Origin of the sequence: Paenibacillus sp. FSL K6-1558 (assembly GCF_038002565.1) — a bacterium.
GTDB classification, from domain to species: domain Bacteria; phylum Bacillota; class Bacilli; order Paenibacillales; family Paenibacillaceae; genus Paenibacillus; species Paenibacillus polysaccharolyticus.
The window spans coordinates 1,268,776-1,326,446 of record NZ_JBBOCV010000001.1 but is presented as its reverse complement, the minus strand read 5'-3'; the positions used below and the strand labels follow the sequence as shown (position 1 = coordinate 1,326,446).

The window sequence follows — 57,671 nt, the reverse complement described above, 5'->3', positions numbered from 1 at the left end:
ATATCACTCATAGGGGAAACATATATAAATGATAAATAAAATAGGTAAATCCTATAAATAATCTTCTCAAGGCCTAGTGTTCGTTTCAAATCAGTGTGTATTCAGATAAAAAAGTTAGGGAAAACCTGCTGAGATTGGAATAATTTACTTCAAACCCGCCGACAATGGATAGCAGTACATGCGAGGACTTACCACCGCGCTATTCATTTGAGGAGGGAACCTAGTGAAAAAAAGAATAATGGCATCGTTCATGACCCTTTGTATGCTGCTACCCGTAATGGCATCTTCTGCTTTGGCTGAGGAAACACCCAAGGCTGCTGGCGGGGCGGATTTGGCTCCATCAGCACGTTCAGCCATTCTGATGGATGCAGATACGGGAACTGTTATTTATGAGAAAAACAGTCATGATCAGCTGCCTCCGGCGAGCATTACGAAAATTATGACCATGTTGCTTACCATGGAAGCGATTAGTTCAGGCAAACTGAAGTTAACGGATAAGGTAAGAACGAGTGAATATGCGGCGTCTATGGGGGGCTCACAGATCTTTCTGGAGCCTGGGGAAGAGATGAGCGTGGATGATATGTTAAAAGGTATTGCCATGGCCTCCGGCAATGATGCATCTGTAGCCATGGCCGAGAAGCTTGCTGGTTCGGAAGAGGCTTTTGTACAGATGATGAACGAGCGTGCGCAGGAGCTGGGCATGAAGGATACACGTTTTGCCAATGCGAATGGGCTGCCGGTGGATAATCATTATTCCTCTGCGCACGATATCGCGGTGATGAGCCGCGAACTGCTAAAACATCAGGGGATTACGAAGTACACGGGTGCATATCAGGACTACTTGCGTAAAGATTCCGAAAAGCCGTTCTGGCTCGTGAATACCAACAAACTGGTGCGTTTCTATCAGGGTGCAGACGGCTTGAAAACGGGGTACACGTCCGAAGCGAAATTCTGTCTGTCGGCTACAGCTTCTAAAGATGGGCTGCGTGTCGTTGCGGTAGTCCTTGGCGAGCCGAATACGAAAACACGGAACAGTGAAGTATCTTCCATGTTTGATTATGCATTTGCTCAATACACGATGAAGGCGCTGTACAAAGCAGGTGATCTGCTGGGCAGTCTGAAGATTGAAAAAGGTGATGTCGCGGAGATGCCGCTGAATGCTGCACAAAACTACAGCGTTCTGATGCGCAAAGGAGCCAAGTCGACAGATATCCGGCATGAGCTGATTGTAGCCAAAGAAGTGAAGGCTCCGATTAAGGCGGGTCAGAGTGTAGGTAAACTCGTCGTATATCAAGGCAACGAGGTAATTAAAGAGTTTGATATTCAGGCTCCGCAAGACGTGGGTAAGGCAGGCTGGTGGAAGCTGTTTAAACGCACAACCTCGAACTTGTTCAATTAGTTGCAGGAAACGCCATTCTCCCTGGGGCTGGAACGGTTTTTGTAGTTAAATAGGAGTTTTCTTCTAGTTTTGTCGGGGGGCAGGAAAAGCCTTTGGCAACGTAGAAAACCTTGTTCTAAGACAGGGAGGAGAGTGGGCAAACGTGAATTTGAATGTGGACATGGAGCATCACCGCGGGATTTTGATTGTGCGATTATCCGGGGAGCTGGATCACCATACAGCTGACATGGTACGTATGCAGATGGATGAAGCGATACAGCGCAGACAATGTGAACATCTGGTGCTGAGTTTGAAAGACCTCGAATTTATGGACAGTTCAGGCCTAGGTGTTATTTTGGGAAGATACAAGTTGATCAAAAATAAAGGCGGCAAAATGGTCGTCTGTGATGTAAATCCGCCGGTATACCGTTTGCTGGAAATGTCGGGATTGTTCAAGATCATGCCGATTTACGAAAATGAGGGCACTGCTCTCTCAGGTCTGGAGGTCGTCTCATGAATGAAGGAACAGGGGCAAATTTCATGAATCTGCAATTTGCGGCCAAGTCGGAGAACGAATCGTTTGCACGGGTTACCGTTGCGGCTTTTATCTCTCAGCTTGATCCCACGATGGACGAGCTTAGTGATCTCAAAACGGTTGTTTCGGAAGCGGTGACCAATAGCATCATCCACGGATACAATAACAATCCCGAAGGTGTTGTGACGATTCAGGCCGAGATTCGTGACGATATGATCACGATCATTGTAGAGGACCGCGGTGAAGGCATCGAGGATCTTGAACTGGCCAAACAGCCGCTGTATACGTCCAAACCCGAACTTGAGCGGTCGGGCATGGGATTTACGATCATGGAAAATTTTATGGATGAATTCGAAGTCAGCAGTGAGCCCGGCAGAGGCACCTCCATCAAGATGAAAAAAAGGATTGAATCCAAGAAAGCATTGTATAATTAGGGGTTGGTGTTCTTATGGATGCTGAAGTGAAACCATCTTCACAGACCTATTTGGACGATGCCGAGGTCAAACGGCTGATTGCGCTCAGTCAGTCGGGTGACCATGAATCACGGGATACGCTGGTGAACTGCAACATCAGACTCGTCTGGTCCGTCGTGCAGCGTTTTATGAACAGGGGATATGAACCGGAGGATCTGTTCCAGATTGGTTGTATCGGCCTGCTCAAGTCAGTGGACAAGTTCGATCTCAGTTACGACGTGAAGTTCTCGACGTATGCGGTACCGATGATTATTGGTGAGATTCAGCGTTTCCTGCGGGATGACGGAACCTTGAAGGTCAGTCGTTCGCTGAAAGAGATGGCCAATAAAGTACGCAAAAAGAGGGACGAACTCTCGAAACATCTGGATCGATTGCCCACAATTAAGGAAGTTGCCGCTGAACTCGGGGTTACCCCGGAGGAAGTGGTATTCGCACAGGAGGCTAACAAACCGCCAACCTCCATTCATGAGACGGTATTCGAGAATGATGGTGATCCGATTACACTGATGGATCAGATCGCGGATGAGTCTCAGGAGAAGTGGTTCGACAAGCTAGCGCTGAATGAAGCAATCGGCGGCCTGAGTGAACGGGAGCGACTTATCGTATACCTTCGGTATTACAGGGATCAGACTCAATCCGAAGTGGCAAGCAGGCTGGGTATATCCCAAGTGCAGGTCTCAAGGTTGGAGAAAAAAATACTGCAATCTATTCGCGATCAAATCGCGCAGTGATTCAGGATTGATTCAGGGCTGATTCCATCCACCGGTATGGATATGGATTCATCATAATACGACAACTAACAACCTCAATTCGCGTTATTTAGCGATGAGGTTATTTGTCGTTTTAATATTTTATGCGGACACGGAGGACGAACGTTTGAACTGTAAAATGACAATTAAAAGGATAATACAGCCAGTACCTAACCATTGATAGATACCGAAGGGTTCATTCAGCCAAAGAACTGTGGTACCCACTGCCGCCAAAGGTTCGGCGCTCCCTAACAAGCTGGTCTCCTGAGGCGTGAGGTATTTCAGGCTGGCAATGTAGAACCAGAATGCGAGTAACGTTCCAATCAATATGGAAAACAACAAATAACTATAGGTATCTGGTGTCAGCAATGTCTGGTGGATCTTCCATGGCGCATGAACAAAGCTCATACCCACTCCACCAATCACCATGGCCCAGCCAACGACCACGAGAGAATCAAATTCGTTAAGCAATCTGACCGCATACAATGTATAAAATGCAGCAGATACACCAGACAACAATCCCCAGATCACTGCTGGCTGCGAGACGGATAACTGATTCAGAGAGCCATTTGTAAGCAGAAGAAAACATCCCACAAGCGCAAGAGTAGCGCAGATTATAAGTTTGGATGTAAGTGGAGATTGTTTACGTAGTACCATATATACCATGATCATGACAGGAGAAAGATATTGCAAAAGTGTGGCGACAGCCGCATTGCCGTGATCAATGGAAGCCATGTAAGTGTACTGTACAGCCAACATGCCGACCAAGCCAAAGATAATAAATGGCAGGGCTGTTTGTTTCGATTTCCAAACTTCAAGAATCTGTGAACGGCTAGGTGTAAATAATTGCAGGAAAAGGAGAAGGATGCCGGCACATACCAATCGCACGGTTACATACCAATTAAGATCGATATGGTGCATGTGAAATAGATTCTGAGCCACCGTTCCTCCGACACCCCAACAAGTAGCTCCTGTCAAAACCAGAAGTATACCTTTGAACTTGGGTGTTGACACTATTGATTTCATGTTTATCCGCCTCGCCTTAAATATAAGAATAGTGATATAGTAAGACAGAATTGATTTGATTAATATCAAAAATTACACAAAAATATAACAATATTGAGATGAGAATGATGAGAAAAATAAAATTTGACATCAATCCACAGCTAAAGGAAATGACAGAACATCGTACTGATGATCTGTCTATCGCTTGTTACAAGACAACTATATCCGAGCATGTACAAGGGTATATTCCATTGCACTGGCATGATGAATTGCAGTTTGTAGCTGTCGTTCAAGGTAAGGTGTTATTTCATATTAATGAACAGCAAGTAGCGGTCTCACAAGGGAATGGACTGTTTATCAACAGCGGGATGATGCACATGGCAGAGAATTTTAGTGCGGAGGAGCAGGGTATGTATCTTTGTTTGAATGTGGCTCCGCAATCACTGGTATCTGCTGAGCTTTACATGAAATACGTACATCCATATGTAACTGCAACGAATTTACCATTTCTAATGATTGAGAAATCTAACTCATGGGGAGAGCAGGTACTTGGAAACATCTCGGCTGTGAGACAGGAGATTGAAAAGCAGGCTCCTTACTATGAATTGAACGTTGCAGCAGCTGTGCTGGAAATCTGGAAAGGCCTAATCAAGAATGGTTACTTTCTGGAACATAACGAAACAGAGATGATCCGAAGTCGGCGTATAAAGCAGATGCTGATGTGGATTCATCAAAACTATACTGAACCGCTCAGGCTGGAGGATATCGCAAAGGTAGGTCAGTTAAGTCGTGCAGAGACATGCAGAACCTTTAAGCAAATACTGCGTACGACTCCGATGCAATATGTGCTGGATTATCGAATTCGAAAAAGTACAGAGTTGCTACGTTTCTCACAGCGCAGTGTCACCGAAATCGCTTACGAGGTTGGGTTCAACAGTACCAGCTACTTCATCGAACAGTTCCGAAAAATGATGAAAAGAACGCCTTTACAGTATCGAAGGGAGGAGCAGAAGGGGAGGCAAGAAAGAGATACGTAGTTAATGGTTAGGGTTCATGAATTGTCAGACAGGAGCATCATCTAATGAATCAAACAAGTATAATCCTGGTCAAGCATACTTAGAAGAGGGCGAGCTGAACTATATCGGCTTGCCTTTTTAATTTCTTCCTAAGCCGACCCCATCTAGATCGCCCACCGCCCTCCATACTCTTTTCATCCACGACCAGATTTCCAGCTTTTATCCCCCTGCGCACCCCCGCAAGTTTCTTTCCTTTGGTTTGGAACAAGAGGGAGGCAAGCCAGCGGAGGGAAGGAATCGGTAGAAGGAGCGAAGCGAGCGCGTTTATCACGGGATTTCCTCCTTGAAAAGGAGAGAACGAGAAATCCGGGGATAACCAGCGCCCGATCCCGATCCATCCCGGAGCGTCCAGTGCCGCTCCATACTCTTTTCATCCACGACCAGATTTCCAGCTTTTATCCCCCTGCGCACCCCCGCAAGTTTCTTTCCTTTGGTTTGGAACAAGAGGGAGGCAAGCCAGCGGAGGGAAGGAATCGGTAAAAGGAGCGAAGCGAGCGCGTTTATCACGGGATTTCCTCCTTGAAAAGGAGAGAACGAGAAATCCGGGGATAACCAGCGCCCGATACCGATCCATCCCGGAGAGTCCAGTGCCCCCCACACTCTTTTCCAACTTAAATGTAATAAATTTGCACATTCTTCAAATACTAACCTAAATTACGCAGTAAAGGAGTGCTGTGGATGTCCCAGACACCCACTCCCACGGTCTACGTCCGCATGCGCAGCCGGATTCGCATTCAGAGAGGGCGAGCGGTCAAACTGCGGGATATTGCCCACGTCCTGGCCTCATCCGAGGAACAGGAAAACAGGCTACTGGAACTTGAACTGCTGCAGCCCGGACCGGAGGACGGCAACCTGATCCTTATTGACATCTTGCAGATTATTCCCCGGATTCGGCAGCTTCTGCCGGATGTGAATGTGGAGCTGATGGGGTCCGGGCATACGTTAGTTGAAGTAATGGCAGGTAGTGGTAAGGCTTCGAAATCCTTGTTTATTCTGGTATGGTTGCTGCTGTTCTTCGGTTCAGCACTGACCATTATGAATTTTCACGCAGACGTGAATATGCAGGAAGTACAGATTCGCATCGTAGAGATGCTGACAGGACACCGGGATGAGCATCCGTACTTATTTCAGCTGGCCTATTCCCTTGGAATCGGCTTCGGCATGGCGGTATTTTTCAACCATCTATTTAAGAAAAAGTGGAATGAAGAGCCAACACCGCTCGAAGTGGAAATGTTCCTTTACCAGCAAAATGTAGACCAATTTGTCGTGATCGAAGAAACCGAACGTATGCATAAGCAGAATCAAAGGGAGCTGAAAGGCGATGAGCGTGCTTAACGGAGCGATCAGCATTGTGCTTGGCATTGCCGGGGGAATCGCTGTGGGGAGTGGTGTTATTGCGCTTATTCTTGTACTCGACATGATTCCGAGACTGGCTCAAGTGACACAGTCCTATGACAAAACGCATTGGTACGAGGGTGCTCTCATTGGAGGTTCGCTACTGGGCACGGTAGCCGATTTCTGGCATTGGAAAATGCATGGTGTTATTTTGCTCAGCCCGATTGTTGGGCTGTTCTGCGGCGTTTTTATTGGTCTGCTGGCTGCCGCTCTGACAGAAGTATTAAACGTGCTACCCGTTCTGGCTAAAAGGTTGGGTATGAGATCATACTTGTTTGGACTGTTGCTCGCGATGATTTTGGGGAAAATGACAGGTTCCTTGTTTGACTTTTTTATATACCAACGGTAAAGCAACGTGACAGGTTAAAGGAGGATGGACATGGACGAACATACGGATCAAACGAGTCATGAACAAAGTGACGGTATAACGGAAGACATGTTGCACAAGTCTGCTTACGAGATCCGGCAGGAAGAAGAAAAGAAGGCGTACCAGAAAAAAAAGCAAAACGAGATGTCCGACAGTATTGAAGAATCTGTTCATTATTGGCAACATAACGATAACATCTCCCCGCGCATGAGTGATAACAAAAACACGTTAAAACAAGTGATCGGTCTTGGCGAGTCGTTTGATGTGGATATGAGGGAAATGGTACTTGGCGGCAAACATGTGGGATTACTGTTACTCACGGGTTTTGCCAAAGATGAGATTTTGCTCGAAGTATTGAAAAGATTAACCTATCTGACGCCGGATCAAGTATCAGAGCATGCACTCAAGTCCTATTTCGAATGTTATATTCCTCATATACAGGTAGAACGAGTGGAGAAGATGAGTGCTGTCATTAGCAAGGTGCTCATGGGCATGAGTGCCATGTTTGTCGAGGGAGACCGGTCTGTGCTTATTATGGACACTCGGAGTTATCCGGTTCGATCGCCCGAAGAGCCTTCGCTTGAACGCGTGGTTCGTGGTTCACGGGATGGTTTTACCGAGACATTACTGACCAATGTAGCGCTGGTGCGCCGTAGAATACGGGACCCTGGGCTAAAGTTTGAACTTATGCAGGTAGGACGGAGAACCCAAACCGATGTATGTGTAGTTTATATTGACGATATAGTGGATAAGGTACAGGTGGATTCGGTAAAGGAAAAAATACAACGAATCGATATCGACGGTATTCCGGCTGCCGACAAGCAGTTGGAGGAAGCGATCATCAACAAAGGGTGGAATCCATTTCCCCTTGTTCGTTATTCGGAACGTCCTGACGTTACAGCTTCTCACCTGCTGGAAGGACGAGTCGTTATTTTTGTAGATACATCCCCCAGCGTAATGATCTTGCCGACGACCTTTTTTGATCTATGCGAACATGCGGAGGAGAACAGGCAGACGGCTCTTATGGGAACCTATCTGCGCTGGGTACGTTTTGCAGGCATCCTGATCTCTCTGTTTCTACTGCCGCTATGGATGCTGATGGTCATCGAACCTTCGCTCAAACCGATCGGTTTCGATTTCATCGGCCCACAGGAAAATGTGAAATTACCGATTATTTTGCAATTTCTACTCATCGAGCTGGGTGTAGACTTATTACGGATGGCTGCGGTTCATACGCCTACGCCGCTGGCTTCCGCCATGGGTCTAATTGCGGCAATACTGGTCGGAGATATCGCGGTGAAAACGGGCTATTTTGTCAATGAGGTTGTGCTCTATATGGCGATTGCGGCAATCGGAATGTTTGCTACACCGAGTTACGAGTTAGGACTCGCCAATCGACTGGTCCGGCTGCTACTGCTCATTGCAGTTGCGATATTTAAAGTACCAGGTTTGGTCGTTGGAACGACTTTGCTTGTTGTGGCGTTGACCATTCACCGTTCATATAACTCGTCGTATCTTTGGCCATTTATACCTTTTAATGCAAAGGCATTTGGCAACTTTTTGTTCAGGGTTCCATTGCTTGTCAGCAAGAAACGTCCATCGTTCAACAAAACGCGTGACAACACCAAGATGTCCGAAGATCCCGACGGTGAATTGCGAAAAGGTAAAAAACACAAATGATGTGCCGAAAAATCCATTCATCTCCCGGCTTAATTTGATATACTGGTGTAAAATCAATGGAATAGTAACTGTTCCAGTATACAAAAAGTGAGGAATGCAAACGATGTATTTACACGGTACAAGTAGAATAAATGAGCAAGGCCACCTGGAGATTGGTGGAGTAGACGTTACGGATATGAAAGAGCAATTTGGAACACCGCTCTATGTTGTGGACGAGCAATTGGTTCGCGAGCGCTGCAGAGAGTACATGGAAGCATTCCGCGCTTCAGGTTTGGGCTTCCAAGTTGCATATGCAAGCAAAGCATTTTGTGTTATGGCGATGTGTGCTCTGGCAGCAGAGGAAGGTCTTTCTCTGGACGTTGTCTCTGACGGCGAACTGTTCACTGCATTGCAAGCCGGGTTCCCGGCAGAACGCATTCATTTCCACGGCAATAACAAAACGATCGAAGAGATCGAAATGGCGCTTGACGCTGAAATTGGATGCTTCGTGGTTGACAACTTTAACGAGTTGCATCTGCTCCAAGCTGTCGCAGCGGACAAAAACCGTAAAGTTAACATCCTCCTGCGTGTAACGCCAGGTGTTGAGGCGCATACGCATGAATATATTTCGACAGGACAAACGGACTCCAAGTTCGGTTTCGATATCGGCAACGGTACAGCATTCGAAGCTATTGAACTCGCGTCCAAACAGTCCAACTTGGTATTGCTTGGTGTGCATTCTCACATCGGTTCCCAGATCTTTGAGGTTGAAGGATTCCAGATGGCGGTTCAACGTGTTGCTGAATTTGCAGCAAGTGTATACGAGCGCCTGAATGTGGCATTCAAAGTCGTAAACCTGGGCGGCGGATTCGGAATCCGTTATATTGACGGTGATACGCCGCTTGAAGTGGCTCAGTATGTGAAGGCCATCACCGATGCGGTAAAAAATCATTTTGCGCAAATCGGCTATGCAGTGCCTGAAATTTGGGTCGAGCCAGGCCGTAGCATCGTAGGTGAAGCAGGCACAACGCTGTACACCGTTGGAACGAGCAAAGACATCCCCGGCGTGCGTAAATATGTAGCAGTAGATGGCGGGATGACGGATAACCCACGCCCTGCATTGTATGAGTCCAAGTATGAGGCCGTACTGGCAAATCGTGCAAACGAAGCGGCAACAGAAACGGTATCTGTAGCGGGGAAATGCTGCGAGAGCGGTGACATGTTGATATGGGATCTGGATCTGCCAAAAGTGGAGAGCGGTGATCTGCTTGCCGTAGCTTGCACAGGGGCATATAACTACTCCATGGCAAGCAACTACAACCGGATTCGTCGTCCGGCGGTTGTGTTTGTCAAAGACGGTCAAGGCGATGTGGTTGTACGCCGTGAGTCATATCAGGACATTATCCAAAACGACCTCGTGCCAGCGCGTATTGGCAAACAGCCGGTTACTCGTTAATTCAAGTTCCTATAGCGCTAGATGAGGACGGAATGGGCTTGCCCCTTCCGTCCTTTGTCATGGACATTGTAGCTATTTGGCACGCTTGAAGGCTTGTATTTGAGAGTAGAAAATCAAAAATATAGCTCTTTCTTTTGCGATTCGGCCCTTTTCGGTGTACACTAAGAAAAGTGCTGTAATGCTTGACCACAAGTTTGGTATTGCATCACAATTACTTTTGCTCAAAATTGAAAGGAGTCATTTACATATGGCGAAACAAGCGAAAATTAAATTGGCAAACGGCGGAGAAGTTCTGATTGACCTGTTCGATCAAGAAGCGCCAAACACCGTAGCAAACTTTGAAAAATTAGCAAACTCCGGTTTCTATAACGGACTCGTTTTCCACCGTGTAATTCCGGGCTTCGTAGCTCAAGGTGGATGCCCTAGCGGTTCCGGTACTGGCGGTCCTGGTTACACAATCAACTGTGAGATCAACCCGAACAAACATGAGCGTGGAACACTTGCGATGGCACATGCTGGCCGCAACACAGGCGGAAGCCAGTTCTACATCTGCTACCAACCACAGCCACATTTGGACGGACAACATACTGTATTTGGTAAAGTAAGCAAAGGTATGGAGTTTGTTGATGCATTCGAAGGCCGCGACAAAATGGAAACTGTTGAAGTTGTAGAAGTTTAATTTCAACTGAATCTGCTCGGCGGCGTCAAGTTAACCCCTGGTACATTCCTATTACGGAAGTACCAGGGGTTTTGTGCATTGTACAACTTTTTTGCGTGATTGCCTTGCAAAGTGTTATTAAAATAAGCTTAAAGGAACTGGCGGGACGAGTTGATTGTAGGTTATTCTAGCTAGGTACAGACTGTTGAAACCGAATACATGAGGTTTGACAGCGCACTATACTGAGTTTGCATGTTTTCAGAACTACTGTGAAAGGATGTTGTTACTTTGACTTTAGATGTTGTACAGCAACTGAAATTACTTCAACATATTTATAGTGAGAGCACGATTTGGGACGAGGAGTTACGTGCTTCAAGACACAATGTACCAGAGGACGTATCGGCGGAACAATTACAGGCACTAGAGGCTACTGGACATGAGCCTAATCACTTTGAAAGACCGCAGCATGAGGATACGATCCGAGAACTGAGAACATTGGCTGAGCGTTGGATACTTCAGGAGGCTGCTCAGGCTTTTGTGGCTTCTCTATGGTCAGCACCAATGATCTGGCGTTCACTTCTTACAGGAAAACTGATTGCAACCAGCATACCTGACCATGAATATAGTCCATATCCTTCCAGTCGTAAGTGCCAGATCTGTGGTTTGGATGTGAATGACGGAGTAGATACTTCGCTTCAGTGGTACTGGCGAATGACCAACGGTACACCGCTTGATGGAGATATCTTTGGACATGTACTCGCTCTGAGAGAGATGGCTGCTTCGCAGGAGCCTCCTGTTCCTAATGAGTATGATCGCTGGACGTTACGCGCGGTGTTAACGGTATTGCGCAATTTGCCGCCCAAGACTCGGTACAGCAAGGCAGCGGATGCGCTCAAAAAAGAACAACTCCTGCCTACGAAAAAAGTATATGTTTACCGCGAACTGCTTGAAACGCTGGCGCTGATCGGCATTCTGGACACGCCAGAACAGCCAGGAATGATTACAGCCTTCACCTCATATGCAGAACGCGACAAGAGACCTAATACCCGCGTTGAGGTACAAGCTCCCTTGGCATGGTGGGATTCATCTGTAGGAATCAACGAGCACAATTTGAACCTGATCTTTGGTGAATTCGATTGCAGTGATGTATCGCTTGAGAACAAGCCTGAACCGAATCCACTGGCGAGTGAGACCGTTATTGGTGCATTTGAAAGCAGACGAGGTGTAGGTACCAAGGCGAAGGTGCCGAAAAAATCTCCGGATGCCGGTACAGGTGAAGTGCAGCCTGGAGACGTATATGCAGTGAAAGTACTTAGTGGTTCTTGGGTTACTGTATATTGTCATGAAGTGAAGGACAAACGTACCATTGTTGAATATCTGGATGGCGTGTTCCCCGATATGCCGGGAAAAGAAGACCTTATTCTGACCGTTCGTCCAAGGCCGGATGAGCGCTGGCAGTGTTCGGCCATTGGAATCGACTCGACCAGTTGGGTTAGAAGAGTAGCCCGCGATATGCCAGCTCCTAATGCTTCCCAGCCCAAACCTGAGAGTGTTCCGTTCCATGCTGCAAAGGATTTGAGGCACATGGCAAGCTGGTGTTTTCCAGACCTTTAGAATTTATTTTCCAATATTGATGAAGTCCGTGTCTAGTATGAGATGCGGATTTTGTAATATAAATGCTTATTAAAAGTTAGTATGTGACAAAAAGAAACAAAAATGAATTGATTTTTTGACATTAAAGTGCTAACATCCAATTAATAACGAAAGCGATCCTTCAGGGCAGGGTGTAATTCCCTACCGGCGGTGATGCGTGTTGGGGATTTATTTTCCACCGATATGGCAAAGTCCGTGACCTGTCTGCTTATAGCAGATGGCTGATCTGGTGTAATTCCAGAACCGACAGTATAGTCTGGATGGGAGAAGGAGTGGGTGTAAGCCGGTGTGGTTGCACTCCGCAGGAGTGATGTCGCATAGCATTCAGCTCGTTTGGATGATATGTGTGGAAGGCTTGTTTATAATGAGTTTTCTGGTACATAATACCGTATATAGAAACTCTTCACCTGATTTTTTTGTATATCATTCTATAGCTCGAATGGGTATGCAATAAGGTATGTGTTTATTTTCACTTACCTGTTAACTGGTTTTGGTGAAGTGTCGGTATTGGTGTGTTTCATCTCTCCTGCAGATGACAGTAGTCTTCCATCATCCCTACCTGAACAGATTGTTCGGTGGGGATTTTTTAGTTCGAGATTATAACCGTGGGGTGAACGGATATGGAAATGATCAATGATGAATTTTATATGGCGTTAGCACTGGATATGGCAGAACGGGCACAAGGACAGACTGGAATTAATCCTGTCGTGGGATGTGTCGTTGTTAAAGAAGGACGTGTTGTTGGTCTAGGAAGCCATCTGAAACGAGGCACAGGCCATGCAGAGGTGCATGCGCTGAATATGGCTGGAAGCGACGCGGAGGGTAGTACCGTTTACGTAACGCTTGAACCTTGCAGTCATTATGGCAAAACGCCACCCTGTAGCGAACGTTTGATCCATGAGAAGGTTAAACGGGTGGTGGTTTGTTGTGAAGATCCGAATCCGCAGGTTTCTGGTACAGGCATTAGTATGTTGCGTCAACAAGGCATCGAAGTTGAAGTGGGTGTTTTGCGCGAACGCGGAAGACGTATGAATGAAAAGTTTATCAAGTTTATTACAACAGGTCTTCCTTTCGTTACCCTCAAAACAGCTTCTACGCTGGATGGAAAAATTGCTACGCGTAGCGGGGACAGCAAATGGATCTCCAACGAACTGGCGCGTGAGATCGTGCATGCGCTTCGTCATCGTCATCAAGGCATTATGGTTGGCGTGGATACGGTAATCGCCGATAATCCGGAGCTGACTACCCGCTTGCAGGTAGAAGGCATCAGTCCGGTACGGATCGTTGTGGATTCCAAGCTGAGGTTGCCTGTAGGCTCCAAAATGGTCAAGGATGGACTTGCGCCAACTTGGGTGCTTACAACCGATGAGGCTAGCCAGGAAGCGGCTGAGCGACTCGAGGCTTACGGTGTTGAAATTATTCGCTGTGGGCCTGGACCACGCGTAGATTTGCTACATGGGCTGAGCAAGCTGGGAGAGCGGGATATTGGCTCGATTCTGCTGGAAGGCGGCGGTACACTAAATGGTGCAATGCTGGAAGCACGGCTCGTAGATCGTTTACTGATGTTTATCGCTCCCAAGATTGTGGGTGGATATGATACTCCGGGAAGTTTCCGTTTTGAAGGCGTAGAGCGCATGAGTCAGGCAATCCAATTGCATCAGCTGGAAATTGAGCAAGTTGGAGATAATATTAGCATTGGCGGTATTCCGATTTGGCCAGAATAGGAGGAAGATAGCATGTTTACGGGTTTGGTGGAAGAAGTCGGTCAGATCCGGCGCATTGGTCGTAAAGGTGAGGCCCTGGTTCTGAACATCGCTGCTTCTGTCATTATGGACGATCTAAAAATTGGTGACAGTGTTGCGGTTAACGGGGTTTGTCTTACCGCGACCACGCTGGAAGGCGGAGGTTTTACCGCAGACGTCATGCCGGAAACGTATCGACACACCAATCTCAATCAGCTTCAGTCCGGCAGTAAGGTTAATCTGGAGCGGGCCATGTTGTCCGGTGGACGATTCGGCGGTCATATCGTGCAGGGACATGTGGATGGGACTGGGGTTATCGGTAGTATTACTCGGGATCAGAATGCAGTTGTTTTTGAGATCAGACCGGGTGACCATGAACTTTTCAAATTTCTAATTCCAAAAGGTTCGGTCACTTTGGATGGGATTAGCTTGACAGTGGTACAGACGACTCAAAGTTCCTTCACGGTTTCGATTATTCCCCATACGATTGGGGAAACGGTTTTGAATGTCAAAAAGACAGGAGATACCGTCAACATTGAATGTGATATTTTGGGGAAATATGTAGATCATCTGTTGCAATACGGCAAGAGCCATGCGGAAACGAGAACAGGCAAGCCAAGCAGTCTTAGTGAAGAGTTTCTCTCCAATCACGGGTTTGCATAAACATAGGAAAGACAGGGATAAAACATAAAACTGGAAACAGGAGGTGCAGCTGATGTCAGAACAATCCGAGCCATCCATTCTGGACTCAATTGAGGCAGCTATTTATGATTTGATGCGGGGTAAACCCGTAATTGTGGTCGATGACGAAGATCGGGAAAATGAAGGGGATTTTATTGCTTTGGCTGAAAAAGCAACCCCTGAGGTCATCAATTTCATGATTACCGAAGGTCGAGGGCTCGTCTGTGTTCCCATTACGCAGCAGCGGGCAGATGAATTAAATTTGAAACCGATGGTTCAGCAGAATACAGATTTCCATGGGACAGCTTTTACGGTCTCTGTGGATCACAAAGATACAACGACGGGAATCTCGGCGCATGAGCGTTCCATTACCGTTAAAGGTTTGATTGATCCGAATGCGAAAAGCAGTGATTTTCGCAAGCCGGGTCACATGTTTCCGCTCATTGCCAAAGACGGCGGTGTGTTGCGTCGTGCCGGACACACGGAAGCGGCAGTTGATCTGGCGATCATGTGCGGCTCTTACCCCGCAGGTGTCATCTGTGAGGTGATCAAGGAAGATGGTACGATGGCCAGACTTCCTGACCTGCAGGAGATTGCACGTAAGCATGATCTGAAACTGATTAGTATCCAAGACATGATTCGTTACCGGAATGAGAAGGAGAAGCTGGTGCAACGTGAAGTTTCCGTGCGTATGCCGACGGACTTTGGCGAATTCCAGGCAGTGGCGTATACGAATGCAGTGGATAATAAAGAACATGTTGCCTTGGTCAAAGGGGATATTGACGGTTCCAAACCTGTATTGGTTCGTGTTCACTCCGAATGTTTGACTGGCGACGTGTTCCACTCTCACCGTTGTGACTGTGGCCCGCAGTTTGATGCGGCGCTGAAGCAGATTCATGATGAAGGTAATGGCGTACTGCTCTATATGAGACAAGAAGGCCGTGGGATCGGTTTAATCAACAAACTCAAGGCTTACAAGCTGCAAGAAGAAGGTCTGGATACAGTGGATGCCAATCTGAAGCTTGGTTTTGCTGCTGATCTGCGCGATTATGGGATTGGTGCACAAATTTTGAAGGATCTTGGCGTTCGTCAGATTCGATTATTAACGAATAATCCACGGAAAATTAAAGGCTTGGAAGGATATGGTCTGGAAGTGGTAGAGCGTGTACCGATTCAGATGCAGGAGAATGAAGATAATACAGCTTACCTTCACACCAAGCAAGCCAAATTGGGCCATATGCTCAAGTTTGATGATATCGAGCAGAATGAACAGTGATTTCAGCTACTCACGATAATTTTCTGATATGTAAATATTGGAGATTTCACATGTTCAATTGCAGCACCTATAACATTATATATCGACAGGGAGATGACGATAATGCCTAACTATTTTGAAGGACATTTGGTATCGGAAGGTTTAAAATATGGCGTGGTAGTTGGACGGTTTAATGAATTTATTACGAGCAAGTTGCTTAGCGGGGCGCTGGATGCGTTCAAACGTCACGGTGTGCAAGATAATGAAGTAGATGTAGCTTGGGTACCGGGAGCTTTCGAAATCCCGCTTATCGCTCAGAAAATGGCCGAAAGCGGCAAATACGATGCAGTCATCACACTCGGAACGGTTATCCGTGGGTCAACAACACATTATGATTATGTCTGCAACGAGATGGCTAAAGGGGTAGCGGCAATTAATCTGAAAACAGGGGTGCCGACCATCTTTGGATTGGTTACTACGGAGAACATTGAACAGGCGATTGAGCGTGCAGGAACGAAGGCCGGCAATAAAGGTTGGGATGCTGCTACAGCTGCAATTGAAATGGCGAACTTGACGAAACAGCTAAAATAGTGCTTATTTAATAGTAGTGCCCTGCTTTGCGCAGACGAAATCGGGATACCGGTTTCGGACGGCTGGCAGGGTTTTGTATTTTTCTGGCGGGAGGATTCGTCTAGTGACGGTAGTTACATACAAACTGGAGACTTTTGAAGGGCCTTTGGATCTGTTGTTGCATCTGATTGATAAGGCTGAGATCGACATCCAGGATATTCCCATCAGCGATATTACCGATCAGTACATGGCGTATCTGCATTCCATGCAGGAGCTGGAACTGGATATAACAAGTGAATTTCTGGTGATGGCAGCTACGCTGCTGTCCATCAAGAGCAAACTTTTACTGCCCAAACCGCCGGTAATCGAGGATTTCGAGGATTATGATTATATGGAAGATGAGGATTATGATCCGCGTGCCGAACTGATTGCACGCCTTATCGAATATCGCAAATATAAAGGAATAGCGCGGCATCTGCATGAACGGGAATGGGAGCGCAGTCTTATTTTTTCCAAAGAGCCCGAAGATTTGCGACCTTATATGCCTATGGAGGAACAAACGAATCCGGTGCAAGGTCTGCATACTTCTGATCTCATCGCGGCGTTTCAGAAAGCACTTCGAAAGGCTGAGAAGCGTACAACGGTCACCCGGATCAAAAGGGACGAAATTTCGGTCAAGGATCGCATACGTGAAGTTATTGGTGCCTTGGAGCATTTAGGTCCTGGGGGGCGGTTGTTATTTTCCAAGCTTATGGATGATCAGATATATCGCCATGAGATCGTGGTTACGTTTCTAGCAGTGCTGGAGCTGATGAAGATGAAGCAGATTGTTTGTTACCAGGAACGGTTGTTTGAGGATATCGTTATGGAGTGGAGAGGGGAAACAACGAATCATGGATTTTCCGAAATTGAAGTCGATTATTGAGGGCCTTTTGTTTTTGTCCGGAGAAGAAGGTCTAAGTGTCAAACAGATTGCTGAAATTGTGGACCAGCGGGTAGAACTGGTTACGGATGCCATTGAGGACATGATCGTCGATTTTGCAAGGCAAGGGCGAGGTGTGCAGATTCTGAAGATTGCAGGTGTCGTGCAACTCGGAACATTGCCGGAACATGCGGCCTATTTTGAGAAGCTTGCTTACTCTCCTGCACGTACATCGTTATCCCAAGCGGCGCTTGAAACTTTGGCCATTGTAGCTTATCGTCAGCCCATTACACGGGTGGAGATTGAGGAGATTCGTGGTGTAAAATCGGAGCGTGCTATCCATACACTCGTGAACAAGGATCTCATTGTTGAAGTGGGGAGAGCGGAAGCGATTGGACGACCGATATTGTACGGAACTACGAAGTCATTCCTTGATTATTTCGGACTAGCTTCGATTAAAGATCTTCCCGAACCGGGTTTGTTTGAAGATTCGGAAAACTTGGAGGAAGAAACGCAGTTGTTATTCAACAAGTTGGACATGAATCAGCCGGATGTCTCGGATACTGACGTACAAAGCGTGTTTGATTTTGAAGAGGAAGCAGCATTCCCGGAAGAAGATGTCGCTGTAGATCCAGAGGATGATTCTTCGGGTTCCTCCTCCTAATAAATGCTAATAGTTAAAGCCATATAAGGACAATGTGGAGATCGATCCACGTTGTCTTTTTGTATTTTCTCCAGAACAGCGGTGAAGTTGTCTGGAATGATGTATACGATATCGGGCATTTCGATGGTGATTTCGGCAAAAATTGGGGAATTTCATGGCATTCGTGAATTTTTTCCAGCAAGGAATGCCATACTAGACATGATAAGAATCGAGGGCTTGGAGGTAAGGCCTGTGTGGATCTGGCTTGGAGGAATCGGTTTGTTCATCGCACTGCTGATTGCCGCAGTCCTCATCTCAAATGTTCATGTTCATGTTATATTTCGCAAACATAAGAGCGATGACTACGCAAATATCAATGTTCGACTGCTGTATGGCTTCGTGCGGATGAATTACGAAATTCCGAGCATTGTTTTCCGAAATATGAAAGAAGGCTTCTTGCTTAAAACAGAACAGTCCATGAACCATTCCCGAGGAGAAGTTTTGGGTAGCGAGCAGGTGAACAAACGAAAAGTAAAAAACTGGGTAAAAGAAGTCAAGGTGATGCTTCGAGCAACAGAGGCTCTGAAAGTATGGGTCAGACAGACGCTCAGACGAGTATATATAACGAATCTGTTCTGGTCTACTGCGGTTGGTGTAGGTGATGCTGCTTACACAGCAATGCTAACAGGTTGGTTATGGAGTATTAAGTCCATGATTGTTGGCTTCTTAACGTACCAAATGCGTTTCAAAACGGTGCCTGACCTTGAGGTTCTTCCGGTATGGTCCGACGAGATGGAATTTCGAACAGAACTGGATTTCAAACTGCGAATCCGCATGACGGCCATCTTAATTGCTGGAATGAGACTGCTTACCCGCGTGCTGCAGGTCGAGGGTGGCTGGCGAATGTGGATTAAACTCCTTCGGGAGCAACGCCGCAAATCAAAGCAAAAGAAGAAGCATAGGCACATTGCGGAAAAGGAAGCTCGTTAAAGCAGAACTTAACTAGCCTGAGATTGAATCCATTGTATTGGTGTTAAGGTTCTGCGACGAGAACATGCGATAACGATTCCCTGTATTGATTACATAAGTCCTGCAAGTTTGGGGATGATATGGTTAGATCAAAAACCTATATAAGTTGATTAATCATTGACACAACTTGTTTGTGTTAATCTGCTTAAGCTCAACGGATATAGTTTATTATTGAAACTGGAGGGAAGTCACATGTCAGATCATCCAATTCAAGGATTAATGGAAACTGCAATGGAAAATATCAAGGGCATGGTGGATGTCAATACAATCGTTGGCGATCCTGTAGAAACACCGGATGGTACGGTTATTCTGCCGATTAGTAAAGTTGGATTTGGCTTCGCGGCAGGCGGAAGTGATTTTAATGTAAGTGATGGAAAAGGTAACAACGCATCGAGCACAACGGAACATGCTCATTCCGCAAAGGTTGCTTCCCCATTTGGCGGTGGTAGTGGTGGCGGTGTATCCATCCGTCCAATCGCTTTTCTGGTTGTTGGCAAGCAAGGTGTGCACATCGTGCCGCTTGACAATTCGACGCACTTGTTTGAAAAATTGATTGATTCAACACCTTATGTACTCGATCGCATTCAGGAAATGTTCCGCCACCGTAATCATGGCACAACAGAACATGATGTGCGGGTGACAACGGATCATACAACGTATAGCTGAGTCATATGATTAATTCGTAATCCCTCTGGCACTTTAAGGTGCAAGGGGGATTTTTGCTGTTTTTTCCTGTGCGGGACATACTCCGGGTTGTCCAGACATAGGATAGTACAAGATTCCAAGCGACCCGGAGGAATGTGGATGCGAAAATTAATGAAGGTTATTGTAGGTACGCTCTTGCCTGTACTGTTACTTTCAACTATGGGTGCATCGTCAGTTCAGGCGACCATTGCTGGACCGTCTACTCATGCGCAAAGTGCAGCGCTCATCGATGTGACATCAGGGCGAATTCTGTATAGTAAAGATGGGGACAAAGAGTCGCGCATCGCAAGTTTGACTAAAATCATGACTGCCATCGTTGCGATTGAAGAAGGTAAGTTAGATGCAAAGGTCAAGGTTACACCATCTTCTTTTGCCAAAGAAGGATCTTCGCTATACCTTAAACTGGGCGAGGAGATGACACTAGAAAATATGTTATACGGTCTTATGCTTCGCTCAGGTAATGATGCGGCTTCGGCAATTGCTGAGCATGTCGGCGGTTCGGAAGAAGGTTTTGTTTTGCTTATGAATAAAAAGGCAGAGCAGATCGGTTTGACTCGTTCTCATTTTATGAACCCACATGGTCTGGATGCCGAAGGTCATTACTCTACCGCAAACGATCTGGCGAGGTTAACGGCTTACGCGCTCCATAACCCGGTATTCAAACGCATCGTGGCAACAGAAAATAAATCCGCCCCCAATCCGAATGAAAGCTGGGAGTACTCCTGGCATAACAAAAACAAAATGCTTCGCTTGTATGAAGGTGCGGATGGGGTGAAAACTGGATACACCAAAAAGGCATTCAGATGCCTGGTCAGCTCAGCGACTCGTGACGGGCAACAGCTGGCCGCGGTGACACTTAACGATGGCGATGACTGGAACGATCATGCGAAGATGCTGGATTTCGGCTTTGAACATTTCCCACTAATCGAGATTGCCAAACAGGAACAGCCTGTTCAGAACATGGAACTCGTAACAGGGCGTGGTTTTAAATACCCGCTCGCCAAAGGAGAACAGGAAGACATAACCAAGACATTGGTTATGCTGGATAAACGTACACAGGACGCTGTGACAGAGAATAAACAATCAACAGATCCTTCGTTTGGACTAGCCGGGCGAATTGAAATGCAGTTGAAAGGCGAACCAATCGGCTCGATACCTGTGTATTACAAAGGTAGCTATATTCCGCCAGAGCCACCCATCGCAGATGCTACTATAGGTGGAATAGGAGAGGTCACGACTTGGGTTTCCGCCTGGAAGGCAGTGCTAAGTCGACTGTTATCACCTTGATTTTGATTTAAGGATAGAAAGATCGCTCTTGTGCTTGCTGTTACTGGGAGGAATGATTCCAATGATCAATCTGATCTGGTTAATGATGATCTTGATCGGCTTTGTTTTTGCGGCAGTGAACGGGAAGATTGAAGTGGTCACCCAGGCAGCATTTGATGGTGCGGCAACCGGTGTGACGGTATGTTTCGGTCTGATCAGTGTACTCGTATTCTGGATGGGAATGATGAAAATGGCCGAAGATGCCGGCCTTCTTGGACGGATTGCAAAACTTCTTGGCCCGGTGGTCGGATTTCTATTTCCCGATGTACCCAAAAACCACCCGGCTATGGGTTACATCTTATCCAACATGAGTGCAAATTTGCTTGGACTAGGGAATGCGGCTACGCCCATGGGAATTAAGGCGATGCAACAATTGCAGGAACTGAATCCTGACAAGCAGACTGCATCCCCTGCTATGTGTACACTGCTGGCGCTGAATACCGCGAGTATTACGATTATTCCAACAACGCTGATAGCGATCAGGTTGAACTATCATTCTGCGAACGCCACGGAGATTGTAGGCACAACTTTAATGGCTACCATTATAGCTACGCTTGCTGCCATTATGGCTGATCGCTGGTATCGAAATAGAACTCTCCGCAGATCGCCGCGTATATCCAAGAGCGGTAATCCCGGCATGAAAGGATGAGCTACCTTGTTAACCTTCATTAACTGGATATCTGTCTGGGCCATTCCGGTTATTATCGCGTTTGTTCCATTATATGCGTTTACCAAAAAGGTCCCGGTCTATGAATCCTTTGTTGATGGGGCCAAGGACGGCTTCTCGACTGCAATCAGCATCATCCCACATCTGGTGGGAATGATGGTTGCCATTAGTGTTTTTCGTGCCTCGGGAGCACTGGATTTTGTGATTCAGTTCTTCACTCCTCTCGTCTCGTGGATGGGTGTGCCTGGAGAAGTCCTTCCGCTAGGGATATTACGACCATTAACAGGGACAGGCTCGCTTGCATTTACAACGGATTTGATCAAAACGTATGGCCCTGACTCCATGATTGGCCGGATGGCCTCTACCATTCAAGGCAGTACGGATACGACGTTATATGTGCTAACTGTGTATTTCGGAGCAGTTGGTATTCGGAACGGACGGTACGCGCTTAAGGTTGGATTGTTTTCGGATGTCGTTGGATTCATAGCTGCACTTGCCATTTGTTTGATCGTTTTTGGTTAAACTATTACTCCTTTCCTACCGATATACTAGTTATGCTAGAATAATAACGGAGGAGAGTGAGACATGCAAAAGAGTTGGAAACGAATGCTCCGTTACGGGTTGACAAGTATGCTCGCTATAACGATGCTTGCAGGTTCGACAGGGTTAGCAGGTGCTCAAGCTGAACAGACGATTCATTTTACAGGTTATTTTGACAAATCATTACGTGCTCAAATGGCGACTACGGCCGATTCTTTTCCGGTTGTTAATGTGCGTTTGGTTAAAGCAAATGAACCGGATATGGTTTATTATGACGTGGGAACTTCGATTCTAATATCGAAAGATGAAGTATTAACCAATTACCATGTTGTTCAGGAATTCGCTGAGCTGTCTGGCGGAGATAAAGGGACGTTGACGGTTGCGAGCCCAGGTGCGCTCAATCAGGCGGTTAAAGCTAAAATTGTTAAAACTGATCCTGTAACGGATATGGCTTTACTCAAGCTGGACAAACCGATTGACGCTGAACCGGTGAAGTTTGCTGATGCGAGGGACAATCAGGTTGTTTATACCATTGGATTTCCTAAAAACCCATCGGGAGATCTTGTCATATTAGATGATGATTTTCCTTCGACATACAACACGATAGCGAAGAGTCGGGTATTTAGTGCTCTGGCGAGTGAAGTACCGGGAAAAGTAGGCATTGGAAGCATCGTCAAAGCAATGGCTCAAGGCAATTCAGGTGGACCAGTGCTTGATCAGAATAAACAGGTCATTGGCATGATGACGTTTGTATATGGTGGACGGACGTATTTTATTTCTTCAAAGACATTGCAGACATTTGTGAAAGAAGCAGCTGTTCCAGCGAAAAAGCCGGTTGTGGTGGCAGGCAAAGTTGCGAATTAGAAATGAACTACGAATTAAATAGATGATAAGGGTTTACCTTTGCGTGGTCTGAACGAAATCAGCCGTGGCGAGGGTAAGCTTTTTTTGTATATCGAGACTATAAAATATCTGTTCTACAACGCACAAATTAGCGATAAAGCTCGAACGTTCACAAAAACATTGGATAATCCTTGTGATTTCCCGGTTGGATGGGTATCATTAGTGTGAGGTGACATGACAAACATGGAAAGATTACAAAAAATTATCGCGCAGGCAGGCATTGCATCCCGCCGCAAGAGTGAGGAACTGATCCTGTCCGGCAAAGTGGAAGTTAACGGGGAGGTCGTAACCGAACTGGGTACGAAAGCAAACCCCGAAGAGGATATCATTACGGTCAATGGAAAACCGATCCGCAGTGAGAAAAAAGTGTATTTGATGCTGAATAAACCTAAAGGGGTTATTACAAGCGCATCAGACCCGGAAGGCCGGAAAATCGTATCGGATTATCTGAAAGGCGTTAAGGAACGTGTTTATCCGGTAGGACGTCTTGATTATGATACCGAAGGGCTGCTTATTCTGACCAATGATGGCGAATTTGCGCACTTGCTGACGCATCCTAAACATCACGTACCCAAAACGTATCTGGCAACAGTTAAAGGGGTACCACATGGTACGGAACTGGAAAAGCTCAAAAATGGAATTATGCTTGAAGACGGTATGACAGCGCCAGCAGAGGTCGAGTACAAAGATGTGGACACAGCAAACAATGAAGCTGTTATTTCGATTACGATTTATGAGGGACGAAACCGTCAGGTAAGACGTATGTTTGAGGCAATCAATCATCCGGTAACACGTCTGAAGCGGATTTCGTTTGGAGGCATTTTGCTGCAAAATCTGAAAAGAGGGCTGACACGTAATCTGACCAAAGAGGAAGTTAACAATCTGATTACGCTCGCAAAATCGGAACCCGCCAAAAAAATGAAAAAAAGGTAATGTGAGGACACATAATTTTCATAAAACCGCCGCAGATTTGTGACGAAATTCGCTATAATTGTTCATAGAGTGTTCACAGTTTCTATAACAAGAAGGCAAATCAATAATATCGTCACTTTAAAGGGGAGCAGCACATGGGAAAATCAAGAAGAACGGTGCAAATCGTTATTTTGTGCTTGATCCTGGTGTTGGGTGGATACGCGATTACAACATCGGTATCCGGCTCGAACGGCAAGCCAAAGGAAGGGGATCGAGCCCCTTCTTTTGAACTGCTGGGCCTGGATGGTCAAGTTCATACGTCTGATGAGTATCAAGGAAAAGCGATGGTTATCAATTTTTGGGGCACATGGTGTGAGCCTTGTGTGAAAGAGATGCCTGCTCTTCAAGCGCAGGCTGACAAATGGAAAGATAAAGGTGTGCAATTTGTTGGAATCAACGTTGGAGAAGATCAGATGACGGTAGATAATTTTGTACGGCAGGTGGGTGTTACATTTCCGATTATGTTAGACCGGGATAAAAACTCCGTTCGAGACTATGGGATCTCTCCGATGCCAACAACGTTTTTCGTATCTGAAACGGGAAAAATCTCCACGATTCATATCGGGCAATTGGATTTGGACACACTTGACGCTCAAATCTCACAGCTGGCGAAGCAGCCCTGACAGGAGGTCTACTTGTGTTCCAAAATACGAAATGTGAGTGTGGTCACCAGAATCCGGTAGGAACCGTATTGTGCGAGGCGTGTGGTAAGCCGCTTCTGGAGGAAACCGCTCAATCGAATGACGTGTTAGAGATGCGTTATGATGGGATGGCCCGGCGTTCACAGCGAAGTAATCCCAATATTATTGATCGCATATGGAATTTCTTTTCATCTGTCAAAATTGCAGTTTATATGATTGTGCTCACGCTCGTTGGTTCCATGCTAGGTACGATCTACCCGCAAGAAAGTACATTTCTGAATATTGATCCTTCGGTTTATTACAAAGAAACCTATGGTCAGTTAGGCCATATTTATTATCTTCTCGGACTGTCTCATACATATGAATCCTGGTGGTTTATTCTACTGCTGGTAATGATCGGAGCATCGCTTGTGATCTGTAGTCTGGATCGTGTGCTTCCACTGTACAAAGCGCTGAACAAGCAGCGGATACGGAAACATCTGCAATTCCTGACGCGGCAGCGACTTGTGTATCAAGGTTCTATTGAAGAGGCACCTGAAGAGTGGATTAAGAAAGCGGTTACGCCGCTTCGTAAGAAAGGATATCGTGTTCACACACAAGGGGATGCTTTGCTTGCGGAGAAGCAACGTTTTAGCCGTTGGGGTCCTTATGTGATTCATATCGGACTTATTATTTTTCTGCTCGCTGTACTCGCTCGCGGACTTCCAGGTCTTAATCTGGACGAACATGTTGCTTTTCCCGAAGGGGAAATTAAAAAAATTCCAAACACGTCCATGTATCTGAAAAATGAGAAGTTTAATGTGGAGTTTTATAGTGACGACGAGGTTCCTGAGCAGTTCAAAAATTTGAATAAAACAGTTCCCAAGTTGTTTGAAACCAAGGTTGTTTTGTACGAATGCACAGCCGATTGTTCGGATCTCTCCAAAAAACCTCAGCTTGTAGAGGTTGCAAGACATGACGTACGGGTGAACCAGCCACTGAATTACCAAGGTCTTAAGGCATACCAGTTTGACTATGATCTAACCCCGACGATTCGCTCGGTGACACCGGATCTGGTCAATGTGAAAACGGGCGAAGTATACGGTTCTTTGAAGATTGACATGATGGACACGCAACGCACCTTTGAGGCAGGACCATATACATTGACGGTGAAAGAAAAATTTATGGATTTTGCTCTGGATGATAAGGGAGAACCAAAATCAAAATCACCTTCACCCAATGCACCTGCATTTCTTTTTCATATTGAAGGTCCGGATCTACCAGAGAAGGGGATTCAATACTTATATTTTGCCAAACAAATTGACAAGCAACGTTTTCAACAGGATGCAATCAACCGCCAGCTTGTAGGAGGGGAACTTCCATTACAACTGGAGGTCGACAGTATGGACAAGGTAGATCTTATTCAATCGGTAAGCTACCTGAATATACGTGTGGACAAAGCGATGCCTTTTGTATGGGTAGGGGCAGGCATTGTAATGCTGGGTCTTGTCATGGGCTTTTACTGGCATCATAGACGCATTTGGATTCGGTTCGATGATGAGCGAATTACGCTTGGCGGGCATACCAACAAAAACTGGTTTGGCTTCAGACGAGAAGTTGCTGGCATTTTGAAACAGATGAATCTGGAAGTGGATGAGAAGTCGTTGGATAACGGGGGGAACCAAGCATGAATATACTGGATTTCAGCAGCGACGCATTTATCGTATCTTTTTTTCTGTATTGTGCTGCGTTTTTATTGTATGCAGTGGCCGTCATGGGCAAGAAATGGAGTAACCGCGATCCGATCGATCATTTGAATCGTTGGGGTAAACGGGCGTTTATCGCATCTACGGTTGCGTTGACAGCACATTTTGTTTTCTTTATCACCCGCTGGATTGGTGCAGGCCATATTCCGGTAAGTAATATGTACGAATTCATGTCCTTTTTATCCATGATGATTATGGTAGCGTTTATCGTTGTGTACGCAATTTACCGCAAATCTCTGCTGGGCTTGTTTGCACTTCCGCTCACGATTATCATTATGGCATATGCAGCCGTATTTCCGCAGGAAGTTCAGCCATTGATTCCCGCATTACAATCAATTTGGTTGAAGATCCACGTTACGCTGGCTGCTTTGGGTGAAGCGTTTTTTGCAGTAGGTTTTGCTGCGGGATTTATGTATCTGCTTCGTACCGTTGATTTTAGTGGAAAAGACAAATCTTCTCGTCGTCAGCGCGGCTGGGTGGAGTTTACGCTCATTACCATCGTTGTGGTGATCGGATTTATTGGAACCGTGTTTGCCTTCCGTGCATCCGGTTATGAGGCCGTTTTTGTACAGAAAACAGTCACCATTGACACAAAGGGAGAAGAAAATAGTACAATAGAGAAAGTGATTTATCGCATGCCTCCTATTTTTGCTCCATATAATAGTGAAGTGGAGAGCTTGAAACCGTTCCTTGGAATGAAGGAGCCGTTGCTTGAGACGCCTTCATGGATGAATGGCGTGAATGCAGGACGTAAGCTGAATACAGTCATCTGGTCAATCATTACGGGTCTGATTTTATATGGAATCATTCGTTTAATTGTACGCAGACCGCTTGGACAAGCGTTACAGCCGATGATGAACGGAATTGACGCGGATGACCTTGATGAGATCAGTTATCGCGCTATTGCGATTGGATTCCCTATTTTTACGCTGGGAGCTCTGATCTTTGCTATGATCTGGGCACAAATTGCCTGGAGTCGTTTCTGGGGCTGGGACCCTAAAGAAGTGTGGGCACTGATCACTTGGCTGTATTATAGTGTGTATTTGCACTTGCGTTTATCCAAAGGATGGCAGGGACAGAAGTCCGCTTGGCTTGCTGTGCTCGGTTTCCTGGTTGTTATGTTTACACTGGTTGGTGTAAATCTGATCATTGCAGGATTGCATTCCTATGCTGGAGCAGACTAGTAAAGTCAGTTAAAAGTAGTGGCAAAACAACGGTAATTCATGATATACCCGTTCCAGTAAAACGGGTATTCAAATATTGTTCGCAAGATCGAACATAATAGAAGTGATGAGGAGTTATTGTAAAGGGGCTTGAGTGGGCATGTCAGAACATGAGAATCGTATTTTGGTTGTGGATGATGAAGAAAGAATCCGCAGGCTACTTAAAATGTATCTTGAAAAAGAAGGTTACGAAATTGATGAAGCAGAGGATGGCGAAACAGCGCTTCGTAAAGCAACGGCCGGAGATTACGGCCTGATTTTGCTGGATGTTATGCTACCAGGTATGGATGGTGTTGAGGTATGCACTCGGCTTCGTCAGGTCAAATCTACCCCTGTATTAATGCTTACCGCAAAAGGGGAAGAGATTAACCGTGTACAAGGTTTTGAAGTAGGGGCAGATGATTATGTGGTAAAGCCATTCAGCCCGCGTGAAGTGATTTATCGGGTGAAGGCTATTCTGCGCCGCTCTTCTGCAACAGCGTATCTTTCGAAGGAGAGCAATTCAAGCAACAATATTGTATTTCCACATCTTGTTATTGAGCATGATGCACACCGCGTGACTGCGGGTGGTGAAGAGATCAGTTTGACACCTAAAGAATATGAGTTGTTGCATTACCTTGCAACATCGCCAGATAAGGTTTTCTCCAGAGAAGAATTGCTTAAGGATGTATGGAACTACGAATTTTTCGGTGATCTTCGTACCGTAGATACCCATGTGAAGCGTCTTCGCGAGAAGCTGAACAAGGTATCACCTGAATCGGCAGCGATGATAACAACCGTGTGGGGTGTCGGTTATAAACTGGAAGTACCGAAATAACTTTGCTTTCTGGAGATCACTGGTTGGAAAGTTATGGATCACAATTATATGCCTTGTGGGCTGTGTGCTGATTGCGCTAGGGCTCTTTCTGTTACCCTATATCGATACCAACTTTGCTGAGTCAGAATCTAGGGACATCAAAAGGCTGTTTACTTATATTTGCATTGTTGGATTCAGTCTAACAACGTTTTTTGCATTATTTCTGTTCACCAAAATTACACAGCCTATGCAACAATTAATTCAGGCAGCTAATGCCATCCGTAAAGGGAACTATGGCACGAGACTTTCTCTCCGTACCAATGATGAAATAGGTGAACTTGCAAATACATTTAATCACATGGCTGTTCAACTGGAAGATACCATTCGAAATTTGAATCATGAGAAGGAACATTTGGCGAGCGTGCTGCGAAGCATGACGGATGCCGTGATTACTTTTGATGGTGAAGGCAAGGTCATTTTGACGAATCCGCCTGGTGAGAAAATTATGCAGGCCTGGTATGCTCTAGACTGGGCTCAGGAGGATGAGGGTTTGGATGGTCATCCTTCTGCAAACCCGTCCCGTGATGTTCCCGAACCGCTTGTACCCTTATTCAGACTGGTGATGGAGCAAGGTGGGGACCAGAGTTCCAATGTTCATGTGCAACAAGGAGTATGGTCTGTTCAAATGGCCCCTTTGTATGCAGATAGTGTGGTACGGGGTGCGGTGGCTGTCTTGAGAGATGTTACCGAAGAAGTGAAGATGGAGAAGATGCGCCGGGACTTCGTTGCTAATGTATCTCATGAAATTCGTACACCGTTATCAATGATGCAGGGATACAGCGAGGCTTTACTTGACGGGATGGCAACATCGCCCGAAGAGAGTGAAGAACTGATTCAGGTCATTCACGATGAGTCACTGCGGATGGGTAGACTGGTCAAGGATTTACTTGATCTGGCCCGTATGGATGCAGGGCATACTGACATGAACATGAAGGAAGTTGAACTCGGTGAACTTCTCGAACGTATTTATCGCAAATTTATGGTGCGTTCGAAGGAACAGGGGATTCAACTTCAATTCGAATGCAAACAGCAGATGATCTCACTTCAACAAGCAGATGAAGACAGGCTGGAGCAAGTATTCACGAATTTACTGGATAATGCATTCAGACATACACCTGTTGGTAAAAGTGTGAAAATTTCTGCTGAGCTTGTTACTAACTTGCGTGCTCCTTTTGCCAGAGTGAGTGTAAAAGATCAGGGTGTGGGTATTCCTACATCAGACCTGCCTTTTATTTTTGAACGTTTTTATAAAGCGGATAAAGCTCGCGTTCGGGGAGAAAGTGTGGGAACCGGGCTTGGCTTGGCGATCGTAAAAAACATCGTAGATGCTCATCAGGGCACGATTCATGTCAATAGTGTGCTTGGTGAAGGAACGGAGTTTATATTACAATTTCCGGTAGAATCTTCGAAATAGGTTGATTTTAAACAAAATGTGCCGAAACACCCTCTGATAGAGGGTGTTTTTTTGTTGAAGTATTCCGTTTAATCTTGTTCAACGTGGAACAAGGTCGTATCCTTTTTTGTCCGCAAAAAAATGTCCAAGATAATTTTTGAACACCTCCTTCATAAGATTGAAAAATAAGATGTCTAAGGAGGATTGATTAAAGTATGTCCGATGGACGTAAAAGAGTAAATATTAAAGCGTTTTTGGAAGGGAGATCATTCCGGGCAGGTTCGCCGTTTATACCCATAACAGCTAGTGAACTTGAGCAATATGAGTCGATTCTTCGTTCTCTTGCTGTAACCATTCCCAGTGCAATTAGTCAGCCGAGTGCATCAAATATACTTGCGTTGCAGAACGGATTACGTCAGTTACTTACTTTTGTTAATGAATCTGAGTTCCGAGCTGGGGTAAAAGCGGAGCTTCAAGCTGTATTAGAACTGACCATTGCTTCTTCTGAAGTCATTCCTGTTGCTTTAATTAATCTCGCAGGGAATTTGCAAAATCTGTTGGATGACTTGTTAAGTTTAACATTGCTTTTGGAGGTACCTCCCGAAGTAAAAGATCGGTTAGTCGGATTAATTCGTTCCATATCTATCTCGTTAAGCAGAGCCACAACGACTTTCGGTACGGGGGGGATTACAGGTGCTGCAGGTCCTCCCGGTGTTCCAGGCGTACCAGGGGTCCCTGGAGTTCCTGGATTGAGAGGAGCTACTGGTCCAACAGGTGCAGCAGGGCCAACTGGTTCTGTGGGTGCTGCGGGTGCTGTCGGCCCTATAGGCCCGCAGGGTCCACAAGGACCACAAGGAGCGACAGGAATTCCAGGTGTAGGGTTAAACAATATTACAACGTTTAATCCTGCAGCTGGATCAACTTATGCGCAAGGCCAGGTAGTTAGTTATGATGGAAGTCTTTTTGTGGCTAACGTAAATGGCCCGGTGGGTTTACCTGGAAGTTCACCTGATTACACGCTCTTGCTTGCCGCCGGTTCTACAGGTGCAACTGGGGTTACAGGTGTAGGACTTTCTGGAGCTATTCCTTTTGATGCTGCTCTTGCGCCGGGATATGCTGCAGGTCAAGTGGTTACTTATAATGGCAGTACTTATATTGCCAGTGTAGCAGGTCCGACAGGGACACCGGGTACATCTTCGGACTATACATTGATCGCTGCATCAGGAGTGACAGGAGCTACTGGGGTGGGCCTTAACGGTGCTATCACCTTTGACCCAGCTCAAGCGCCAACGTATTCATCAGGCCAAGTGGTGACGTTCAATGGTAGTACGTATATTACCAATGTCGCTTCACCGACAGGCACGCCTGGAAGTTCACCTGATTATGCATTAATCGCTGGTGCAGGACCGACGGGGGCTACCGGCGCTACAGGTGTGGGGCTCACTGGGATTGTACCATTCGATCCTGCTCAAGCGCCAACATATCCAGCAGATCAGATTGTAACGTCTAATGGTAGCACATATATTACGAATGTCGCCGCGCCAACGGGTACACCTGGAAGTTCACCAGACTATTCGTTGCTTGCTGGAGCAGGCTCAACCGGAGCAACAGGTATAGGTTTAGAGGGAGTTATACCATTTGATCCGGCTGTTGCGCCAACATATTCATCAGGCCAAGTGGTGACGTTCAATGGTAGTACGTATATCACCAACGTGGCTTCACCAACGGGTACACCTGGAAGTTCACCAGATTATACATTACTTGCTGGAGCAGGACCAACAGGAGCTACAGGATCGACAGGAATTACTGGTGCAACTGGAGCGACGGGTGTAGGGTTGAGTGGAATCGTCGCGTTTGACCCAGCAGTAGCCCCAACGTATCCAGCCGGTCAAGTGGTGACGTTCAATGGTAGCACGTACGTCACCAATGTGGCCTCGCCAACGGGCACGCCGGGCACCTCGCCGGATTATACGTTATTAGCAAGTGCAGGAGTCACAGGAGGAACAGGTGCTACTGGGGCGGGTGTAACCGGTAGTACGGGAGTAACAGGGACCACGGGGGCGACGGGTGTAGGATTAAGTGGCATCGTGGCGTTTGACCCAGCAGTAGCCCCAACGTATCCAGCCGGTCAAGTGGTGACGTTCAATGGTAGCACGTACGTCACCAATGTGGCCTCGCCAACGGGCACGCCAGGCACCTCGCCAGACTATACGTTACTAGCAAGTGCAGGGGCTACTGGTGTAACGGGTGTAACTGGGGAAACAGGAATAACAGGTGCGACCGGTATTGCTGGACTGACGGGAACCACGGGAGTAACGGGAGCGACGGGTGAAACCGGGGTGACTGGCACAACGGGTACAGCAGGAGAGACTGGAGCAACTGGTGCAAGCATTACAGGTGCAACAGGAGCCACGGGTGTAGGGTTAAGTGGCATTGTGGCATTTGACCCAGCAGTAGCGCCAACGTATCCAGCCGGTCAAGTGGTGACGTTTGAGGGCAGCACGTATATCACGAATGTGGCTTCGCCCACAGGCACGCCGGGCACCTCGCCAGACTATACGTTACTAGCAAGTGCAGGAGTCACAGGAGGCACTGGTGTAACAGGTGCGACCGGTATTGCCGGAGAGACTGGAGCAACCGGCGCAAGCATTACGGGCGCAACGGGGGCCACGGGTGTAGGATTAAGCGGAATCGTGGCGTTTGATCCAGCAGTAGCCCCGACGTATCCAGCCGGTCAAGTGGTGACATTCAATGGCAGTACGTATATCACGAATGTGGCTTCCCCAACGGGCACGCCGGGCACCTCGCCGGATTATACCTTGATTGCAAGTGCCGGGACGACAGGTGTAACTGGGGGAACGGGCATAACTGGCGCGACCGGTATTGCTGGAGAGACCGGAGCAACCGGCGCAAGCATTACGGGTGCAACGGGGGCCACGGGTGAAACCGGGGTGACTGGTGCAACGGGTATAGCCGGAGTAACCGGAGCAACTGGCGCAAGCATTACGGGTGCAACGGGGGCCACCGGCGTAGGGTTAAGTGGCATTGTGGCATTCGACCCAGCAGTAGCTCCGACGTATCCAGCCGGTCAAGTGGTGACGTTTAACGGTAGTACGTACATCACGAATGTGGCCTCGCCAACGGGCACGCCTGGCACCTCGCCGGATTATACCTTGATTGCAAGTGCAGGGGCGACAGGTGTAACTGGGGGAACGGGAATAACGGGCGCGACCGGTATTGCTGGATTGACCGGAGCAACCGGCGCAAGCATTACGGGTGCAACGGGGGCCACGGGTGTAGGATTAAGCGGAATCGTGGCATTCGACCCAGCAGTAGCTCCGACGTATCCAGCCGGTCAAGTGGTGACATTCAATGGCAGTACGTATATCACGAATGTGGCCTCGCCAACGGGCACGCCTGGCACCTCGCCGGATTATACCTTGATTGCAAGTGCAGGGGCGACAGGTGTAACTGGGGGAACGGGAATAACGGGCGCGACCGGTATTGCTGGATTGACCGGAGCAACCGGCGCAAGCATTACGGGTGCAACGGGGGCCACGGGTGTAGGATTAAGCGGAATCGTGGCATTCGACCCAGCAGTAGCTCCGACGTATCCAGCCGGTCAAGTGGTGACATTCAATGGCAGTACGTATATCACGAATGTGGCCTCGCCAACGGGCACGCCTGGCACCTCGCCGGATTATACCTTGATTGCAAGTGCAGGGGCGACAGGTGTAACTGGGGGAACGGGAATAACGGGCGCGACCGGTATTGCTGGATTGACCGGAGCAACCGGCGCAAGCATTACGGGTGCAACGGGGGCCACGGGTGTAGGATTAAGCGGAATCGTGGCATTCGACCCAGCAGTAGCTCCGACGTATCCAGCCGGTCAAGTGGTGACATTCAATGGCAGTACGTATATCACGAATGTGGCCTCGCCAACGGGCACGCCTGGCACCTCGCCGGATTATACCTTGATTGCAAGTGCAGGGGCGACAGGTGTAACTGGGGGAACGGGAATAACGGGCGCGACCGGTATTGCTGGATTGACCGGAGCAACCGGCGCAAGCATTACGGGTGCAACGGGGGCCACGGGTGTAGGATTAAGCGGAATCGTGGCATTCGACCCAGCAGTAGCTCCGACGTATCCAGCCGGTCAAGTGGTGACATTCAATGGCAGTACGTATATCACGAATGTGGCCTCGCCAACGGGCACGCCTGGCACCTCGCCGGATTATACCTTGATTGCAAGTGCAGGGGCGACAGGTGTAACTGGGGGAACGGGAATAACGGGCGCGACCGGTATTGCTGGATTGACCGGAGCAACCGGCGCAAGCATTACGGGTGCAACGGGGGCCACGGGTGTAGGATTAAGCGGAATCGTGGCGTTTGATCCAGCAGTAGCGCCGACGTATCCAGCCGGTCAAGTGGTGACGTTTAACGGTAGTACGTACATCACGAATGTGGCCTCGCCAACGGGCACGCCTGGCACCTCGCCGGATTATACGTTATTAGCAATTGCTGGGGCGACAGGTGTAACTGGAGAAACGGGAATAACGGGTGCAACGGGGGCTACGGGTGTAACGGGAACGACTGGTGAAACCGGAGTGACTGGTGCAACGGGTATCGTCGGAGTGACTGGAGCAACCGGCGCCACAGGAGTAACGGGAACGACGGGTGAAACCGGGGTGACCGGAGCGACGGGTACTGCCGGAGTAACCGGCGCCACTGGCGCAAGTATAACGGGGACAACAGGAGCCACAGGAGTAACGGGAACAACTGGTGAAACCGGGGTGACCGGAGCGACGGGTATAGCCGGAATAACCGGGGCCACCGGTGCAAGCATTACGGGTGCAACAGGAGCCACAGGAGTAGCGGGAACGACGGGTGAAACCGGGGTGACCGGAGCGACAGGTATAGCCGGAATAACCGGGGCCACCGGTGCAAGCATTACGGGTGCAACAGGAGCCACGGGAGTAACGGGAACGACGGGTGAAACCGGGGTGACTGGTGCAACGGGTATAGCCGGAGTAACCGGCGCCACCGGTGCAAGCATTACGGGTGCAACAGGAGCCACCGGCGCAAGTATTACAGGTGCAACAGGAGCGACGGGTGTGACTGGAGCCACCGGAGTAACAGGAACTTCGGTAACTGCTAACTCAGCATTTGCTGAGAACATTAACGGTACAATTGTTGTTATTTTGGGCGGTACTCTTGTAGCATTACCAAGCAACCAGAATTTTGGCACGGGTATAACTGTCAACGGTACAAGTGATACCTTTACACTGGCTAATGCCGGTCGCTATTTTATCTCTTATCGAATCAATCTGACTGCTGCGTTGGCAATACAATCTCGCGTGTTGCTTAACGGGACAGCTATTTCGGCGAGCGTGGTATCGCCAACACTCTCACTTAATCAATTACAGTCGGAGTTTATTGTTACTGTAACAGCGGGATCTTCAATCCAGCTCCAATTGTTTGGTCTCGCCGGCGCAGCCGTCCTCTCGCCTCCAGGTGCAACATTGACCATTATTCAATTAAGTTAAATCCGAATATGCATTTGTACAAAAAAAGACGAGATCCTTAGTGGGTCTCGTCGTCTTTTTCAAAGTATTGATGATGCCGTTTAACCGAGCACAATCTCAACAGCTGTATTTAATTCAGGCAGAGATGTAAGCTGAACCAACACATCTTTTGGCACTTCTTTATCAACGGTGAGAATCATGATCGCAGCACCACCGATAATTTTACGTCCAACCTGCATGGATGCGATGTTTACGTCATTTTGACCAAGCAAAGTACCTACACGTCCAATGATACCCGGTTTATCGTTGTGCGAGATCAAAATTTGATGGCTTTCCGGTGCAATATCTACAGGGAATTTATCAAGACGAACAATCCGTTCGCCGTATCCTGCAAGAAGCGTACCTGCCACGCGGCGTTCTTCAGCATCTTGTGTTGTTACGAGTGTTACGGTAATTAGGTTTGTGAATCCCTTTGTAGCAGAGGTTTGGCTCACAACAACATTCAGATCACGAATTTTGGCCAAGTGCATGGAGTTGACAATATTGGCTTCTCCGCCCAGATGTCTTGCCAGAATGCCTTTCACTATATAACGTGTGAGCGGTGATGTATCCACTTCTGACAGATCACCCGCGTAGTCAATCCGAATCTCTTGTACTGCATTTTGAGTGATTTGTGCTGCAAAACTACCTAGCGTTTCACCCAATTTAAAGTATGGTTGCAGTTTGTTCATAACGGTAGGTGCGACAGCTGGCATATTAACCGCATTTTTAAATGGTTCATTGCGAAGTATGTGAAGAACTTGTTCAGATACGTCAATCGCTACGTTCTCCTGAGCCTCTACGGTTGATGCACCCAAGTGAGGTGTAACGATAATGCTTGGATGATTCAGGAATGGATGATCTGCTGCAGGTGGTTCACTTTCAAATACGTCGAATGCTGCTCCAGCAACAATTCCTTCATCAATCGCTTCTACAAGCGCCATTTCGTCAACTACACCGCCGCGTGCACAGTTAATAATACGCATGCCTTTTTTCATGACTTCGAACTGCGGACGGGAAATCATATGACGTGTTTCTGGGGTGAGTGGAGTGTGTACAGTCATAAAATCCGCATTACGGATAATATCATCAACACTTGCCAGCTTGACTTGCAGTTTCTCGGCACGCTCCTCTGTGAGGAACGGGTCATAAGCGAGAATGTCCATTCCGAATGCTTTTGCACGTTTGGCTACTTCGCTACCGATTCTTCCCATACCGAGTACACCGAGTGTTTTATTTCTTAACTCCACACCGAGGAACGTTTTACGATCCCATGTACCTTGAATCGTTTTGGCATATGCCTGCGGAATGTGTCGTGCCAGTGCCATCATCATGGCAAAAGTGTGCTCACAAGTCGTAATGGTATTACCGTCAGGTGCATTAATGACAATGATACCGCGTTGTGTAGCAGGTTCCAGTTCAATATTATCTACGCCAACTCCTGCGCGTCCAATCACTTTAAGATTGGTGCCAGCCGTCATAATACGTTCAGTAACACGGGTCTGGCTACGAACGAGTAGGGCATCATAATCTCCGATAATGGCAACAAGCTCATCTTCACTAAGTCCGGTTTTCTTCTCGACAACGACATCACTTGCATCGACCAGCTGCTGAATTCCCAGATCACTGATTGGATCTGACACTAACACTTTGTACATGGTTTCTTCCTCCTTAGGTTTGTATATCTATAATCGTCAAGGTTTGTTCTCCGGCAGGAGACGTTCCTTAAAACCAAAGTGATTCTTCCCTCCAACAACGCGGTGTCGTAGCAGAGGAGTAGGGTAAACTAACAGGGTGATTCCACAGGATTCTTTTATCAAAAACAATCAAAAAAACTCTCAATCCACATACTGCTTGCGCAATAAGGGACGAGAGTTGTCGTGGTACCACCCTAATTCACCGCCGTTTCGCAACGACAGTCTTAGCGGTCAATGAAGACCGAAGAGGATAACGGGTCTAAACCGATTGCACCTACTCCAATTTCAATGCAATAACTCAGGAGCGCTCAAGATCATCTGCCTGCCACCGATTTACACCAACCATCGGCTCTCTGAAAGACAAAGCAACGTCTTTTTTCCATCATCGTGTTTGACGTAACTAATTTTTCATAATGTATCATGGCTTACATGAGCATGTCAATAGGCTTAAATGTTTTAATTCTTAAGGTTGGAGGCCGTGATTTCCGGACCTTCAGAGAGTGTAATCTATCTACTTAGAATTATTTTTATTGAGATTTAAATGCTTTAAACATACTGTTTCGTGAAAGAAAGTTCACTGCATTAATGAAGTAACGTTTTGATGTGATCAACCGGGACTTGGGACAGGTCTTGAACCGGATTGGTTTTTTGGCTATCATTTAGTATACTATCGGATTGGTCAATGAAATTTTTATCAAATAACTTAAGAGGACAGACGCATGCAATGAAAAAAAAGAAATTTCCGAAGTTTAAAATTCAGAAGGCCGAGCCGCAGCAATTAACAGAACGTCTGCTCTTGATCAACCTTTACTTTACCCAAGGGCTAACTTTAATCGTAGGGATCGTATGGATTTTGTTGCAGAAAAGGGATCTATTCGAAGTTCTGGCCTTGCCTGATCATCTTCAGTTTTTATGGTGGGGTCTTGGGCTCGCTGCGATTATGCTAGTCATGGATTTGGTACTGTCCTATGTCATACCTCAGGAAAGTATGGATGATGGTGGCATTAACGAGCTGTTGTTTCGCGGACGTCCAATCTGGCATATTGTATGTATAGCAGCCTTGGTGGCTGTATGTGAGGAGTTGCTTTTCCGCGGCGCAATTCAACACGCAATTGGTCCATACTGGACAAGTATCTTATTTGCAGTTATTCATATTCGCTATCTGCGCCACTGGATTCCTACAGGATGGGTGTTTGTGTCGAGCTATGGATTGGGCTATATTTATTTGCAATCAGGCACATTATGGGCACCGATTCTGTGTCATTTTATCATTGACCTAGTATCTGGATTAGCGATACGTTTTCGGAGGGGATCATGAGTCAGCCATTAAGCAGGGTGAAAACATATGGCAGCCAACGTCAGCGTCGCTCGGACAATAAAGAGAAAACCGGGCGGAACTCAGCTTCACAGACAAGTTTCGTTGCTGAAACGGCAGTTGCTGCCGAAACAGTGGGACTTCCACCAATTACTTCAATTTCTTTACCAAGATCACAACGTGGGTCGAGTGCATCCGCACTGGAAAGTCCGGTATTACCGGAACGAGCGCCTAGTCGCTCCAAGAAAACGGCAAACCAGAAGGAAAGCTCAGTTTCCGAAGCGGGTTCTTTACCCACTCGAACTGAACTTCATCCTTCACGACGTTTGAGATTGAGCAAAAGATTTGTCAATTCACTTATTTTTATTTTCATAATGTTAACCGTTGGTCTGGTTTGGTGGGGGATTAAGGGAGCTCCTCCTTTGAACACCTTCCTCCCATTACCGTGGTAATATTAGTCAGTTTATCCTTTCTCACATTAGTGGTGGCTTTATTGCTTCTTTTTCATATGTGGCGAGAGGCTCATACAACTGTGATTACAGAGGACGAAGTCGAACTTGTGCATCTACCAGCCTCTTTCAACGGAGCGAGGATTATTTTTTTATCAGATACCCATGCACGATTGTTGAAAACAAAAGAAGTTGAGCAGTTGAAGGGGAAAGCCGATTGGGTACTCATCGGGGGCGATATAGCTGAAGAGGGAATATCCTGGTCGATTGTCAGACAAAATATGAGGCTTTTGTCGAGTTTGGCTCCAACCTATACCGTTTATGGAAATCATGACAAAAAAGCAGGCGTGACTCATTTATCTAGACTTTTGGATGATTCGAGCGTGCAGATCCTTCAAGATCAGGATGTATACTTGCAAAAAGGAACGGAACATGTCCGATTGGTCGGATTAGATTATCGTTCGAAACAGGCAGAGAAATTGTTGCGAAATACGAAGGATGGCTGCTCCACAATCGTATTAGTTCACGATCCTTTGGAAGTATTGCGGTTAGACATTGATGTAGATCTGATACTGAGTGGACATACCCATGGAGGACAAATCGTTGTTCCATTGTTAGGACCTGTATTGCTAAGTAAGGCTTATCGGGCTGTAAAGAGCGGCTGGTTTTCCTTGAAACGGAGCGATGAAGATATTCGTTCAGGAAAATTGCTTGTAAGCCGGGGATTTGGTACAAACCATCTTCCCTTCAGGTTAGGTTGTCCCGCAGAGATACATCTCATCACTTTACGTGTTCCTGCAACAAACAGCCCTGATCAATAAGATCAGGGCTGTTTGTTGCACATTACATTTTTCTCGCAGTGGTGCAGTAGCCCTAGCATTGGCATCTATTATCGGGACTGCAATTCGATTGCGCGTGGATCAACAAAGGAATAACCCTTCTTCTCAAGCGATGTTAACAACTCGTCCAGAGCATCGACCGTCCAAGGTAATTCATGCATCAGAATATTACTTCCAGGGTGAAGCTGATCCAGGACATTCTGGATCACTTTGTCTGGTCTGTTTTTAGTGCTCTTATCCCAGTCCAGTGAGCCGTTGGACCATGTCATATACAACATTCCCTCTTCTTTGACGGCATCTTTCAGTGCATCATTTCCGGAGCCAAAAGGGGGTCTGAAAAACTGAGGTTTTTCCCCGGTGATGTCTTTCACAATTTGTTGAACGTCGGTGACCTGTTTCTTAGCTTCTGAACTTGACAATTTCTTCAAATCTTCATGATCCCAAGCGTGGTTACCGATGATCTGTTTTCGGTCATAAATCATTTTCAACAACTTCGGCTGACGTTTGACACGGTCTCCATTTACAAAGAATATGGCTTTGGCGTGATGTTTATCCAAAGTATCCATAAGTGAATTAATCATCTTTTCGTCCTTTGGTCCGTCGTCAAAGGTTAACAAGACCACTTTAGCAGGGTTGGATTCATCATTAGGTTTAATAACATAACTCGAATTCATATGATACGTCTTTTTAACGAGCACTTCCCTTGAGGTTCCGTCCGTGGATGGATTTTTTGGCTTAGTACCGGTTATATTTGTGTCTGTTTTAGGATGAATTTCAGTATCTGTCTCGTTATTTTCAATCTGGGATTCTGCGCTTGGGTTTTCTTCGGTTTTTTTCTCCGTAAGAATGACAGCAGTATCGTCTTTCATATCCTTGGCATCAGATGCAGATTGATTTTGTGCACTGCATGCAGATAGCAATATGCTGGTTATGAGTAACAGCGAGGTAGCACGTTTCAACATTTTCTCAGCTCACTTTCCTGTATTTATGCGGAATGAGATTGTCTTCTACAGCAAACACTACTTTTGATTTTAACACTTAAAGGAGGTTGGTGTAATGAAGGCGTCATCCTTTTTCTGGGGTATAGTCGTTGGTGTTGCAGCCAGTTCTTGGATAGCTAAAGGCAGAATGCCCATGTTGTCTTCAGGTTCATCTCGAAACATGGTTGACCAGGCCAGACATAAAATGATGGAAATGACTTTTCCAGGCATGGATAGCTTCAGTAGCAAACCGGATCATCATGGTGAACCGCACAAGTCGGCATCAAAAACCAGCAGAGTGATCTCACCAAAAGAAAAAGAAGAAAACATGAATATGCTTAAAGATTTTATTCGGACGAACCCGGATGTTAAACATGAAGTAGAGCAGATTTTAAGTCAAACCAATACATCAGTACCGGGTTTGTAACCCGTAACATCCATTAAGAATCATCCACAGTCTTGATTTGATGTGGATTGATTCTTTTTTTTGTTGATTTTACTGCGTGCATTTATAGGTATAAAATGATAACATAACTACATAGATTTATTTTCAGCACATATTGTTTTGTGCTTCATAATCTGTTATAAGACTTGCTTATAAAGGGGAGATCCTGTATGAAAATAGAACGACTAAGTCACGATAAGATACGGATTTTCCTGACCTTTGACGATCTGAGCGAGCGCGGAATACAAAAAGAAGATATGTGGCAGGAATTACCGAAGGTACATGAACTGTTCACTGAAATGATGGACCAGGCTTATTCTGAACTTGGCTTTGATGCTACAGGTCCGCTGGCTGTTGAAGTATTCGCACTTCCCGCTCAAGGGATGGTTGTCATTGTTACTCGTGGAAAATATGATCCGCAACAATATGGTTCAGGTCATGAAGATGATCTTCCTGAAGAAGTATATGAAATGGAAGTTACACTGGAGCAAAGTGACTCCATCGTATACGCATTTAAGGATTTTGAGGTGCTGATTGAAGCTGCCCATATGTTACGTCAACATGTTACGGATGCGGGGAAACTGTATTCTTATAAAAATAAATGGTTCTTACATTTTGAACCGGATGATGTAGACACCGCCAAACATGCCGCATTGATTGCTTTGCTGGCTGAATTTGGAGAAGGTTCTTCGGTCACTCCAGCTGTTATGGAGGAGTATGGAAAGGTCGTTATTCCTGAACAAGCGATTGATGTCATCTGCACACACTTCAAACGTCAGGATTAAACATCGTTATCATCGCGTCACTATTCAGGGGAGGGAATTTCGGTGCTTTTGTTATCGCTTCTAGCTGCAGCAGTTGCTCCGGGTCTCGCCTTGTTAACATACTTTTATCTTAAAGACCGGTATGATTATGAACCACTTCACATGGTTCTGAGAGTATTTCTCATGGGGATTCTGATCGTTCTGCCCGTGATGATTATTCAGCGAGGCATGATGTTGTGGCTTGGAGATAGTCCCCTTCTCGAATCCATCGTAATCTCGGGCGGAGTTGAGGAGTTTGTTAAATGGTTTGTGATCTACCACATTATCTATAATCACACCGAATTTGACGAGCCATATGACGGAATTTTATATTCCGTTGCGGTATCATTGGGCTTCGCTACAGTGGAAAATGTGCTGTACGCATTTGCAGGCAATGCCTCCGTATCAGGTATGTTTCTAAGGGCCCTCCTGCCTGTATCAGGTCATGCGATGTTTGCCGTTATTATGGGATATTACATGGGCAAAGCCAAATTCATTGATGATACGAAGAAGAAACGGTGGTATCTCAGTCTGTCTCTGATTCTTCCGTTTTTCTGGCACGCATTGTATGATGTTATTATGAATATGATGGTGAATCACTGGCTGTGGTTCATCGCGCCTCTGATGGCGGGTCTGTGGTATGGAGCAATAGGCAAGATTACACGGGCTAACAACCGTTCTCCTTTTCGCTTCGTGAAACGAGAGGGATGAGATTAAATTATAAAAATACGGACACACTGGTGGACATAAAGCGTTTAAAACGCAGACCCTGGTGTGTCTTTTTTGTGTTCTAGAAAACAAGGGTACGACGATATGAAACGGGGATATCCAATGACAAGAATCAAGATTAAAATTAGATGCAAACAATGTGGTGAACGTTTCACGTTAAGAGGCAAGAAAGAACGTGGGCGCATTGATACTGGGTTTAAACAGTGCCTTTGTGATAACAAGGATCAATTTGACATTGAAGAAGAGGGCATGGCGACGAGCTATATGTTGCACTAGTCGGCTATATGTTCGATTAAAGTGAAGTCAACAAGCCTTACTCAAAAAAGTCTTAGCTTCATTCGTTAAAGGCAAATTTCGTTCCGGCTGGAAATCGCATGCATAAGAGGACTTTCTTCGACCCACAATAAAGGCAGTGATCAAGGCGTGTCTTGAAATCCACTGAAGTGCATCTTTTACCACCTTTTCGCTCCCTGCTGCGTCACTTTCCCTTGACGTGCCCCGGCACGCCTGCGGTAAACTTCCTGGCTTGGAACGAAAATTCGGCAAAATCTGCTTCCTCCATTGTTTTCAGACACACCCTAGAAGAAAGGAGAATCTACCGTGTATAAACGATTAAGTTCAGTCATGTTTCCGATATTTGCAGTTCTCCTGATCGGCGCACTCGTGTGGGGTTATCAGGAGAATCAGGAGAAGAATGCGATACTGATCAAGGCGGAAAATCAATATCAGCGTGCATTTCACGACCTATCATTCCATATGGATAAATTACATTCGGAGATTGGGAACACGCTTGCTGTACATTCAAGTTCACAGGGGATGCATCGCAAAGGGTTGATGAATGTGTGGAGGCTTACTAGCGAAGCTCAGAATGAAATTAATCAACTGCCGCTCGGCATGCTTCCCTTCAATGAGACTGAGGAGTTCCTCTCGCGTATCTCGAAATTTGCGTATCAGGCATCCATGCGTGACCTGACAAATGAGCCACTCAGTAAGAAGGAAATGGGTAATTTAAAGACACTGTATCAAAATTCTTCGGAGATTAAAAATAGTCTGAAAGAAGTTCAACAGAAAGTATTAGCTGATCGTTTGCGCTGGATGGATGCTGAAACCGTTATGGCAACTCAGGAGCAGACAAACGATAATTCCATCGTGGACGGTTTCCGGACCGTAAATAAAAAAGTAAAAGACTACCCGGAGCTGGATTGGGGCCCTTCCGTCTCTAATATGTTCACCAAACGCTCTGTGAAGAAGCTTGGCGGAATGCCTGTTTCCAGAGAGCAGATCCAGGAGAAGGCCGCCAAATTCTCGAATGTGGAAAGTGGTAAGATTCAGGTTCAGGAGAACGGCAAAGGGACGGACTGGGAATCGTATACCGCCACCATCCAGCATGCCAGAAACGGGAAACTGATGATGGATTTCACACGCAACGGTGGGAAGCTTATCTCGTACAGTGACACCAGAACGGTTGGAGCTAAAAAAGTGTCCCGTCAAGAGGCAATGAAACAAGCGGATCAGTTTCTTGTCAATAAAGGATATAAGGATATGAAAGCTGTCAACTACGATGAGTTCGGTAATTTGGCGAACCTCACGTATGTGCACAAGCAAGGAGATACGTTGATTTATCCAGAAAAAATGTCTGTACGTGTAGGTCTGGATACGGGGGAAGTCACCGGTTTTCAGGCAAGCGACTATGTATATGAGCATAACGACAAACGTCAGATTCCAAAAGCAAAGCTTACGGCTGATCAGGCTCGCAAAAAACTGAATTCAGATTTCAAAGAAAATTATGTTCGCAAATCGTTGATCGAGAATGAATACAGCAAAGAAGTGCTTTGTTATGAATTCGGGGGACGAATCAACGGTTCGCGTTACCGAATTTACATTAATGCCGATACAGGAATGGAAGAGGCGGTTGAAGAGATTAAGCCAGTGAATGCAACCTCCTAAAAGCGTTTAGCAGAATGTGTATTCTCAAAATTAATCATACGAAAACAGACCATTTCAATGGTCTGTTTTTTCTTGTTCCATGTGAGAAAGGTCATGGTATAATAGTCCTTGCAGAGACAAAGATAAATACATAAGTGGCGGTGAACCGATTGTTTCCTAAAATAAATGAAGTGTTGTATATCCAGATCGCATCGGCTGACGAAAAAGAGGAACATAAGGAATACAAATCGCGTATCGCAGATACCGATGATGACAGTTTTTTGATTGAAGTTCCGATGCAGCAGGGGAACAGTCGTTTAAAAAGACTCTTTTTCGGAGAAGAATTGTCCATATCGTATATGAACGAGAGTGGAGTCCGCCATTATTTTAATACTTACGTAACAGGGTTCGAGGAAGATGTCGTTCGTCTGGTCCGCATTCGAAAACCGCTTCCTGATGAGATTTCCAAAATTCAGCGCCGTAGCTTCCTTCGCGTTCACGCCAGTCTTGAATTGGCGATTCAATGTGAAGACCTTACACGTGCGGTCGTGCTGACTGAAGACATCGGAGGCGGAGGATTGTCCGTATACATCGAGCCTGATGTCAAAGTGCAGGAAGAACAAAAGTTGAAATGCTGGCTATTGGTTCCTTATCGCAATGGGTCAATTGACCATGTTCAATTCGAAGCCGAGGTAGTTCGCATTAAAAAGCTGGAATCGGGCCGTGAGTTAGGTATGCTAAAATTTTCACAGATTACGGATTCAGAACGTCAGAAGGTCATCAAATTTTGTTTTGAACGGCAACTGGATTATCGTATGAAGTAGACGTGTGCAGGCATAAAACAGTATTGTACTGGGCAACGTAAGGCAAAAACGGAGAATGTTGCTATGAAGAAACGCTCTGATGCACGGAGAATTGAACATATTTATTGTATGATGTCAAAACGGTTGGAACGAAGAGCGTTGCTATTCATTGGCTTGCTCCTGATCCTCGTTATTCTCTGTCAATTGTTACTGCTTGTCCCGGATTTGAAGAAAATAATGACAACGATTGACCGGCTAGAAGGTACCCCGGTTCATATGCAAAGTAACAGCAAAGACCGGAATGGCTGATTTGTCTGTTTTTGCATCCATGTGTAGAGTGTGGTATAATTTTCACGATGCAGGCAATGCCTGTTTTTTTATTGAGGTTTATCGTTTGAGGAGGAATGCCCCGTTGGCTAGCCAGAACACATCAGAAGACGGGAAGATGAACGTTGCAATTGACGGACCTGCTGGTGCCGGAAAAAGCACGGTGGCCCGCTTGGTTGCAGAGGAACTCGGATACATTTATGTCGATACAGGCGCAATGTACCGTGCAGTATCCTTGCATATGCTTCGGAAAGATATATCTCCGGAAGATATGACTCAGGTACTTCAGGAAGCTCAAGATTTGGTTATTGATTTACAACCGGATCGGGGTGGACAGAAAGTGTTCTGTAATGGCGAGGATGTTACCTCGGAAATCCGCTCCCGTGAAGTAACGGGAATCGTGTCTCGATATGCGCAAATCGAGGGGCTGCGTACACAATTAGTGGATACTCAGCGGCAAATGGCTTTGCGCAAGGGCGTCGTCATGGATGGGCGCGATATCGGAACGACTGTATTGCCCGATGCGGAAGTGAAAATTTTTATGACTGCCAGTGTGCAGGAGCGCGCACTTCGCCGCTTCAAAGAACTGGAACCATCCGATGGGCTGACGTTGGAGCAACTGGAGCGAGATATTGCAACCCGTGATAAGCTGGATGAGAACAGGGAAGTCTCCCCGCTTCGTTGTGCAGAGGACGCGATTGTCTTGGATACAACGAAGATGAATATCCATGAAGTGGTTGACAAAATCGTATCTTATTGCACAATGGTCAGAGGAGAGAGCGGTCTATGATTTACACCTTTTGCAAGACTGTACTGCGGATCATGTATACCATTCTTTTTCGCCTGGAGGCAGTTGGACGGGAAAATATCCCGAAAGACGGCGGTGTACTTTTATGCTCCAATCATATCAGTAACTTTGATCCGCCAACCGTTGGCATCAAAATTCGCCGTCAAGTGAGATTTATGGCTAAAAGCGAACTGTTTGATGTTCCGGTGCTAGGGCCGATTATCAAGGCTGTCGGTGCCTTCCCTGTAAAGCGAGGAGGCGTCAGCAAAGAATCCATCAAAACCTCACTCAATATTTTGCGTGGTGGTGAAGTGCTTGGCATTTTCCCAGCGGGAAGCCGTCATAATGATGGTGGAATTGGTAAAAAAGGAGCAGCGAGTTTTGCTCTCCGCAGCGGTGCTACTGTAATCCCTACTGCTATTATCGGCAACTACAAGCTTTTTCATAAGATGAAAGTAGTATATGGCGCACCGGTCAATTTGGACGAGTTCAAGGAAGACACTTCCGGAGATGCTTTGGAAAGAGCTACCGAGAAAATCATGTCCAAAATTAACGAAATGGTGAAAACAGGCGAGCCTAGTAAGTAAGGCAGGTCTACTGTGAGTGCATGTTTCCATATTTTTGAGGAATGCTATGTGAAGTGCATTTGCATGAAAGTGTTTTGAACTCTGCCAAGGCAGGTTTGAATATAATGGGGTTTTTGAATTGAGGAGGGTATTTGACATGTCGGAAGAAATGAAAAATCAAGAAGCAACCCAAGATGAGTTGGATCAATTCGTTTCCTTGAAAAAAGGAGATACTGTAAAAGGAACCATCGTCAAATTGGAAGATAACCAAGCTTATGTAAGTATTGGATATAAATATGACGGTGTTATTCCAATTCGTGAACTGTCTTCGCTTCACGTAGACAGCGCGTCTGAAGCAGTAGAAGTTGGACAAGAAGTTGAAGCTAAAGTTCTTAGCATCGACGACGAGAAAGAAAAACTCGTTCTGTCCAAACGTGCGATCGACAGCGAGAACGCTTGGGAGCAATTGCAGAAGCATTTTGAAGACCAAGACGTGTTCGAAGTTGTTGTAGGTGATGTAGTTAAAGGCGGTTTGGTTGCAGACGTGGGCGTTCGTGGATTTATCCCGGCTTCCATGGTTGAGCGTCATTTCGTTGAAGACTTCAGCGACTACAAAGGCCGCACACTGCGTGTTAAAGTGAAAGAGATCGATCGTGAGAACAACAAAGTGATCCTTTCCCAAAAAGACGTTTTGGAGCAAGAATTCGAAGCAAACAAAGTTCAAGTAATGGCTGGTTTGCAAGAAGGTCAAGTCATTGAAGGTACAGTTCAACGCTTGACTCAATTCGGTGCTTTCGTTGATGTAGGCGGAGTTGACGGTTTGGTACACGTATCCGAGCTGGCTTGGACTCACGTTGACAAACCATCCGATGTATTGTCCGAAGGCGACAAAGTAAATGTTAAAGTGCTGAAAGTTGATCCTGAAAAAGGTAAAATCAGCCTGAGCATGAAAGCTGTTCAACCAGGTCCTTGGGAAACAGCTGGTGACAAATTCAACACAAGTGATATCGTAACAGGTGTTGTAAAACGTCTGGTTGATTTCGGTGCATTTGTTGAAATCGCTCCTGGTGTTGAGGGTCTTGTGCATATCTCACAAATTTCCCACAAACACATCGGTACTCCACATGAAGTGCTGAAAGAGGGCCAAGAAGTTCAAGTGAAAATCTTGGACATGAACCCTGCTGAACAACGTGTAAGCTTGAGCATCAAAGAAACAGAAGAAGCTCCTGCTCAACCACAAAAATCAGAGCGCCCAGCAAGAAACAACGCTCCACGTGAAGAAATCAACAATCCGAACGTTTCCTTGAACAATCAAGGTATGAGCACTACGCTCGGCGAACTGTTTGGTGACAAACTCAGCAAATTCAAATAAGTTATACATGCATGGTTCTAAGTTATATACTGCATATTTTGCTGAACAATAAAAGCAAGATCGGCGAGCCCCAGCGGGTTCGCCGATTGTTGTTATTGCGAGAAAATCGTTTCGGTTCGTTACGAAACGTTAGCCAAGCCATAGCTTTTTTGCTATGATGAGTAACGTAAGTATGGACAGGAGGAGTGGAATGTATGGCAAGACCAGTTGTGGCAATTGTCGGCCGACCAAACGTGGGTAAATCCACCATTTTCAATCGGATTATCGGCGACAGACTGGCCATTGTGGAAGATAAGCCGGGCATTACCCGTGACCGGATTTATGGAATCGGTGAATGGAACGGAAAAGCATTTAGTATTATTGATACGGGTGGTATCGAAATTGACGGCGAAGACGTCATTATGAAATCCATTCGCATGCAGGCGGAGCTTGCGATTGAAGAAGCAGATGTAATTGTGTTTATGTGTGATGCTAAGGCGGGTATTACGCAATCGGACGAAGAAGTTGCTGAGATGCTTTATCGCTCAGGTAAACCGATCGTGGTAGCCGTGAACAAAGTGGATAACATTGGGCGCAGTGAGCTGATTTATGAGTTTTATGGCTTCGGTTTTGGTGATCCGATCGGGGTATCTGGCAGTCACGGTACGGGAATTGGTGACTTGCTTGATGCGATTGTGGAGAAATTGCCTGAACTTGAGGAAGAGACATACGATGAGGATGTAATTCGTGTAGCTCTGATCGGCCGACCTAATGTGGGTAAATCTTCACTTGTGAACGCCATCCTGGGTGAGGAACGTGTTATTGTGAGTGATGTAGCCGGTACAACACGTGATGCAATTGACACTCCTTTTGAAAAAGACGGGCAACGTTACGTGCTGATTGATACGGCGGGTATGCGGAAGCGCGGTAAAGTATATGAAACGACGGAGAAGTACAGCGTAATGCGTGCGATGCGTGCTATTGAGCGTGCGGACGTTGTTCTGATTGTTATCAACGGTCAAGAAGGCATTATTGAACAGGACAAGCACATTGCCGGTTATGCGTATGAAGCGGGTAAAGCTTCATTGTTCGTGGTAAACAAGTGGGATGTTGTAGAGAAAACGGATAAAACGATGAAGGAATTCGAGACGAAGATTCGGGATCATTTCCTCTTTATGACCTATGCTCCGGTTGTCTTTTTGTCCGCACTGACAAAACAACGCTTACAAAAATTGTTGCCAGTGGTACAGCGTGTAGCAGAACAGCATTCTTTGCGTGTTCAGACACATCTGCTTAATGATGTGGTATCGGATGCTGTAGCCATTAATCCACCGCCAACCGATAAAGGGCGGAGAATGAGAATTAACTATGTGACTCAGGTTGCGGTCAAACCGCCGACTATGGTTATCTTTGTTAACGACCCTGAATTGATGCACTTCTCGTACGAGCGTTACCTGGAGAATAAAATCCGTGCAGCGTTTGATTTTGAAGGCACGCCAATTCGCATATTTACTCGGAGGAAGTCCGACGAAGGTTAGGGGAGAAGTTTGTGATTTTATCCATCGCAGCTATTGTACTGAGCTACCTGCTTGGTTCGATCAGTTTTAGTGTTCTTCTTGCAAAAGCAATACGGGGGATTGATATACGTCAACACGGAAGCGGTAATGCCGGGGCAACGAATACGCTGCGTATTCTGGGTAAAGGGCCGGCTATCGCAGTTCTGCTACTTGATGTAATCAAAGGTATTGCTGCAGTATGGATTGGCATATGGTTAAGTAACGGGTCTCCATGGATTGCTGCATTCAGCGGTATTGCTGCCATCGCAGGTCATAACTGGCCCCTTTATTTCAATTTTCGCGGAGGCAAAGGCATTGCTACTGCGATTGGAGTACTGGTAAGCTTGGCTTTCCTGCCTGCGCTTTATGCCGGGATCATCGCCATCCTGTCCATCGTTCTGACACGTTATGTTTCACTCGGTTCTTTAATTTTTGTAGCATTGACTCCTGTCTTCATCTTGATCCTGCCTGGGTATTCAATGAGTATCTTTTGGGGCAGTCTGATTATTTGTCTGTTTGCATTCTGGAGACATCGTACGAATATTGCGAAGCTCGCCAAAGGACAGGAAAATAAATTGGGATCAAAGAACCCTGGAGGGGGGAAACGCGTTGTCTAAAAAAGTTGCCGTACTGGTCGCAGGCAGTTGGGGAACTGCCTTGGCCAGTGTCCTCGCCGCGAACGAACTGGATGTGGTGATGTGGACACGTAGCGAAGAACAAGCAACGGAGATTAATACCCAGCACACGAATACACGTTATCTACCGGGTGCAGAGCTGTCTCCTCGCATTCGCGCAACCAGCGATATGGAAGCTGCGGTTGCAGATGCGGCGGCTGTGTTAATTGTAGCGCCTTCGTCTGCGATGCGTGCGGTTACACATCAGTTTAAACCTTTCTATACACCCGATATGCTGATTATTCATGCAACGAAGGGCTTTGAAACGGAAAGTTTGAAACGGATGTCTACCGTGATCTCTGAAGAGCTTGAATGTGAAGAAGGACAGATTGTTGTATTGTCTGGTCCAAGTCATGCTGAGGAAGTGGTGAAGCGCTGTCCAACCACCGTGGTTGTAGCTTCATTGGATAAAACATCTGCGGAGGCAGTTCAGGGATTGTTTATGAATGCCTATTTTCGTGTGTACACAAACCGGGATATGCTTGGAGTTGAATTAGCGGGGGCTTTCAAAAATATCATCGCGCTCGGGGCAGGCATGTCGGATGGTCTGCAGTTTGGTGATAATGCCAAGGCGGCGTTGTTAACACGCGGACTTGCCGAGATTACTCGAATCGGTGTTGAGATGGGAGCTAATCCATTAACGTTTTCTGGACTAGCGGGAATCGGTGACCTCGTTGTTACAGCTACAAGTCAGCACAGTCGGAACTGGAGAGCCGGATCAATGCTGGGGCAGGGACAGAAGCTGGATGATGTGTTGCAGTCCATGGGCATGGTGGTTGAAGGTATTCGAACTACTCAGGCCGCCTATTTTATATCCCAAAAATACGGTGTTCAGATGCCAATTGCGGATCAATTGTACCATGTGTTATTTCAGAATCGGCAGCCACGTGATGCCGTTGAAGCCTTGATGGGACGTGATCCGAAAACGGAGATGGAAGTAATGAAGCTGGAAACTTGGGAGCAATGGCATTCCTGAGTTGATGGTTTAAATATCGTTACGATGGCCTAGTTTAAAATGATGCAGCTTAATCACCTTTTCCCCGGCACACTCATATTATACACATGAGTATTGCCGGAGGAGGGGAGACGAATGGGTAACAACATTTCGAAAGAAGCGCTGAAAGCCATCAACAAAAAGACAGGCAAAACGATCACTGAAGGAGCTGTCAAAAAGCTGGCAAGCACAGTGAAACCAACAACGATGCAGAATGAGGCTCAGTTGCGCCAGTTGATTAAACAAGTATCCGCCATGGCGAAAATACCGGTATCTGAGGATACGGTTCAGGATATTGTGAGTGCAGTCAAGAAAAGTGGGCTGAATCCAAGCAATATGGAATCGTTAATGAAGATGATGATAAAAAAATAATCGTTCGTTGCCTGCTCACGCAGGAATCGGGCATTACGAAAGCAAGCCAGCAGATGCTGGCTTGCTTTTTTGTCTTTTTATAGGAAAAATACGTTCGATTTCATGTTATAATGATTGCAATTGTCACAATTTCGTGATGAATATCGGATTGAAGGGGAGACTGCTGGTTTATGAGCGCAATGGACAAGATGTGGCTGTCATTAGTTGCTATCCTCATTATGGGGTTATCTGTATTTTTGATTACATTTGCTCGTGCCAAAACAAAAGGATTCGTGCGGGGGATTCTTTCGATTATTGCCTTTTTAATTATGCTCATCGGATTTTTTGGTGGAATCGCTTCTCTGACCTAAATTCCCTCATGGGAGAGAGAACATCCGCATAAGCGCATCATAAGAACGGACACAATGAAAAGACGGATGGGAGGAGTGTGTAGCTATGGTACCGCATGAAACGGGGAATTGGACTGCACGATATCCGGAATTACACCAGGCTTTACTGGATACGGCAAAAGCATGGGATCGTCAGCCTTATACCTGGTTACTAGGTGGTAGTTGCGGTTTACTGCTTCAAGGGGTCGAGTTGCAACAAGCACCTCGAGATATAGATGTGTATGCTGATATTGCTGATGCCAAAAAGCTGCATATCTGTGCTCCCGGGAACAAGCTTGATGAGCCTGCAATAGACAAAACGGGGCCTTATGCTTCCCTGCTGAGTCATTACCAGGTGGGTGCATGCTCACTGGAACTGGTAGGCGGTTTTGAAATATGGGCGCGCGAAAGTTGGTATCGTATCCAGATCGAACATGTGCTAGCTCTTTATGCTTCCGAGACTCAGGTGGACGCATACCGGTTGCGACTAATGCCGCTTGCGCATGAATTGCTTTTTAATCTGCTTCGCGGACGTGAAGATCGGTATGTCCCCATCGCAGCGCGAATTCGTCTAGAGCCTGAGGTTCATCGACCTGCGATGATTGCGTTAAGTCAACATAACATATGGGGATCTCGTTTCAGATCAGAAGTGGAAGAACTGGTCGGGTTTTCTTGGTCGGATCAAGCTGGGGAGGAACGATGATGCAAGAGATGATTACATTTTTACCGATGAACAAATCCATCAAAGTTCATCCCGGCACAACCCTTTTACAAGCTGCGCGTCGGGCTGGTGTTCGAATATCAACCCGGTGCGATGGCAAAGCGGCATGTCTGATGTGCAAAGTTAACGTGGCGCCGGAGGAGCGGCATGCACTGCTTCCACCTACGGATGCGGAGAGACGGAAGCTCGGACTAATGCTTGACGATGGAACAAGACTCTCGTGTCAGGCGAAAGTATGCGGACAACTGACCGTGCAGGTTCCCGAAGATCCGCTGAAAGCCGCCATAAGGAAACAGCTTGAGCGTCAGCAGCAAGATGATGACTGGTTCGCATAATAACAAGAAGTGAAAATCGAATGTCAAGCTATGTTTTGAATGTTTAAGGAGGGTGCGAATGAATAAAAAGAAGAATAAAACTGCGGAAGGAAGACATCCCTTGGATTTGTTACAGCAGATGAAGTGTCTGTCTTTACTTCTTCTGCTCATGCTGACAATGAGTGGTTGCTTGTATCCTTCTCAGAGTAATTCTGATCCCAAAACAGCTTATCGCGAAAGTGTAAATCGTATTCAGAGTGCGATTGAAGCGTTTCAAAAGGACGAGGGCATACTGCCAATTCTGAACGCGGACGCGGATACGCCGAAGTATGAAAAGTTTAGAGTAGACCTGTCTAAATTGAAGCAGCTGGGTTATCTTGATGATATACCTGGAACGGCCTTTGAGAATGGTGGTAGCGCTTACTTTTTGATACAAAATGAGGAAGTGAAACCGACAGTGAAAGTGATGGATCTCCAGACGGTGCAGAAAGTAAATGATGTGCAACGCATGGTGGATCAGTACAAATCTGTACATAATCAACAACTGCCTGCGGGTGAAAAGTTATATCCTGGCTTCCATGCGGTGGATATGAACTTAGCGGCACAGCCGGGATCTCCTTCAATTACGCTAAAAAGTGTATATTCGGGTCAGGAACTGCCTTTTATGATGAATGAACAGGGTACAGTGTTTGTGGATTATGCTTTTGATATTATGCAGGCATTGGAAAAAACAGATGGTTCATCCGATGATGAGCATGCTGTCTCTGATGACCCGGATTTACGTAATCATTTGCTTACACACTCCTATTTCGTACCTGTAAAATCTGTTCCATATACGCTGGAGAATAATACACCTGTCGCACAGATCGTTCAAAACCAAAGTAAGTAAGTGAAGAACAGACGTATACTATTAAATAAAAGTACAATTTCAAGGCTCTACAGAATCCCGAAAGAGATATGCCGCGTTCCGTGGTGTGTCTCTTTTTTTGTGATAAGACTAGGGTTCAAGATGTAGAGGTGTCATAAACAGAGAGGGGTTCTCATAAAGTAGATTGAAATAAAGACGCGCAGTCCGGGATCGGAGGATGCACTTCATGTCACCATCATGAGATAAAAAAACAAAAAAACACGTCATATTGCCGCATACAGGTACATAAGATGATACTAGTCCAATTGCATGTACGAGTTAACGCCGCTCTCGCCGGTTTCATCAGAATGCAACGTTCGGCGGCGGACGACTTCCGGGCACTCACAAAGGCGGCTCTACCGTTGCAGGGATTTCAGTCTTCTGATTGAAAAAACGAAGCGGATGCTCTTTAGCATTTTTCCTTCGGAGTAATTTAAGGAGGGGATTTCATTGGAGAAAGTGGACATTTTTAAGGACATAGCTGAGCGGACCGGAGGGGATATTTATCTCGGGGTTGTCGGCGCAGTCCGGACGGGGAAATCAACATTTATTAAACGATTCATGGAAACGATCGTATTGCCCAACATCGCAAGTGAGGCTGATCGCGCCCGTGCAGTGGATGAACTTCCACAAAGTGCAGCAGGTAAAACGATCATGACAACCGAGCCCAAATTTGTACCGAATAATGCAGTTCAGATCAAAGTGGCTGAAGGACTGGATGTCAATGTACGTTTGGTGGATTGTGTGGGTTACGCCGTGGAAGGCGCAAAGGGATACGAGGATGAAAACGGTCCGCGTATGATCTCCACACCTTGGTTCGAGGAGCCGATTCCATTCCAGGAAGCAGCCGAGATTGGTACCCGAAAAGTCATACAGGAGCACTCCACACTTGGTGTGGTGGTCACAACAGACGGAACCATTGCCGAAATCGCTCGCAGTTCCTATGTGGAATCAGAAGAACGAGTGATTGCAGAGTTGAAAGAAGTGGGTAAACCGTTCGTTCTGGTCATCAACTCCACCCGGCCTCGTAGTGAAGAAGCGTTGCAACTTCGGAGCGAGCTGGCTGCCAAGTACGATATTCCGGTCATGACGCTAAGTGCCGCGACGATGACGGAAGATGATGTCACTGGTGTACTCCGTGAAGTATTATATGAGTTCCCTGTGCATGAAGTGAATGTGAACCTCCCGAGCTGGGTTATGGTGCTGAATGACACACACTGGCTTCGTAACAACTATGAGAATTCGGTACGGGATACGGTAAAAGATATTCGCAGGTTGCGCGACGTGGATCGGGTCGTGTCACAATTCATGGAATATGAATTTATCGACCGTGCGGGTCTTAGTGGTATGAATATGGGGCAAGGTGTAGCAGAGATAGATCTCTACGCGCCGGATGAGTTATACGACCAGATTCTCGTGGAAGTTGTGGGTATTGAAATCAGGGGCAAGGATCATCTGTTGCAACTGATGCAGGAGTTCTCCCATGCGAAGAGAGAATATGACCGCTTCGCAGAGGCGCTCGAAATGGTCAAAACAACAGGTTATGGTATCGCTGCTCCTTCACTTGCCGAGATGGCGTTGGATGAACCGGAACTGATTCGTCAGGGCACGAAATTCGGCGTTCGCCTGAAAGCGACGGCACCGTCCATCCACATGATTCGGGTCGATGTGGAGTCGGAGTTCGCACCGATTATCGGTACGGAGAAACAGAGCGAGGAACTGGTGAGATATCTGATGCAGGATTTCGAGAACGATCCGATCAAGGTATGGGATTCAGATATGTTTGGTCGCTCTTTACACTCCATTGTGCGTGAAGGCATTCAGGGTAAAATCGCGATGATGCCGGATAATGCAAGATATAAACTGCAAGAGACACTGGGTAGAATCATTAACGAAGGATCAGGCGGATTGATCGCCATCATACTTTAATTGTTCAAAAGACCGTGAGGCTTGATCTCATGGTCTTTTTCTTTGGGTTTATTTCTTGAATATGGATGAAATGGATGTGGAAATAATTTATTTTCGAAAAATGTAGTAAGTTTCAGCTTTAAATCACTAAAACCTATTTACATACTAGGGATTAATCGTTATATTAATAAACAACTATTGTGATTGAAGTCACAGCGAGCGAAACAGGGGGAGAACGAGATGAAGAAAAGAAATTTCAAATGGGTTGGGTTAAGCGTTTTACTCGTATTGGTACTGGCGTTGTCAGCTTGCGGAATTAAAAAAGAACCAGCGGCCTCTTCTGCATCAGGATCAGCAGGTGAAACACCGAAGACGGAAGCCGTTACAGGACCTTTAAGCGGTAAACGGGTTGCGCTAATTATGGAATTTAATACAGGGACATTTTCACAGCAGTATGTACAAGGAGTGAAAGAGGAAATCGCCAAATTCGGCGGTGAACTCACCACCTTTGTTGCAGATAACGATAAAGCCAAAATGGTATCGTTGCTTGACAGTGCAATCAACCAGAAATTTGATGTCATTTTGACAGACCACGGTGACTCGCTCCTGGAACCAGGGGTGAAAAAAGCGGTTGAGCAAAAGATTCCAGTCGTTGTATTTGATGCAGCGATCAGTGTGCCGGGCGCTACGGTGTTGTCACAAGATGACCAGAAGATGGCTGAACTAACACTGGAACAGATGAAAAAGGATATCAATGGTAAAGGTAACATCGTGAAAGTCTGGGTGGCCGGTTTTGCTCCAATGGAACGTCGCCAGATTGCTTACGGAGCGTTCTTGAAAGCCAATCCGGAGATCAAAGAAATTGCGACATTTGGTTCTGCTCAGAACCCGGCGCTGGACACGCAAGCCAAAATGGAGGCCATCCTGAAACAATATCCAAAAGGTGAAATTACAGCGGTTTGGGCCGCGTGGGACGAGTTTGCAAAAGGTGCGGCGCGTGCCATTCAGCAAGCAGGGCGTGATGAGATTAAGGTGTATGGAATTGACATGAGTGATGAA

56 protein-coding genes, 1 riboswitch and 1 other annotated feature (1 of these 58 running past the window's edge) are annotated in these 57,671 nt (G+C 46.4%); of the genes, 51 read left to right on the top strand and 5 right to left on the bottom strand.

The window, feature by feature from the left end; all coding sequences use genetic code 11:
* Positions 1-277 precede the first annotated feature (277 nt).
* From MHI38_RS05600 to sigF, 4 genes are all read left to right on the top strand, one after another.
* Positions 278-1,399 carry a D-alanyl-D-alanine carboxypeptidase family protein gene (locus MHI38_RS05600; protein WP_276539828.1) on the top strand — a complete coding sequence of 374 codons (1,122 nt, stop codon included), beginning with the start codon at positions 278-280 and terminating at the stop codon, positions 1,397-1,399.
* 142 nt (positions 1,400-1,541) lie between these two features.
* Entirely contained in the window at positions 1,542-1,895 is a 354-nt protein-coding gene (gene spoIIAA / locus MHI38_RS05595) for an anti-sigma F factor antagonist (protein WP_090922436.1), read from the top strand.
* On the top strand, positions 1,892-2,347 hold the full coding sequence (gene spoIIAB, locus MHI38_RS05590; protein WP_090922434.1) for an anti-sigma F factor: 456 nt from the start codon (positions 1,892-1,894) through the stop codon (positions 2,345-2,347). Before spoIIAA ends, spoIIAB begins: the two co-directional genes overlap by 4 nt.
* A 14-nt stretch (positions 2,348-2,361) precedes the next feature.
* Positions 2,362-3,117, top strand: a complete 756-nt coding sequence (gene sigF, locus MHI38_RS05585) for an RNA polymerase sporulation sigma factor SigF (protein ID WP_090922432.1) — start codon at positions 2,362-2,364, stop codon at positions 3,115-3,117.
* 120 nt (positions 3,118-3,237) lie between these two features.
* On the opposite strand, the gene MHI38_RS05580 is transcribed toward sigF, so the two are convergent.
* Entirely contained in the window at positions 3,238-4,161 is a 924-nt protein-coding gene (locus MHI38_RS05580) for an EamA family transporter (RefSeq protein WP_373323285.1), read from the bottom strand.
* Positions 4,162-4,268: 107 nt separating this feature from the next.
* On the opposite strand from MHI38_RS05580, the gene MHI38_RS05575 reads away from it, so the two are divergent.
* Positions 4,269-5,177: an AraC family transcriptional regulator gene (locus tag MHI38_RS05575; RefSeq protein ID WP_308723172.1), complete on the top strand. Its 909-nt coding sequence runs from the start codon at positions 4,269-4,271 to the stop codon at positions 5,175-5,177.
* Positions 5,178-5,483: 306 nt separating this feature from the next.
* Here the strand turns inward: MHI38_RS05575 and MHI38_RS05570 are convergent, their stop codons facing one another.
* Positions 5,484-5,723 (bottom strand): hypothetical protein, encoded by a 240-nt coding sequence (locus MHI38_RS05570; RefSeq protein ID WP_341181031.1) that lies wholly within the window; start codon positions 5,721-5,723, stop codon positions 5,484-5,486.
* A 171-nt stretch (positions 5,724-5,894) separates the two neighbouring features.
* Here MHI38_RS05570 and MHI38_RS05565 point away from each other — a divergent pair, with 171 nt between their 5' ends.
* The 25 genes from MHI38_RS05565 (at position 5,895) to MHI38_RS05445 (ending at position 35,763) form a co-directional block, all read left to right on the top strand.
* Positions 5,895-6,551 (top strand): stage V sporulation protein AA, encoded by a 657-nt coding sequence (locus MHI38_RS05565; protein ID WP_253493265.1) that lies wholly within the window; start codon positions 5,895-5,897, stop codon positions 6,549-6,551.
* Positions 6,538-6,960, top strand: a complete 423-nt coding sequence (locus MHI38_RS05560) for a stage V sporulation protein AB (protein ID WP_308723122.1) — start codon at positions 6,538-6,540, stop codon at positions 6,958-6,960. The genes MHI38_RS05565 and MHI38_RS05560 overlap by 14 nt, the downstream gene beginning before the upstream one ends.
* A gap of 24 nt (positions 6,961-6,984) precedes the next feature.
* The gene (locus tag MHI38_RS05555; RefSeq protein ID WP_373323283.1) at positions 6,985-8,658 is read left to right on the top strand and encodes a spore germination protein; all 1,674 of its coding nucleotides are present in this window, start codon (positions 6,985-6,987) and stop codon (positions 8,656-8,658) included.
* 103 nt (positions 8,659-8,761) lie between these two features.
* Entirely contained in the window at positions 8,762-10,093 is a 1,332-nt protein-coding gene (lysA, locus tag MHI38_RS05550; protein ID WP_090922415.1) for a diaminopimelate decarboxylase, read from the top strand.
* A gap of 247 nt (positions 10,094-10,340) precedes the next feature.
* Complete coding sequence (locus MHI38_RS05545) at positions 10,341-10,772, top strand: peptidylprolyl isomerase (RefSeq protein ID WP_090922413.1); 432 nt, start codon at positions 10,341-10,343, stop codon at positions 10,770-10,772.
* A gap of 267 nt (positions 10,773-11,039) precedes the next feature.
* Entirely contained in the window at positions 11,040-12,365 is a 1,326-nt protein-coding gene (locus MHI38_RS05540) for a hypothetical protein (RefSeq protein ID WP_308723120.1), read from the top strand.
* 152 nt (positions 12,366-12,517) lie between these two features.
* Positions 12,518-12,680, top strand: a riboswitch (FMN riboswitch).
* A gap of 344 nt (positions 12,681-13,024) precedes the next feature.
* Entirely contained in the window at positions 13,025-14,128 is a 1,104-nt protein-coding gene (ribD, locus tag MHI38_RS05535) for a bifunctional diaminohydroxyphosphoribosylaminopyrimidine deaminase/5-amino-6-(5-phosphoribosylamino)uracil reductase RibD (RefSeq protein WP_090922409.1), read from the top strand.
* Positions 14,129-14,140: 12 nt separating this feature from the next.
* A complete protein-coding gene (gene ribE, locus MHI38_RS05530) occupies positions 14,141-14,809 on the top strand; it encodes a riboflavin synthase (protein ID WP_090922407.1) in 669 nt (222 codons plus the stop codon).
* 52 nt (positions 14,810-14,861) lie between these two features.
* Positions 14,862-16,103 (top strand): bifunctional 3,4-dihydroxy-2-butanone-4-phosphate synthase/GTP cyclohydrolase II, encoded by a 1,242-nt coding sequence (locus MHI38_RS05525; RefSeq protein ID WP_154888507.1) that lies wholly within the window; start codon positions 14,862-14,864, stop codon positions 16,101-16,103.
* 102 nt (positions 16,104-16,205) lie between these two features.
* On the top strand, positions 16,206-16,673 hold the full coding sequence (ribH, locus tag MHI38_RS05520; RefSeq protein ID WP_090922403.1) for a 6,7-dimethyl-8-ribityllumazine synthase: 468 nt from the start codon (positions 16,206-16,208) through the stop codon (positions 16,671-16,673).
* A gap of 103 nt (positions 16,674-16,776) precedes the next feature.
* Positions 16,777-17,577, top strand: coding sequence for a segregation and condensation protein A (locus MHI38_RS05515; RefSeq protein WP_090922401.1), 801 nt, complete (start codon positions 16,777-16,779; stop codon positions 17,575-17,577).
* The gene (gene scpB, locus MHI38_RS05510; RefSeq protein WP_154957637.1) at positions 17,546-18,238 is read left to right on the top strand and encodes an SMC-Scp complex subunit ScpB; all 693 of its coding nucleotides are present in this window, start codon (positions 17,546-17,548) and stop codon (positions 18,236-18,238) included. The genes MHI38_RS05515 and scpB overlap by 32 nt, the downstream gene beginning before the upstream one ends.
* 51 nt (positions 18,239-18,289) lie before the next feature.
* Entirely contained in the window at positions 18,290-19,207 is a 918-nt protein-coding gene (locus tag MHI38_RS05505; protein WP_154888511.1) for a DUF2953 domain-containing protein, read from the top strand.
* Positions 19,208-19,438: 231 nt separating this feature from the next.
* Positions 19,439-19,912: a GerW family sporulation protein gene (ytfJ, locus tag MHI38_RS05500; RefSeq protein ID WP_090922394.1), complete on the top strand. Its 474-nt coding sequence runs from the start codon at positions 19,439-19,441 to the stop codon at positions 19,910-19,912.
* 138 nt (positions 19,913-20,050) lie between these two features.
* On the top strand, positions 20,051-21,238 hold the full coding sequence (locus tag MHI38_RS05495; protein ID WP_154888513.1) for a serine hydrolase: 1,188 nt from the start codon (positions 20,051-20,053) through the stop codon (positions 21,236-21,238).
* A gap of 61 nt (positions 21,239-21,299) precedes the next feature.
* A complete protein-coding gene (locus tag MHI38_RS05490; protein ID WP_090922320.1) occupies positions 21,300-21,926 on the top strand; it encodes a nucleoside recognition domain-containing protein in 627 nt (208 codons plus the stop codon).
* 6 nt (positions 21,927-21,932) lie between these two features.
* Positions 21,933-22,466: a spore maturation protein gene (locus MHI38_RS05485; RefSeq protein ID WP_090922318.1), complete on the top strand. Its 534-nt coding sequence runs from the start codon at positions 21,933-21,935 to the stop codon at positions 22,464-22,466.
* A 63-nt stretch (positions 22,467-22,529) separates the two neighbouring features.
* On the top strand, positions 22,530-23,348 hold the full coding sequence (locus tag MHI38_RS05480; RefSeq protein ID WP_154888515.1) for a S1 family peptidase: 819 nt from the start codon (positions 22,530-22,532) through the stop codon (positions 23,346-23,348).
* A gap of 222 nt (positions 23,349-23,570) precedes the next feature.
* Complete coding sequence (locus MHI38_RS05475; protein ID WP_154888517.1) at positions 23,571-24,320, top strand: pseudouridine synthase; 750 nt, start codon at positions 23,571-23,573, stop codon at positions 24,318-24,320.
* Between the two features lie 134 nt (positions 24,321-24,454).
* A complete protein-coding gene (locus tag MHI38_RS05470) occupies positions 24,455-24,982 on the top strand; it encodes a redoxin family protein (RefSeq protein WP_145413182.1) in 528 nt (175 codons plus the stop codon).
* Positions 24,983-24,996: 14 nt separating this feature from the next.
* Positions 24,997-26,670: a cytochrome c biogenesis protein ResB gene (gene resB, locus MHI38_RS05465; protein ID WP_154888519.1), complete on the top strand. Its 1,674-nt coding sequence runs from the start codon at positions 24,997-24,999 to the stop codon at positions 26,668-26,670.
* Positions 26,667-27,929: a cytochrome c biogenesis protein CcsA gene (ccsA, locus tag MHI38_RS05460; protein ID WP_154888521.1), complete on the top strand. Its 1,263-nt coding sequence runs from the start codon at positions 26,667-26,669 to the stop codon at positions 27,927-27,929. Before resB ends, ccsA begins: the two co-directional genes overlap by 4 nt.
* A 139-nt stretch (positions 27,930-28,068) precedes the next feature.
* Positions 28,069-28,785 carry a response regulator transcription factor gene (locus tag MHI38_RS05455; RefSeq protein ID WP_110894386.1) on the top strand — a complete coding sequence of 239 codons (717 nt, stop codon included), beginning with the start codon at positions 28,069-28,071 and terminating at the stop codon, positions 28,783-28,785.
* A 55-nt stretch (positions 28,786-28,840) separates the two neighbouring features.
* Positions 28,841-30,238: a cell wall metabolism sensor histidine kinase WalK gene (locus MHI38_RS05450; RefSeq protein ID WP_261769245.1), complete on the top strand. Its 1,398-nt coding sequence runs from the start codon at positions 28,841-28,843 to the stop codon at positions 30,236-30,238.
* Between the two features lie 194 nt (positions 30,239-30,432).
* The gene (locus tag MHI38_RS05445; protein ID WP_341181030.1) at positions 30,433-35,763 is read left to right on the top strand and encodes a BclA C-terminal domain-containing protein; all 5,331 of its coding nucleotides are present in this window, start codon (positions 30,433-30,435) and stop codon (positions 35,761-35,763) included.
* A gap of 80 nt (positions 35,764-35,843) precedes the next feature.
* On the opposite strand, the gene serA is transcribed toward MHI38_RS05445, so the two are convergent.
* Positions 35,844-37,439, bottom strand: coding sequence for a phosphoglycerate dehydrogenase (gene serA / locus MHI38_RS05440; protein ID WP_090917287.1), 1,596 nt, complete (start codon positions 37,437-37,439; stop codon positions 35,844-35,846).
* A gap of 203 nt (positions 37,440-37,642) precedes the next feature.
* Positions 37,643-37,873 (bottom strand) — a binding site (T-box leader).
* Positions 37,874-38,202: 329 nt separating this feature from the next.
* On the opposite strand from serA, the gene MHI38_RS05435 reads away from it, so the two are divergent.
* Entirely contained in the window at positions 38,203-38,796 is a 594-nt protein-coding gene (locus MHI38_RS05435) for a type II CAAX endopeptidase family protein (protein WP_090917285.1), read from the top strand.
* A 40-nt stretch (positions 38,797-38,836) separates the two neighbouring features.
* Here the strand turns inward: MHI38_RS05435 and MHI38_RS05430 are convergent, their stop codons facing one another.
* Positions 38,837-39,037, bottom strand: coding sequence for a hypothetical protein (locus MHI38_RS05430; RefSeq protein ID WP_341181029.1), 201 nt, complete (start codon positions 39,035-39,037; stop codon positions 38,837-38,839).
* A gap of 264 nt (positions 39,038-39,301) precedes the next feature.
* On the opposite strand from MHI38_RS05430, the gene MHI38_RS05425 reads away from it, so the two are divergent.
* Positions 39,302-40,063, top strand: a complete 762-nt coding sequence (locus MHI38_RS05425; protein WP_341181904.1) for a metallophosphoesterase — start codon at positions 39,302-39,304, stop codon at positions 40,061-40,063.
* A gap of 68 nt (positions 40,064-40,131) precedes the next feature.
* On the opposite strand, the gene MHI38_RS05420 is transcribed toward MHI38_RS05425, so the two are convergent.
* Complete coding sequence (locus MHI38_RS05420; protein ID WP_341181028.1) at positions 40,132-41,043, bottom strand: polysaccharide deacetylase family protein; 912 nt, start codon at positions 41,041-41,043, stop codon at positions 40,132-40,134.
* 94 nt (positions 41,044-41,137) lie between these two features.
* On the opposite strand from MHI38_RS05420, the gene MHI38_RS05415 reads away from it, so the two are divergent.
* The 19 genes from MHI38_RS05415 to MHI38_RS05325 form a co-directional block, all read left to right on the top strand.
* Positions 41,138-41,488 carry a hypothetical protein gene (locus MHI38_RS05415; protein WP_341181027.1) on the top strand — a complete coding sequence of 117 codons (351 nt, stop codon included), beginning with the start codon at positions 41,138-41,140 and terminating at the stop codon, positions 41,486-41,488.
* A 188-nt stretch (positions 41,489-41,676) separates the two neighbouring features.
* Positions 41,677-42,291, top strand: coding sequence for a genetic competence negative regulator (locus tag MHI38_RS05410; RefSeq protein WP_090917274.1), 615 nt, complete (start codon positions 41,677-41,679; stop codon positions 42,289-42,291).
* 42 nt (positions 42,292-42,333) lie between these two features.
* Positions 42,334-43,020: a glutamic-type intramembrane protease PrsW gene (gene prsW, locus MHI38_RS05405; RefSeq protein WP_154957591.1), complete on the top strand. Its 687-nt coding sequence runs from the start codon at positions 42,334-42,336 to the stop codon at positions 43,018-43,020.
* Positions 43,021-43,638: 618 nt separating this feature from the next.
* Entirely contained in the window at positions 43,639-44,985 is a 1,347-nt protein-coding gene (gene ypeB / locus MHI38_RS05400) for a germination protein YpeB (protein ID WP_341181026.1), read from the top strand.
* Between the two features lie 149 nt (positions 44,986-45,134).
* Positions 45,135-45,788, top strand: a complete 654-nt coding sequence (locus tag MHI38_RS05395) for a flagellar brake protein (RefSeq protein WP_154890629.1) — start codon at positions 45,135-45,137, stop codon at positions 45,786-45,788.
* A 111-nt stretch (positions 45,789-45,899) separates the two neighbouring features.
* On the top strand, positions 45,900-46,076 hold the full coding sequence (locus MHI38_RS05390) for a hypothetical protein (RefSeq protein ID WP_186809732.1): 177 nt from the start codon (positions 45,900-45,902) through the stop codon (positions 46,074-46,076).
* Between the two features lie 103 nt (positions 46,077-46,179).
* Positions 46,180-46,884 carry a (d)CMP kinase gene (gene cmk, locus MHI38_RS05385; protein WP_090917262.1) on the top strand — a complete coding sequence of 235 codons (705 nt, stop codon included), beginning with the start codon at positions 46,180-46,182 and terminating at the stop codon, positions 46,882-46,884.
* Positions 46,881-47,468, top strand: a complete 588-nt coding sequence (locus MHI38_RS05380) for a lysophospholipid acyltransferase family protein (protein WP_145331754.1) — start codon at positions 46,881-46,883, stop codon at positions 47,466-47,468. The genes cmk and MHI38_RS05380 overlap by 4 nt, the downstream gene beginning before the upstream one ends.
* A gap of 136 nt (positions 47,469-47,604) precedes the next feature.
* Complete coding sequence (gene rpsA, locus MHI38_RS05375; protein WP_090917258.1) at positions 47,605-48,819, top strand: 30S ribosomal protein S1; 1,215 nt, start codon at positions 47,605-47,607, stop codon at positions 48,817-48,819.
* A gap of 194 nt (positions 48,820-49,013) precedes the next feature.
* The gene (gene der / locus MHI38_RS05370) at positions 49,014-50,336 is read left to right on the top strand and encodes a ribosome biogenesis GTPase Der (protein ID WP_090917256.1); all 1,323 of its coding nucleotides are present in this window, start codon (positions 49,014-49,016) and stop codon (positions 50,334-50,336) included.
* Positions 50,337-50,347: 11 nt separating this feature from the next.
* Positions 50,348-50,971: a glycerol-3-phosphate 1-O-acyltransferase PlsY gene (gene plsY / locus MHI38_RS05365; RefSeq protein WP_090917254.1), complete on the top strand. Its 624-nt coding sequence runs from the start codon at positions 50,348-50,350 to the stop codon at positions 50,969-50,971.
* Positions 50,964-52,004 (top strand): NAD(P)H-dependent glycerol-3-phosphate dehydrogenase, encoded by a 1,041-nt coding sequence (locus tag MHI38_RS05360; protein ID WP_090917252.1) that lies wholly within the window; start codon positions 50,964-50,966, stop codon positions 52,002-52,004. The genes plsY and MHI38_RS05360 overlap by 8 nt, the downstream gene beginning before the upstream one ends.
* Positions 52,005-52,118: 114 nt before the next feature.
* Positions 52,119-52,394: a stage VI sporulation protein F gene (locus MHI38_RS05355; protein ID WP_090917250.1), complete on the top strand. Its 276-nt coding sequence runs from the start codon at positions 52,119-52,121 to the stop codon at positions 52,392-52,394.
* A 179-nt stretch (positions 52,395-52,573) separates the two neighbouring features.
* Complete coding sequence (locus MHI38_RS05350; RefSeq protein WP_434349157.1) at positions 52,574-52,744, top strand: DUF2768 family protein; 171 nt, start codon at positions 52,574-52,576, stop codon at positions 52,742-52,744.
* 85 nt (positions 52,745-52,829) lie between these two features.
* Positions 52,830-53,465, top strand: a complete 636-nt coding sequence (locus MHI38_RS05345) for a hypothetical protein (RefSeq protein WP_154957587.1) — start codon at positions 52,830-52,832, stop codon at positions 53,463-53,465.
* Positions 53,465-53,818 carry a 2Fe-2S iron-sulfur cluster-binding protein gene (locus MHI38_RS05340; protein WP_154958043.1) on the top strand — a complete coding sequence of 118 codons (354 nt, stop codon included), beginning with the start codon at positions 53,465-53,467 and terminating at the stop codon, positions 53,816-53,818. Before MHI38_RS05345 ends, MHI38_RS05340 begins: the two co-directional genes overlap by 1 nt.
* A gap of 58 nt (positions 53,819-53,876) precedes the next feature.
* On the top strand, positions 53,877-54,686 hold the full coding sequence (locus MHI38_RS05335; protein ID WP_253493331.1) for a hypothetical protein: 810 nt from the start codon (positions 53,877-53,879) through the stop codon (positions 54,684-54,686).
* Positions 54,687-55,154: 468 nt separating this feature from the next.
* Positions 55,155-56,633, top strand: coding sequence for a stage IV sporulation protein A (gene spoIVA, locus MHI38_RS05330; RefSeq protein WP_090917242.1), 1,479 nt, complete (start codon positions 55,155-55,157; stop codon positions 56,631-56,633).
* A gap of 219 nt (positions 56,634-56,852) precedes the next feature.
* Positions 56,853-57,671: the 5' portion of a sugar ABC transporter substrate-binding protein gene (locus tag MHI38_RS05325; RefSeq protein ID WP_341181025.1), read on the top strand. 279 nt of this gene lie beyond the right edge of the window; 819 of the gene's 1,098 nt are visible here — the first part of the coding sequence; it begins with the start codon at positions 56,853-56,855; its stop codon lies beyond the right edge, outside the window.

Bases quoted from the DNA above. Each gene is read 5' to 3' on its own strand.
- MHI38_RS05410 (WP_090917274.1), top strand. From the start codon at position 41,677: ATGAAAATAGAACGACTAAGTCACGATAAGATACGGATTTTCCTGACC.
- MHI38_RS05420 (WP_341181028.1), bottom strand. From the start codon at position 41,043: ATGTTGAAACGTGCTACCTCGCTGTTACTCATAACCAGCATATTGCTA.
- MHI38_RS05390 (WP_186809732.1), top strand. From the start codon at position 45,900: ATGTCAAAACGGTTGGAACGAAGAGCGTTGCTATTCATTGGCTTGCTC.
- MHI38_RS05565 (WP_253493265.1), top strand. From the start codon at position 5,895: ATGTCCCAGACACCCACTCCCACGGTCTACGTCCGCATGCGCAGCCGG.
- MHI38_RS05555 (WP_373323283.1), top strand. From the start codon at position 6,985: ATGGACATGGACGAACATACGGATCAAACGAGTCATGAACAAAGTGAC.
- MHI38_RS05545 (WP_090922413.1), top strand. From the start codon at position 10,341: ATGGCGAAACAAGCGAAAATTAAATTGGCAAACGGCGGAGAAGTTCTG.
- MHI38_RS05560 (WP_308723122.1), top strand. From the start codon at position 6,538: ATGAGCGTGCTTAACGGAGCGATCAGCATTGTGCTTGGCATTGCCGGG.
- ribE (WP_090922407.1), top strand. From the start codon at position 14,141: ATGTTTACGGGTTTGGTGGAAGAAGTCGGTCAGATCCGGCGCATTGGT.
- ytfJ (WP_090922394.1), top strand. From the start codon at position 19,439: ATGTCAGATCATCCAATTCAAGGATTAATGGAAACTGCAATGGAAAAT.
- MHI38_RS05475 (WP_154888517.1), top strand. From the start codon at position 23,571: ATGGAAAGATTACAAAAAATTATCGCGCAGGCAGGCATTGCATCCCGC.
- serA (WP_090917287.1), bottom strand. From the start codon at position 37,439: ATGTACAAAGTGTTAGTGTCAGATCCAATCAGTGATCTGGGAATTCAG.
- MHI38_RS05415 (WP_341181027.1), top strand. From the start codon at position 41,138: ATGAAGGCGTCATCCTTTTTCTGGGGTATAGTCGTTGGTGTTGCAGCC.
- rpsA (WP_090917258.1), top strand. From the start codon at position 47,605: ATGTCGGAAGAAATGAAAAATCAAGAAGCAACCCAAGATGAGTTGGAT.
- sigF (WP_090922432.1), top strand. From the start codon at position 2,362: ATGGATGCTGAAGTGAAACCATCTTCACAGACCTATTTGGACGATGCC.
- MHI38_RS05335 (WP_253493331.1), top strand. From the start codon at position 53,877: ATGAATAAAAAGAAGAATAAAACTGCGGAAGGAAGACATCCCTTGGAT.
- MHI38_RS05435 (WP_090917285.1), top strand. From the start codon at position 38,203: ATGAAAAAAAAGAAATTTCCGAAGTTTAAAATTCAGAAGGCCGAGCCG.
- spoIIAB (WP_090922434.1), top strand. From the start codon at position 1,892: ATGAATGAAGGAACAGGGGCAAATTTCATGAATCTGCAATTTGCGGCC.
- MHI38_RS05455 (WP_110894386.1), top strand. From the start codon at position 28,069: ATGTCAGAACATGAGAATCGTATTTTGGTTGTGGATGATGAAGAAAGA.
- MHI38_RS05490 (WP_090922320.1), top strand. From the start codon at position 21,300: ATGATCAATCTGATCTGGTTAATGATGATCTTGATCGGCTTTGTTTTT.
- MHI38_RS05525 (WP_154888507.1), top strand. From the start codon at position 14,862: ATGTCAGAACAATCCGAGCCATCCATTCTGGACTCAATTGAGGCAGCT.
- MHI38_RS05480 (WP_154888515.1), top strand. From the start codon at position 22,530: ATGCAAAAGAGTTGGAAACGAATGCTCCGTTACGGGTTGACAAGTATG.
- lysA (WP_090922415.1), top strand. From the start codon at position 8,762: ATGTATTTACACGGTACAAGTAGAATAAATGAGCAAGGCCACCTGGAG.
- MHI38_RS05445 (WP_341181030.1), top strand. From the start codon at position 30,433: ATGTCCGATGGACGTAAAAGAGTAAATATTAAAGCGTTTTTGGAAGGG.
- MHI38_RS05580 (WP_373323285.1), bottom strand. From the start codon at position 4,161: ATGAAATCAATAGTGTCAACACCCAAGTTCAAAGGTATACTTCTGGTT.
- MHI38_RS05355 (WP_090917250.1), top strand. From the start codon at position 52,119: ATGGGTAACAACATTTCGAAAGAAGCGCTGAAAGCCATCAACAAAAAG.
- ribH (WP_090922403.1), top strand. From the start codon at position 16,206: ATGCCTAACTATTTTGAAGGACATTTGGTATCGGAAGGTTTAAAATAT.
- ccsA (WP_154888521.1), top strand. From the start codon at position 26,667: ATGAATATACTGGATTTCAGCAGCGACGCATTTATCGTATCTTTTTTT.
- MHI38_RS05345 (WP_154957587.1), top strand. From the start codon at position 52,830: ATGGTACCGCATGAAACGGGGAATTGGACTGCACGATATCCGGAATTA.
- MHI38_RS05380 (WP_145331754.1), top strand. From the start codon at position 46,881: ATGATTTACACCTTTTGCAAGACTGTACTGCGGATCATGTATACCATT.
- MHI38_RS05495 (WP_154888513.1), top strand. From the start codon at position 20,051: ATGCGAAAATTAATGAAGGTTATTGTAGGTACGCTCTTGCCTGTACTG.
- MHI38_RS05575 (WP_308723172.1), top strand. From the start codon at position 4,269: ATGAGAAAAATAAAATTTGACATCAATCCACAGCTAAAGGAAATGACA.
- ribD (WP_090922409.1), top strand. From the start codon at position 13,025: ATGGAAATGATCAATGATGAATTTTATATGGCGTTAGCACTGGATATG.
- MHI38_RS05340 (WP_154958043.1), top strand. From the start codon at position 53,465: ATGCAAGAGATGATTACATTTTTACCGATGAACAAATCCATCAAAGTT.
- MHI38_RS05470 (WP_145413182.1), top strand. From the start codon at position 24,455: ATGGGAAAATCAAGAAGAACGGTGCAAATCGTTATTTTGTGCTTGATC.
- MHI38_RS05350 (WP_434349157.1), top strand. From the start codon at position 52,574: ATGGACAAGATGTGGCTGTCATTAGTTGCTATCCTCATTATGGGGTTA.
- MHI38_RS05425 (WP_341181904.1), top strand. From the start codon at position 39,302: ATGTGGCGAGAGGCTCATACAACTGTGATTACAGAGGACGAAGTCGAA.
- scpB (WP_154957637.1), top strand. From the start codon at position 17,546: ATGGATTTTCCGAAATTGAAGTCGATTATTGAGGGCCTTTTGTTTTTG.
- MHI38_RS05600 (WP_276539828.1), top strand. From the start codon at position 278: ATGGCATCTTCTGCTTTGGCTGAGGAAACACCCAAGGCTGCTGGCGGG.
- der (WP_090917256.1), top strand. From the start codon at position 49,014: ATGGCAAGACCAGTTGTGGCAATTGTCGGCCGACCAAACGTGGGTAAA.